Origin of the sequence: Pseudomonas sp. PvP009 (assembly GCF_017832995.1) — a bacterium.
Lineage (GTDB): Bacteria > Pseudomonadota > Gammaproteobacteria > Pseudomonadales > Pseudomonadaceae > Aquipseudomonas > Aquipseudomonas syringae.
This window is the reverse complement of record NZ_JAFIBG010000001.1, coordinates 5,796,106-5,852,867: the sequence shown is the minus strand read 5'-3', so window position 1 is coordinate 5,852,867 and position 56,762 is coordinate 5,796,106. Positions and strand designations below refer to the sequence as shown.

55 protein-coding genes (2 of these 55 only partly in view) are annotated in these 56,762 nt (G+C 59.9%); 28 read left to right on the top strand and 27 right to left on the bottom strand.

Features of this window, described 5'->3' with window-relative positions; all coding sequences use genetic code 11:
• The 8 genes from JOE29_RS25275 to JOE29_RS25240 form a co-directional block, all read left to right on the top strand.
• Positions 1–237 carry the 3' portion of an NAD(P) transhydrogenase subunit alpha gene (locus JOE29_RS25275; RefSeq protein ID WP_002555867.1) on the top strand. The gene continues 87 nt to the left of window position 1, outside the view, so 237 of the gene's 324 nt are visible here — the last part of the coding sequence; its start codon lies off the left edge, out of view; it ends in the stop codon at positions 235–237.
• Positions 234–1,688 (top strand): NAD(P)(+) transhydrogenase (Re/Si-specific) subunit beta, encoded by a 1,455-nt coding sequence (locus tag JOE29_RS25270; RefSeq protein WP_210079987.1) that lies wholly within the window; start codon positions 234–236, stop codon positions 1,686–1,688. The genes JOE29_RS25275 and JOE29_RS25270 overlap by 4 nt, the downstream gene beginning before the upstream one ends.
• Before the next feature lie 179 nt (positions 1,689–1,867).
• Positions 1,868–3,361: an acetyl-CoA hydrolase/transferase family protein gene (locus JOE29_RS25265; RefSeq protein WP_003316120.1), complete on the top strand. Its 1,494-nt coding sequence runs from the start codon at positions 1,868–1,870 to the stop codon at positions 3,359–3,361.
• Positions 3,362–3,681: 320 nt separating this feature from the next.
• Positions 3,682–3,897 (top strand): DUF1127 domain-containing protein, encoded by a 216-nt coding sequence (locus JOE29_RS25260; RefSeq protein WP_003340365.1) that lies wholly within the window; start codon positions 3,682–3,684, stop codon positions 3,895–3,897.
• Positions 3,898–4,210: 313 nt separating this feature from the next.
• Positions 4,211–4,528, top strand: coding sequence for a DUF2388 domain-containing protein (locus tag JOE29_RS25255; RefSeq protein WP_003340363.1), 318 nt, complete (start codon positions 4,211–4,213; stop codon positions 4,526–4,528).
• A gap of 86 nt (positions 4,529–4,614) precedes the next feature.
• On the top strand, positions 4,615–4,920 hold the full coding sequence (locus tag JOE29_RS25250) for a DUF2388 domain-containing protein (RefSeq protein WP_074954976.1): 306 nt from the start codon (positions 4,615–4,617) through the stop codon (positions 4,918–4,920).
• 38 nt (positions 4,921–4,958) lie between these two features.
• Positions 4,959–5,279 carry a DUF2388 domain-containing protein gene (locus JOE29_RS25245; RefSeq protein WP_003316115.1) on the top strand — a complete coding sequence of 107 codons (321 nt, stop codon included), beginning with the start codon at positions 4,959–4,961 and terminating at the stop codon, positions 5,277–5,279.
• Positions 5,276–7,237, top strand: a complete 1,962-nt coding sequence (locus tag JOE29_RS25240) for a DUF4105 domain-containing protein (protein ID WP_210079986.1) — start codon at positions 5,276–5,278, stop codon at positions 7,235–7,237. The genes JOE29_RS25245 and JOE29_RS25240 overlap by 4 nt, the downstream gene beginning before the upstream one ends.
• On the opposite strand, the gene JOE29_RS25235 is transcribed toward JOE29_RS25240, so the two are convergent.
• The 5 genes from JOE29_RS25235 to JOE29_RS25215 form a co-directional block, all read right to left on the bottom strand.
• The gene (locus JOE29_RS25235; RefSeq protein ID WP_074996678.1) at positions 7,238–7,615 is read right to left on the bottom strand and encodes a helicase; all 378 of its coding nucleotides are present in this window, start codon (positions 7,613–7,615) and stop codon (positions 7,238–7,240) included. It abuts the gene before it with no gap.
• Positions 7,616–7,781: 166 nt separating this feature from the next.
• Complete coding sequence (locus JOE29_RS25230) at positions 7,782–8,225, bottom strand: hypothetical protein (protein WP_210079985.1); 444 nt, start codon at positions 8,223–8,225, stop codon at positions 7,782–7,784.
• 247 nt (positions 8,226–8,472) lie between these two features.
• A complete protein-coding gene (locus JOE29_RS25225) occupies positions 8,473–8,748 on the bottom strand; it encodes an HU family DNA-binding protein (RefSeq protein ID WP_003316110.1) in 276 nt (91 codons plus the stop codon).
• Between the two features lie 191 nt (positions 8,749–8,939).
• Entirely contained in the window at positions 8,940–10,088 is a 1,149-nt protein-coding gene (locus tag JOE29_RS25220; protein WP_210079984.1) for an FAD-dependent oxidoreductase, read from the bottom strand.
• Positions 10,089–10,151: 63 nt separating this feature from the next.
• Entirely contained in the window at positions 10,152–10,319 is a 168-nt protein-coding gene (locus tag JOE29_RS25215) for a rubredoxin (protein ID WP_003316106.1), read from the bottom strand.
• 187 nt (positions 10,320–10,506) lie between these two features.
• Between JOE29_RS25215 and JOE29_RS25210 the strand changes: the two genes are divergently transcribed.
• The 5 genes from JOE29_RS25210 (at position 10,507) to JOE29_RS25190 (ending at position 15,637) form a co-directional block, all read left to right on the top strand.
• A complete protein-coding gene (locus JOE29_RS25210) occupies positions 10,507–11,067 on the top strand; it encodes a chorismate lyase (protein ID WP_057405700.1) in 561 nt (186 codons plus the stop codon).
• Positions 11,067–11,957, top strand: a complete 891-nt coding sequence (gene ubiA, locus JOE29_RS25205; RefSeq protein WP_024649908.1) for a 4-hydroxybenzoate octaprenyltransferase — start codon at positions 11,067–11,069, stop codon at positions 11,955–11,957. The genes JOE29_RS25210 and ubiA overlap by 1 nt, the downstream gene beginning before the upstream one ends.
• Before the next feature lie 167 nt (positions 11,958–12,124).
• Positions 12,125–12,814 carry a phosphate regulon transcriptional regulator PhoB gene (gene phoB / locus JOE29_RS25200; protein ID WP_002555882.1) on the top strand — a complete coding sequence of 230 codons (690 nt, stop codon included), beginning with the start codon at positions 12,125–12,127 and terminating at the stop codon, positions 12,812–12,814.
• Positions 12,815–12,910: 96 nt separating this feature from the next.
• Complete coding sequence (gene phoR / locus JOE29_RS25195) at positions 12,911–14,197, top strand: phosphate regulon sensor histidine kinase PhoR (protein ID WP_003316098.1); 1,287 nt, start codon at positions 12,911–12,913, stop codon at positions 14,195–14,197.
• Positions 14,198–14,296: 99 nt separating this feature from the next.
• Positions 14,297–15,637, top strand: coding sequence for a hemolysin family protein (locus JOE29_RS25190; RefSeq protein WP_003316097.1), 1,341 nt, complete (start codon positions 14,297–14,299; stop codon positions 15,635–15,637).
• A 60-nt stretch (positions 15,638–15,697) separates the two neighbouring features.
• Here the strand turns inward: JOE29_RS25190 and JOE29_RS25185 are convergent, their stop codons facing one another.
• The 8 genes from JOE29_RS25185 to JOE29_RS25150 all read right to left on the bottom strand — a co-directional run bounded on the left by JOE29_RS25185 (position 15,698) and on the right by JOE29_RS25150 (position 26,187).
• Complete coding sequence (locus JOE29_RS25185; RefSeq protein WP_003316096.1) at positions 15,698–16,600, bottom strand: M23 family metallopeptidase; 903 nt, start codon at positions 16,598–16,600, stop codon at positions 15,698–15,700.
• Positions 16,601–16,790: 190 nt separating this feature from the next.
• Positions 16,791–17,681: a response regulator gene (locus JOE29_RS25180; protein WP_003316095.1), complete on the bottom strand. Its 891-nt coding sequence runs from the start codon at positions 17,679–17,681 to the stop codon at positions 16,791–16,793.
• A gap of 204 nt (positions 17,682–17,885) precedes the next feature.
• Positions 17,886–18,647: a phosphate signaling complex protein PhoU gene (phoU, locus tag JOE29_RS25175; protein WP_003340338.1), complete on the bottom strand. Its 762-nt coding sequence runs from the start codon at positions 18,645–18,647 to the stop codon at positions 17,886–17,888.
• Between the two features lie 70 nt (positions 18,648–18,717).
• A complete protein-coding gene (gene pstB / locus JOE29_RS25170) occupies positions 18,718–19,551 on the bottom strand; it encodes a phosphate ABC transporter ATP-binding protein PstB (protein ID WP_003316092.1) in 834 nt (277 codons plus the stop codon).
• Between the two features lie 66 nt (positions 19,552–19,617).
• A complete protein-coding gene (pstA, locus tag JOE29_RS25165) occupies positions 19,618–21,234 on the bottom strand; it encodes a phosphate ABC transporter permease PstA (protein WP_210080036.1) in 1,617 nt (538 codons plus the stop codon).
• A gap of 69 nt (positions 21,235–21,303) precedes the next feature.
• A complete protein-coding gene (locus JOE29_RS25160) occupies positions 21,304–23,589 on the bottom strand; it encodes an ABC transporter permease subunit (protein ID WP_024693247.1) in 2,286 nt (761 codons plus the stop codon).
• 143 nt (positions 23,590–23,732) lie between these two features.
• Positions 23,733–24,731 carry a phosphate ABC transporter substrate-binding protein PstS gene (locus JOE29_RS25155; RefSeq protein ID WP_057405698.1) on the bottom strand — a complete coding sequence of 333 codons (999 nt, stop codon included), beginning with the start codon at positions 24,729–24,731 and terminating at the stop codon, positions 23,733–23,735.
• A gap of 166 nt (positions 24,732–24,897) precedes the next feature.
• Positions 24,898–26,187, bottom strand: coding sequence for an MFS transporter (locus JOE29_RS25150; protein ID WP_024663069.1), 1,290 nt, complete (start codon positions 26,185–26,187; stop codon positions 24,898–24,900).
• 430 nt (positions 26,188–26,617) lie between these two features.
• Between JOE29_RS25150 and JOE29_RS25145 the strand changes: the two genes are divergently transcribed.
• The gene (locus tag JOE29_RS25145; protein ID WP_003316086.1) at positions 26,618–27,019 is read left to right on the top strand and encodes an acyl-CoA thioesterase; all 402 of its coding nucleotides are present in this window, start codon (positions 26,618–26,620) and stop codon (positions 27,017–27,019) included.
• A gap of 91 nt (positions 27,020–27,110) precedes the next feature.
• Entirely contained in the window at positions 27,111–28,022 is a 912-nt protein-coding gene (locus JOE29_RS25140) for a D-hexose-6-phosphate mutarotase (protein ID WP_210079983.1), read from the top strand.
• 20 nt (positions 28,023–28,042) lie between these two features.
• Here JOE29_RS25140 and JOE29_RS25135 read toward each other — a convergent pair whose 3' ends face one another.
• The 4 genes from JOE29_RS25135 to purE form a co-directional block, all read right to left on the bottom strand.
• Positions 28,043–28,585 (bottom strand): DUF3299 domain-containing protein, encoded by a 543-nt coding sequence (locus JOE29_RS25135; protein ID WP_003316084.1) that lies wholly within the window; start codon positions 28,583–28,585, stop codon positions 28,043–28,045.
• An 83-nt stretch (positions 28,586–28,668) separates the two neighbouring features.
• Entirely contained in the window at positions 28,669–28,914 is a 246-nt protein-coding gene (locus tag JOE29_RS25130) for a GlsB/YeaQ/YmgE family stress response membrane protein (RefSeq protein ID WP_002555896.1), read from the bottom strand.
• A gap of 336 nt (positions 28,915–29,250) precedes the next feature.
• Complete coding sequence (locus JOE29_RS25125) at positions 29,251–30,333, bottom strand: 5-(carboxyamino)imidazole ribonucleotide synthase (RefSeq protein ID WP_044313664.1); 1,083 nt, start codon at positions 30,331–30,333, stop codon at positions 29,251–29,253.
• A gap of 9 nt (positions 30,334–30,342) precedes the next feature.
• Complete coding sequence (purE, locus tag JOE29_RS25120; protein ID WP_003340324.1) at positions 30,343–30,834, bottom strand: 5-(carboxyamino)imidazole ribonucleotide mutase; 492 nt, start codon at positions 30,832–30,834, stop codon at positions 30,343–30,345.
• A gap of 382 nt (positions 30,835–31,216) precedes the next feature.
• On the opposite strand from purE, the gene JOE29_RS25115 reads away from it, so the two are divergent.
• The gene (locus JOE29_RS25115; protein WP_074996680.1) at positions 31,217–31,834 is read left to right on the top strand and encodes a reprolysin-like metallopeptidase; all 618 of its coding nucleotides are present in this window, start codon (positions 31,217–31,219) and stop codon (positions 31,832–31,834) included.
• Between the two features lie 43 nt (positions 31,835–31,877).
• Here the strand turns inward: JOE29_RS25115 and JOE29_RS25110 are convergent, their stop codons facing one another.
• Entirely contained in the window at positions 31,878–32,783 is a 906-nt protein-coding gene (locus JOE29_RS25110; RefSeq protein WP_074996681.1) for a LysR substrate-binding domain-containing protein, read from the bottom strand.
• Positions 32,784–33,097: 314 nt separating this feature from the next.
• On the opposite strand from JOE29_RS25110, the gene aspA reads away from it, so the two are divergent.
• From aspA to JOE29_RS25095, 3 genes are all read left to right on the top strand, one after another.
• Positions 33,098–34,522, top strand: a complete 1,425-nt coding sequence (gene aspA / locus JOE29_RS25105) for an aspartate ammonia-lyase (protein ID WP_057405694.1) — start codon at positions 33,098–33,100, stop codon at positions 34,520–34,522.
• Between the two features lie 281 nt (positions 34,523–34,803).
• Positions 34,804–36,255: an alanine/glycine:cation symporter family protein gene (locus JOE29_RS25100; protein ID WP_024665744.1), complete on the top strand. Its 1,452-nt coding sequence runs from the start codon at positions 34,804–34,806 to the stop codon at positions 36,253–36,255.
• 29 nt (positions 36,256–36,284) lie between these two features.
• Complete coding sequence (locus JOE29_RS25095; RefSeq protein WP_057405690.1) at positions 36,285–37,289, top strand: asparaginase; 1,005 nt, start codon at positions 36,285–36,287, stop codon at positions 37,287–37,289.
• Between the two features lie 55 nt (positions 37,290–37,344).
• On the opposite strand, the gene JOE29_RS25090 is transcribed toward JOE29_RS25095, so the two are convergent.
• From JOE29_RS25090 to JOE29_RS25080, 3 genes are all read right to left on the bottom strand, one after another.
• Positions 37,345–38,232, bottom strand: coding sequence for a bestrophin family ion channel (locus JOE29_RS25090; protein WP_003316074.1), 888 nt, complete (start codon positions 38,230–38,232; stop codon positions 37,345–37,347).
• Positions 38,233–38,351: 119 nt separating this feature from the next.
• Positions 38,352–39,563, bottom strand: coding sequence for a YeeE/YedE family protein (locus tag JOE29_RS25085; protein WP_004403215.1), 1,212 nt, complete (start codon positions 39,561–39,563; stop codon positions 38,352–38,354).
• A gap of 54 nt (positions 39,564–39,617) precedes the next feature.
• Positions 39,618–41,180, bottom strand: a complete 1,563-nt coding sequence (locus tag JOE29_RS25080; protein ID WP_210079982.1) for a PLP-dependent aminotransferase family protein — start codon at positions 41,178–41,180, stop codon at positions 39,618–39,620.
• Positions 41,181–41,269: 89 nt separating this feature from the next.
• Here JOE29_RS25080 and JOE29_RS25075 point away from each other — a divergent pair, with 89 nt between their 5' ends.
• The 3 genes from JOE29_RS25075 to JOE29_RS25065 are packed head-to-tail and all read left to right on the top strand — an operon-like array spanning position 41,270 to position 43,035.
• On the top strand, positions 41,270–41,908 hold the full coding sequence (locus tag JOE29_RS25075; protein WP_210079981.1) for an FMN-binding negative transcriptional regulator: 639 nt from the start codon (positions 41,270–41,272) through the stop codon (positions 41,906–41,908).
• Positions 41,905–42,351 (top strand): GNAT family N-acetyltransferase, encoded by a 447-nt coding sequence (locus tag JOE29_RS25070; protein WP_210079980.1) that lies wholly within the window; start codon positions 41,905–41,907, stop codon positions 42,349–42,351. Before JOE29_RS25075 ends, JOE29_RS25070 begins: the two co-directional genes overlap by 4 nt.
• A gap of 15 nt (positions 42,352–42,366) precedes the next feature.
• Complete coding sequence (locus JOE29_RS25065; RefSeq protein ID WP_074996684.1) at positions 42,367–43,035, top strand: GNAT family protein; 669 nt, start codon at positions 42,367–42,369, stop codon at positions 43,033–43,035.
• Positions 43,036–43,187: 152 nt separating this feature from the next.
• On the opposite strand, the gene oadA is transcribed toward JOE29_RS25065, so the two are convergent.
• Both oadA and JOE29_RS25055 read right to left on the bottom strand, forming a co-directional pair.
• Positions 43,188–44,996, bottom strand: coding sequence for a sodium-extruding oxaloacetate decarboxylase subunit alpha (oadA, locus tag JOE29_RS25060; RefSeq protein ID WP_210079979.1), 1,809 nt, complete (start codon positions 44,994–44,996; stop codon positions 43,188–43,190).
• 11 nt (positions 44,997–45,007) lie between these two features.
• A complete protein-coding gene (locus JOE29_RS25055; RefSeq protein ID WP_003401293.1) occupies positions 45,008–46,423 on the bottom strand; it encodes an acetyl-CoA carboxylase biotin carboxylase subunit in 1,416 nt (471 codons plus the stop codon).
• 160 nt (positions 46,424–46,583) lie between these two features.
• Here JOE29_RS25055 and JOE29_RS25050 point away from each other — a divergent pair, with 160 nt between their 5' ends.
• The gene (locus JOE29_RS25050) at positions 46,584–47,534 is read left to right on the top strand and encodes a LysR family transcriptional regulator (RefSeq protein WP_044313424.1); all 951 of its coding nucleotides are present in this window, start codon (positions 46,584–46,586) and stop codon (positions 47,532–47,534) included.
• Here JOE29_RS25050 and JOE29_RS25045 read toward each other — a convergent pair.
• The gene (locus JOE29_RS25045; protein WP_003316061.1) at positions 47,488–47,673 is read right to left on the bottom strand and encodes a hypothetical protein; all 186 of its coding nucleotides are present in this window, start codon (positions 47,671–47,673) and stop codon (positions 47,488–47,490) included. The genes JOE29_RS25050 and JOE29_RS25045 overlap by 47 nt on opposite strands.
• Positions 47,674–47,817: 144 nt before the next feature.
• On the bottom strand, positions 47,818–48,684 hold the full coding sequence (gene hexR / locus JOE29_RS25040) for a transcriptional regulator HexR (RefSeq protein WP_003316059.1): 867 nt from the start codon (positions 48,682–48,684) through the stop codon (positions 47,818–47,820).
• Positions 48,685–48,992: 308 nt separating this feature from the next.
• Between hexR and uvrD the strand changes: the two genes are divergently transcribed.
• The 3 genes from uvrD (at position 48,993) to JOE29_RS25025 (ending at position 52,760) form a co-directional block, all read left to right on the top strand.
• The gene (gene uvrD, locus JOE29_RS25035; RefSeq protein ID WP_003367943.1) at positions 48,993–51,176 is read left to right on the top strand and encodes a DNA helicase II; all 2,184 of its coding nucleotides are present in this window, start codon (positions 48,993–48,995) and stop codon (positions 51,174–51,176) included.
• A gap of 200 nt (positions 51,177–51,376) precedes the next feature.
• Positions 51,377–52,222: a Tim44 domain-containing protein gene (locus JOE29_RS25030; RefSeq protein WP_103363286.1), complete on the top strand. Its 846-nt coding sequence runs from the start codon at positions 51,377–51,379 to the stop codon at positions 52,220–52,222.
• 130 nt (positions 52,223–52,352) lie between these two features.
• A complete protein-coding gene (locus JOE29_RS25025; protein ID WP_003316056.1) occupies positions 52,353–52,760 on the top strand; it encodes an SMI1/KNR4 family protein in 408 nt (135 codons plus the stop codon).
• Positions 52,761–52,798: 38 nt separating this feature from the next.
• Here JOE29_RS25025 and JOE29_RS25020 read toward each other — a convergent pair whose 3' ends face one another.
• Positions 52,799–54,562 carry a cation:proton antiporter gene (locus tag JOE29_RS25020; protein ID WP_210079978.1) on the bottom strand — a complete coding sequence of 588 codons (1,764 nt, stop codon included), beginning with the start codon at positions 54,560–54,562 and terminating at the stop codon, positions 52,799–52,801.
• Positions 54,563–54,853: 291 nt separating this feature from the next.
• Here JOE29_RS25020 and JOE29_RS25015 point away from each other — a divergent pair, with 291 nt between their 5' ends.
• Complete coding sequence (locus JOE29_RS25015; RefSeq protein WP_003316052.1) at positions 54,854–55,339, top strand: acyl-CoA thioesterase; 486 nt, start codon at positions 54,854–54,856, stop codon at positions 55,337–55,339.
• A 46-nt stretch (positions 55,340–55,385) separates the two neighbouring features.
• Here JOE29_RS25015 and pdxY read toward each other — a convergent pair whose 3' ends face one another.
• Complete coding sequence (pdxY, locus tag JOE29_RS25010; RefSeq protein ID WP_044313426.1) at positions 55,386–56,252, bottom strand: pyridoxal kinase PdxY; 867 nt, start codon at positions 56,250–56,252, stop codon at positions 55,386–55,388.
• 118 nt (positions 56,253–56,370) lie between these two features.
• Between pdxY and JOE29_RS25005 the strand changes: the two genes are divergently transcribed.
• Positions 56,371–56,762, top strand: the 5' portion of a protein-coding gene (locus tag JOE29_RS25005) for a DUF3301 domain-containing protein (RefSeq protein ID WP_003316050.1). 1 nt of this gene lie beyond the right edge of the window; 392 of the gene's 393 nt are visible here — the first part of the coding sequence; its start codon is at positions 56,371–56,373; its stop codon straddles the right edge of the window (only 2 of its three bases are visible, at positions 56,761–56,762).

The following is a 56,762-nucleotide window of genomic DNA, read 5'->3' as shown; positions in this document are numbered from 1 at the left end:
ACGCCTGCGCTGCACACGCCGCTCATGGCGGTCACCAATGCCATCTCCGCCATCGTCATCGTCGGTGCCATGCTCGCCGCCGCGCTCACGGTCACCCCGCTGGGCAAGACTATGGGCACGCTGGCGGTCGCACTGGCGGCCGTGAACGTGTTTGGCGGGTTTCTGGTCACTCGGCGGATGCTGGAAATGTTCAGGAAAAAGGCCCCCAAGGCAAAGGATGAGGCGCCCAAGTCATGAGCATGAATCTGGTTACCCTGCTGTACCTGATCGCATCGATCTGCTTCATCCAGGCACTCAAAGGCTTGTCGCACCCGACCACCTCGCGCCGTGGCAACTTGTTCGGCATGCTCGGCATGGGCCTGGCGGTCATCACCACAATCGGTCTGGTGTTCAAGCTCGCGGCGCTGTCTACCGCTGAAGGGACCAGCGCAGGCATCGGCTACATCGTGGTCGGCCTGCTGGTGGGCGGAACCGCCGGCTCGATCATGGCCAAGCGCGTCGAAATGACCAAAATGCCGGAGCTGGTGGCGTTCATGCACAGCATGATCGGCCTGGCGGCAGTGTTCATCGCTATAGCAGCCGTGGTCGAGCCTCAATCACTGGGCATCGTTCGCAATCTGGGCGATGCGATTCCGGCCGGTAACCGTCTGGAGCTGTTCCTCGGGGCCGCCATCGGGGCGATCACCTTCTCGGGTTCGGTCATCGCTTTCGGCAAACTCTCGGGCAAGTACAAATTTCGCCTCTTTCAAGGCGCACCAGTACAGTTTGCCGGCCAGCACACGCTCAATCTGGTCCTTGGCCTGGCCACACTGTTCTTCGGCCTGACCTTCATGTTCACCGGCAGCCTCACTGCCTTTGCAATCATGCTGGCGCTGGCCTTCGTCATCGGTGTGTTGCTGATCATCCCGATTGGCGGGGCCGACATGCCGGTAGTGGTGTCGATGCTCAACAGCTATTCCGGCTGGGCAGCGGCCGGCATCGGCTTTTCGCAGAACAACTCGATGCTGATCATCGCGGGCTCACTGGTGGGCTCCTCGGGCGCGATCCTCTCCTACATCATGTGCAAGGCGATGAACCGCTCGTTCTTCAACGTGATCGGCGGTGGCTTTGGCGGCGCAACGGACTCGGCCGGCCCTGCAGGCGCACGCGAAGCACGCCCGGTGAAATCCGGCTCGGCAGACGACGCGACCTTTTTGCTGACCAACGCCGACACCGTGATCATTGTGCCCGGCTACGGCCTGGCAGTGGCTCGCGCCCAGCATGCGCTCAAGGAACTGACCGAGAAGCTCATCCACCGCGGCGTCACCGTGAAGTACGCCATTCACCCGGTGGCCGGACGTATGCCCGGGCACATGAACGTGCTGCTGGCCGAAGCCGAAGTGCCTTACGACCAGGTGTTCGAGATGGACGACATCAACTCCGAATTCGGTCAGGCCGATGTGGTGCTGGTGCTCGGTGCCAACGACGTGGTCAACCCGGCCGCCAAGAACGATCCGAAATCCCCTATCGCCGGGATGCCCATTCTGGAGGCGTTCAAGGCCAAGACCATCATCGTCAACAAACGCTCGATGGCCAGTGGTTACGCAGGCCTGGATAACGAATTGTTCTATCTGGATAAAACCATGATGGTCTTCGGAGACGCCAAAAAGGTGATCGAGGACATGGTGAAGGCCGTCGAAAACGCCTAGCCTGACCCCGTTCCATTGAAGCCCCGGCTCGCTTGGCGACCGGGGCTTTTTACATTCCGCGTAACAGTGTTTTGCGCTGGAACCCGCTAATTAGAGCGGTCAAATGCGACCTTGGTAGCAGGACGAAGCTCGACCAAGGCTCTAGACTTGTCGTTCGCTTCTATCTACGAGACAGACCCATGTACCGTGACCGTATCCGCCGGCCCTCCCTGATGAGCAAGGTTATGAGCGCAGCCGACGCTGCCGCCTTGATTGAAGACGGCATGACCGTCGGCATGAGTGGCTTCACCCGTGCAGGCGAAGCCAAGGCCGTACCCCACGCGCTGGCCGAGCGCGCCAAAGTGACGCCGCTGAAAATCAGCCTGATGACCGGCGCCAGTCTGGGCAATGACCTGGACAAGCAACTGACCGAGTCCGGCGTACTGTCCCGGCGCATGCCCTTTCAGGTCGACAGCACGCTGCGCAAGGCGATCAACAACGGCACGGTGATGTTCATCGATCAGCATTTGTCCGACACCGTCGAGTTGCTGCGCAATCGACAGATCAAGGCTGTGGACCTCGCCGTGATCGAATGCGTGGCGATCACCGAAGAGGGCCATCTGGTGCTGAGCACCTCCGTGGGCAACTCGGCCAGCTTCGCCATCCTGGCCAAACAGGTCATCGTGGAAATCAACCTGTCCCAGCCACTGGAGCTGGAAGGCCTGCACGACATCTATATACCCAGCTACAGACCGACACGCCTGCCGATTCCGGTCCTGGAGGCCGATTCGCGCATCGGCAGCCACGCGGTGAAGATCGACCCGGCAAAAATAGTCGGCATTGTCATCAGCAACCAGCCTGACTCGCCCTCCACGGTCACACCACCTGACACGGACACGCAGGCCATCGCCAATCATCTGGTAGAGTTCTTCAAGAAAGAAGTACGCGAAGACCGGCTGACCGACAAGCTGATGCCATTGCAGGCGGGGATCGGCAACATTGCCAACGCCGTGATGCACGGCCTGCTCGCGTCGCCCTTCACAGACCTGACAATGTACTCCGAGGTGCTGCAGGACTCGACATTTGACCTGTTCGACGCAGGCAAACTGACTTTTGCCTCGGGCAGTTCCATGACCTTGTCGGCGGCCAAGCACGCCGAGGTGTTTGCCGACTTCAATCGTTACAAGTCCAGGCTGGTATTGCGCCCCCAGGAAATCTCCAACCACCCCGAGGTGATCCGTCGCCTTGGCATCATCGGGATCAATACTGCGCTGGAGTTCGACCTGTACGGCAATGTGAACTCCACCCACATCTGCGGTACACGCATGATGAACGGCATTGGCGGTTCCGGAGACTTCTCGCGCAACGCGCACCTGGCGATCTTCGTCACCAAATCGATCGCCAAAGGTGGCGCGATATCCAGCGTTGTGCCCATGGTCAGCCACGTCGACCACACCGAACACGACGTCGACATCCTGGTCACCGAGCAGGGCCTGGCGGACCTGCGCGGTCTGGCACCTCGCGAACGCGCCAGAGTGATCATCGATAACTGCGTGCATCCGGATTATCGCGGCGCGCTGAACGCCTATTTCAATGCCGCTTGCGCCGTGGGCGGGCATACCCCGCACATCCTGCGCGAAGCACTGAGTTGGCACATCAACCTGGAAGAGACCGGACGCATGCTGCCGGCTTGAACAGGACAGTTGCAAGTGAGCAAGCGCTTTCCTGATTCACTTCCTGCCTGCCCCCAAGGGCTTATCGAAAAACTGTACTGCTGTACCGGTCATAAAAGTGCCTTAAAACACTAAAATCACCACAATCGATCACAAAACGCACTCATACAGTGCAGACCGGTACAGTTGCCCCATTTATGAACAAAACAGTGCCCAATCACAGTTAACTGAACCCTCACAATACAGGTGAACTGTGTCTATGGAAGCTGGACGCGCACGAGGAAAATGGGCACCAGTCAAGCAACTCACTTATCCCGCCACAAGCGGAAGGAAGTCACACCATGGAACGTACAATCAGTTCCGATCTTTTCAGCGAAAGCACCGTTAACACCGCAAAAACTTCTCTGCCTCTGCGCGCGTTCGCCAATCTGATGCTCTGGCAGCGTCGCCTGTCCAGCCGCCACCAGCTGGCCCGTCTGGATGCACGTCTGCTGGCTGACGCCGGTATCAGCGAATCCCAGCGTTACGAAGAGCTGAGCAAGCCGTTCTGGCGCTAAACATGCGCCCGCTGGTCCTTGACCGTTAGGTCTCCTGCCAGCAACCCGAATTGCTTCATACAAGACCCGTCTCAGGCAACTGAGACGGGTTTTGTCGTTTCACGGGGCAGATTCAGAGGGGGTGTGCGAAAGCAGTACAGATTGAGTAATCTAAAATTATGGCAGGTACAGTTACCAAATATTGCAAACTGTGTAAGCCGAAGCCGTCGACCTTCATGACAACTGCAGCATCGGTGGGATAGTCTACCGCTCTACCTCAGCCCTTCGGCTTCGCAGGCAGTCTGTGCCCACTTGTCCAAAACGGAATTCGATCATGTCTCTGCTACGTAACCTTGGCGCTGTCTTTCTGTTGACCGCCGCAGCCGGTGCAAACGCCTCCAGCTTCATTGTCACCACCGACGCAGTGGTCGATGCCGTCAATGCAGCGACGCGCGCGACCTCCAACGTTTCTTCTTCTCTGAAAGACGACAAGATCGTTCTTGCCGCCCGTGACGATGCCGCCAGCTTCGTGGCCAGCTCCGGCGACATCCGCAGCGCTCGCCTTGAAGGCGCGTTGCAGCACATCCGCCAGGTTTTGCCTGAACTGCAAGCCAGCGACAGCCAACTGGCTCAGGCCATTCTGGCCATCTGACCGCTGCGCCCCGGCTACGTGCCGGGGTAGCTCTGGCCCGCGCATTGCGCTAGCCTTGGAGCCTGTTTTGCCGGTTCGTGAAAGTCATGCGTCTAGTGCACCTTCTGTATATCGCTCCCTTTGCCAGCCTGATGTACGTCAGTCAGGTTCAAGCGTTCGATACGACCACGCAAGGCCTGGTCAAGACCGGCTATGCCACCAGTCAGGTCTCGACAGGACCGTTCGATAACAAACTGATCATGGCTGCCCGTGACGATGCTGCTGCATTCATCGCCAGCGGCGGAGAAATGCGTGGCGCCCGGCTTGAGTCAGCGCTGCATGCCCTGCGTCAGTCAGATGCAAAACTTCATGCCAGCGACCTTGAACTGGCGCAGGCAATCCTCGTCCAATAGCCACTTTCCCCTCTTCGCGTAACTGGAGACGTCACTACATGCGTACCCCGCTGATTGCTGCTTCCCTTGGCCTGCTATTGCTGGCCGATTTTGCCCAGGCCCAGACTGTTGTGGCTACGAGCAACATCATCGTTCGTGCGTTCGGCCGTACCATCGATTTCACTTCCGACACCACCACATCGATCCGCGACTCCAAGGTCGTTCTCCAGGCCAAGGACGATGCTGCCAGTTACGTTGCCACCGGTGGTGATATCCACGGAGCCCAACTGGATGCTGCTTTCGACACGCTGCGTACCCGCGTACCGGAAGCGCGCGGTGCAAGCGATCAGACCCTGGCTGAAGCAATCCTCGCATTGTGAGGCGGTTTCGCGCCTGGCTGCTTGCTGGCGCGCTGTCGCTGGTCGGTACGCATGCCTTTGCCAGCCTGAAGCTGGAATTGCACACCGACGGCCTCGATGCGCCGCAACAGCAAGCCAGCCAGGCGCTGCTCGACGAAGCCCTGCACGCACTACCGCCCAGCTTCGTCGAAGCACTGGACCGCACCGTCGAGGTGAACTGGTCCGCTGACATGCCGCAGAACGCCTACGGTCAGGCTGCAGGTCCCTATCAGCTGTACCTCAACAGCCACCTGCTGGCCTCGTTGACGGACGGCTCGGCCGCCACGGCCCAGACGGGCCGGCCACATGGTACGGTGCGTCGTGAGTTGCTTGCCACTGTCCTGCATGAGCTGACCCACGTCTACGACCGCGCCCGCCTGTGGTCGCCCAGCGAGCGAGCGGCGATTTTTCGCTGTACCTCACGCAGCAGTTCGCTGGGCAAGGTCGGCCTGCCTGACAACTGCCGCGGCCAGACCGAGCGACGCTTCACCCTGAGTGATGATCCACGCCTGCTGGACCTGGCGGGCTGGCAGCAATATGTCGGACGTCGCGGCGACCGCGAGGAACATAACGGCCAGGTTGCCCGCAGCCCGGACATCTACGAAACCACCAGCCCGCTGGAATTCGTGGCGGTGAACATGGAGTACTTCCTCCTTGATCCGGCCTACGCCTGCCGTCGCCCTGCCCTGTATGCATATTACAAGGAGCGTTTTGGCTGGGCACCTGCAGCCCATAACGAATGCCCGAAGTTCTACCCCTACCTGAACGCCGGCAGCGACTTCGGCCGAGAGCCGTTGGGCAAGCTGGACCCGGAGCGGGTCTATGCGGTGGATTATCTGCTGGCCGAAGCGAACCAGAACTGGGCAAGCCGCTGGGGCCACAGCATGTTGCGCCTGGTGATCTGCAAACCCGGCCGCCCGCGTGGTCCGGATTGCCGATTGGACCTCGATCAGCACCTGGTGCTGTCGTACCGGGCGTTTGTTGGCGACGTGCAGCTGTCCAGCTGGGACGGCCTGATGGGTGCCTACCCGTCGCGCCTGTTCGTTCTGCCACTGGCGCAGGTCATCGATGAATACACCAAGACCGAACTGCGCAGCCTGGCGTCGGTACCAATCAAGCTGTCGCGTCCGGAAATAGAAGGGCTGGTGCAGCACGCCGCCGAGATGCACTGGAGTTACGACGGCAACTATTACTTCCTCTCGAACAACTGCGCCGTTGAAAATCTCAAACTGCTGCGCGCCGGTACGCACAACTCCAAGCTCGTCGGCCTGGACAGCATTTTGCCTAACGGTTTGCTTGAAGTCCTCGAAGGCCGTGGGCTGGCTGACACCAGCGTACTGGACGATCCCAAGGAAGCGCTGCGTCTGGGCTATCGGTTCGACTCCTACCGCGACCGCTATCAGGCGATGTTCGAAGTGCTGAAGAAGCACCTGCCGATCAAACAGAACACCGTGGAAGACTGGATGGCGCTACCCGCCAGTGAGCGCAGCCAGTGGTTCGGCAAAGCCGATCTGCGCACCAGCGCTGCGATTCTGCTGCTGGAGCAGGCCAGCCTGCGCAGGCAACTGTTGTTGGCTCAGGACGAAGTGAAACAGAGCTACCTGGGTGCGCGGGAATTGAAAGACGGCAAAGTCTCCAACGCCACCAAAACGCTGCAGGAAATCCTCGCCAGCAGCGGGTTCCTCAGCCGGCCTGCCGAGCTGCTGGGCAGCGACGGGTACGGTTTGCCACAGGCGGGTGAATGGCAGCGTCTTGAAGCAGAAAGCAGTCAGCGCCAGAAACAGCTCAAGCGCCTGACCGGCGATCTCGACAAGGAAGTGCGAGCCCTGCTGGAGCCTGAGCGTGCCAAAGAGATTGCCGCCAACGAAGCCAATCTCAAACAGGTGTCGGAGCACCTCAGGGCGTTGCACAAGGCTGCAGGCGGGCTGCAGTTGCCGTGATCAGGCCGTTTTCTTTCTCGGTTTGAGGTATTTGACCAGGCCCTGGAACCAGATCACCAGGGCCGGGTTGCCCTTGATCTGAATATCCTTGTCCTGAATGCCCTTCATGAACGCCAGCTGCTTGTTCTTCGCCTGAAGGGTATCAAAGCCAAAGGCTGCATCACGAAACACGATGGCAAAGGCCGGCTCTGCAACCGTGCCACTTGCACTGCGGATCCGCTGATCGTGGACCACGAAGTGACGTGCAACCTTGCCATCTGCGGTCTGCAGCTGAAAGGTCAGGTCTTTGCCAGCCAATTGCTGCTGGAACGCCGGATTGTTACGACTGGCGCGGGCCATCAGCAGGCCCAGCATCCACAACAGAAAACGAAATTTCATACACGGCCTCTGAACACGCGGTTTCCGACTCGGAATCAGCGTGGCAGTGTAGCGGGTTATCGGCGCAAAACCTTTAGGACAAGAAAGGATTTCGAGGGAGATCGGCACAAAACAGTTACCGAACATGAGGATGCTGCTCCGCGTGGGAAGCAGCATCCCACTGACATCAACGAATGCTGCTGATGCTGCCTTTGTTACCCGTGACCTTTACATCGACCTTCTTGAAGATGAAGTAGTCTTTGACGCTGACTTCGTAGCGCGGCGCAACAATCAGATCGGCACCGGAGGATTTCACCGCCTTGAAGGCCGCTGCCGCTTTGGTCGTCGAGACAGGATCAGGCAACGCCAGACCCAGGCCGCCACCGCCACTTGCGCCACCGTAGGTCACGCCGTCGGCGAACTGATTATCGCCGCCGAAGCTCAGGAAATTGAACAGCACGTTGGTGGACGACTCGCCGCTGATGGTGCCGCCAACCTTGACGTCAGCTTTCAGGTCGGTTTTGACCGTGCCTTCCAGCGGCGCGCTTGGCTGGCTGACGTTGTAGCTCACGCAACCGCTGGTCGTGGCGATCAGAGCCGCAACAGCAGCAAACCTCCATGGCTTTTTCATTCTGGATTTCCCAAGAGTAATTGAAGGGGTGCAGCAGGGACGGCACTCTAAGGCAATCAACAACAAGAAAAAGTCAGGCAAAGCTGGGGCTTTGGAAGGCAATTACACGGAATGGAGTAGGACAATTCTCACAGGGCGCGAGAGGCAGCATCGGCGTCATACGACAGAAACAAGAAACGGGCACCCAATCCGATTGGTGTGCCCGCCTGTAGGTTGTGCGTCTCCCGCCGAGGCGCACAACAGGGTGTCAAGGATTGACGCTGTCTTTCAGGGCTTTCCCCGGTTTGAAGGCGACCGTGTTGCTTGCCTTGATTTTAACCGGCTCCCCGGTCTGTGGGTTCTTGCCAGTGCGGGCGCCGCGGTGGCGTTGCAGAAAAGTACCGAAACCTACCAGCGTGACACTGTCCTTGCGGTTCAGTGCGCCAGTAATCTCTTCAAGGATGGCATTGAGAACGCGATTGGATTGTTCTTTCGTGAGATCCGCCTTTTCAGCGATGGCGGCTGCAACTTCTGGTTTACGCATATGAAGCCTCTTTTACGGTTTTTTGTTTTTATGTCCCGCGCCGCTTTTGTAAAAAACGGCAACAAGGCGCCGCGACAGCTCTACGTAGCGGCAGACGAGGTCGAGAATGGCATGCCGAACTGACCCGCGCCAGTGCATGAATGCGGTTTATTGGCAGAAATGCAGGGTCAATCCGACAAAATGACGTGAAATCACGCCAATAACGCAGGTAGCACCTTGTTGAGTGCGAGTTTTTCCATAACCGCAGCGCCGGTCAGCGCATAGCCGAGCAGATGGCCCTCAGCGTCATGACACAGCGCCTTGATATCCGCGCCCTGCCCTTCGACGCTCCAGTGGCCATCGCTGCCACGCGGCGGCGGCGAAACCACCAGCGGGCAGGCGGGCGTCTTCACGGTGATCGGCATGGGCCCGTATTTGACGGAAGTCGGGTTTCCGGCCAGCGTCTGGGCCAACGCACGAGCGCAGCTCATCAATGGCATCACGTAGAGCAGGTTCAGGCCATCGACTTCAGCGCAATCACCCAGCGCGTGGATGTTGGCGTGGGAGGTTTGCAACAGGCGGTCGACCAGAATGCCGCGCCCGGTCTGCAAGCCGGCAGCAGCGGCCAGCTCAATGCGAGGACGCAGGCCGATGGCTGACACCACCAGATCGCAGTCCATCACCTGCCCGTCCGACAAGTGCGCTTGCAGGCCCTCACCATTGCGGTTCAGGCGGGTCAGCACCGGCCCCAGATGGAAACGTGCGCCCAGGCTTTCCAGACCGGACTTCACCGCAGCCGCGGCCTCAGGGGGCAACAGGGTCGGCATGACCTGTTCGCACGGAGCCACCAGATCCACTTCATAGCCGCCCAGGATCAGGTCGTTGGCGAACTCACAGCCAATGAGCCCTGCGCCGAGAATCAACACCCGACGCTTGCCCGCCGCAGCCGCGCGGAAACGGGCGTAATCCTGAAGATCGTTGATCGGGAAAATCGCGTCGCCTGCGTCGCCTTCCACCGGTACACGAATGGTTTCGGCGCCCCAGGCCAGCACCAGATCACGGTAATACACCGCCTCTTCGCCGATCCACAGGCGTTTGTGGCCAGGATCAATGCCGCTGATCCGCGTATGCGTGCGGACCTCGGCCTTTAGCTGATCGGCCATGGCGCCGGCTTCAGCCATGCTCAGGCCGTCGGCTTCCTTGTTTTTGCCAAAGCCGGTAGAGAGCATCGGCTTGGAGTAGGAACGGCCATCGTCGGCCGTAATCAATAGCAGCGGCGTGTCAGCGTCCAGCTTGCGAAACTCTCGAGCGAGGTTATACCCCGCAAGGCCGGTGCCGATGATGACGACAGGTGCGCTCATTGTTCTTCCCTATTTCACTGTGCCTGGTGCCCGTTGTTGCCAGCCCTTGTTTGCGGGCAGCGATCAACCGATTTCGATCATTTCAAAGTCCATCTTGCCCACGCCGCAATCCGGGCACATCCAGTCTTCCGGCACATCCTGCCAAAGGGTGCCGGGCGCAATTCCGTCATCCGGCCAGCCATCGGCTTCGTTATAAATCAGGCCGCAGACGATGCATTGCCACTTCTTCATGTCAGGTTCTCTCGTTTATCAGGCTCAATAGCGTACGACGGTCAGTTGCCGCCTTCTGAAGGGCGTTGTACTGATCGGCAGGCGCGGATGCAAGTCTGATCTATGACCCGACGTTCTGCCGACCGTCGGTCCAGGCCGGCAATCATGCTAAGCTCGCGGCCTCGTTGGCTGCCGGAACTGGCTTACCGTGACCCAGCAATCCCCCGCATTCATTGGCCCTGCATGGCTCGAGCGCGAGCAATTGATCGACGCGCCGGACCCGGTGATGCTCGACTGGTTGTTCAATAAGGACTCCCTTACTCGTCGGTTGGACCGTTTGTCTGACGGTCGTTTCAGCGTATTTCCGCAGTTTGAAGGCTGGCAGCCCTTGCGCCCTGACGAGTGCCTGGCGCTGGGCCTGCCAGAGGCTGGCGAAGGCTGGGTGCGCGAGGTGTACCTGCGCGGTAACGGCAACAACTGGGTGTTCGCGCGCAGTGTCGCCGCCCGCAGCGCGCTGCTGGATGGCGGCCTGAATATGGATGAGTTGGGCACTCGGTCGCTGGGTGAATTGCTGTTCAGTGACCCGGCGTTCGTGCGCGGCGCGCTTGAAGTGTGTCATTACCCCGAGGCCTGGCTGCCCGCTGCCGACGCAGCGCGCGGGCTGTGGGCCCGCCGCTCGCGCTTCGATCGAGGCGCATTGAGCGTGCTGGTCGCCGAAGTTTTCCTGCCCGCCCTGTGCACTGCGATCCACGACAAGGACCACGTCTGATGTACCTGTCCCTCCTCAAATCCCTCAATCGTCTGAGCCCACGCGCCTGGGACTTCATCCAGCTGACACGCATCGACAAGCCCATCGGCGTCTACCTTTTGCTGTGGCCGACCCTGTGGGCGGTCTGGATTGCAGGCAAGGGCGCGCCGTCGCTGCAGACCGTGTTCATTTTTGTGCTCGGCGTCTTTCTGATGCGAGCGGCAGGCTGTGTAATCAATGACTTCGCCGATCGCAAGGTGGACGGCCACGTCAAACGCACCGAGCAGCGTCCGCTGGTCAGCGGCAAAGTCAGCTCCCGGGAAGCGCTGGTGCTGTTTGCGGTGCTGGTCGGCCTGAGCTTTGTGCTGGTGCTGTTTACCAACGCGGCGACCATCTGGCTGTCGGTCGGCGGTCTCGCCCTGGCAGCCAGCTATCCGTTCATGAAGCGCTACACCTATTACCCGCAAGTGGTGCTGGGTGCTGCGTTCTCGTGGGGCATGCCGATGGCCTTCACTGCCGAAACCGGCGAGTTGCCCGCTGCAGCCTGGCTGCTGTACATCGCCAACCTGCTGTGGACTGTGGGCTACGACACCTACTACGCCATGGTCGATCGCGATGACGACCTGAAAATCGGCGTGAAATCCACGGCCGTCCTGTTCGGCGATGCCGACCGGGTCATCATCCTGACCCTGCAGGGGCTGGCGCTGGGCTGTCTGATGCTGGCCGGTGCACGCTTCGAACTGGGCGCGTGCTTCTACATCGGCCTGCTGGCAGCGGCGGGCTGCTTCGCCTGGGAATTCTGGAGCACCCGTGAGCGCGAGCGAGACGCCTGCTTCAAGGCCTTTCTACACAATCACTGGGCCGGACTGGCGATATTCCTGGGCATCGTCGCTGACTACGCGGTGCGCTGAGTACAGCCACCGCCAGCCTGCGCACGACTGAAATAAATTCCGGATCGCGAGGCTTGCGGGCCCCCGCGACCTGTCAGCGTGCTAGCCTCATTCAGACCTGTCACACGACTGCAATAATTCCGTTATCTAATGCGCTCCAAGACAGTTAAATGACAAGAGGTTCGAGCATGGCTGGCAGGAGCATCCTGATCGTTGACGACGAAGCGCCAATTCGCGAAATGATCGCCGTTGCGTTGGAAATGGCTGGATACGACTGTATTGAAGCCGAAAACTCTCAGCAGGCCCACGCGATCATCGTGGACCGCAAGCCTGACCTGATTCTGCTCGACTGGATGCTGCCTGGCACCTCAGGCATCGAACTGGCCCGGCGCCTCAAGCGTGATGAACTGACCGGGGACATCCCGATCATCATGCTCACCGCCAAGGGCGAAGAGGACAACAAGATTCAGGGCCTGGAAGTGGGCGCCGACGATTACATCACCAAGCCTTTCTCGCCGCGCGAGCTGGTGGCACGCCTCAAGGCCGTGCTGCGTCGCGCTGGCCCGACTGACGGCGAAGCGCCCATCGAAGTCGGCGGCCTGCTGCTCGACCCGATCAGCCACCGGGTCACCATCGACGGCAAACCCGCCGAAATGGGCCCAACCGAATACCGTCTGCTGCAGTTCTTCATGACCCACCAGGAGCGCGCCTACACACGCGGTCAGTTGCTGGATCAGGTGTGGGGCGGCAACGTCTACGTCGAAGAACGCACCGTCGATGTTCACATCCGCCGCCTGCGCAAGGCCTTGGGGGATGCCTATGAAAATCTGGTACAAACCGTGCGCGGCACGGGCTATCGTTTCTCGACCAAGAGCTGAAAACCGCTGCGTCGACGCAGGGCAATGGCCAGTGCAGACCAGACAAGGATTTACCCCTAATTGAATCAAAATTGGCATGGCACTCTGATACGCCACATGTTGTTGCTGGTCACCGCCTGCCTGTTGGTCGGCCTGATCAGTGGGCAGTATGCCTGGAGCCTGGCCGCCGGGCTGGGGCTGTACCTGGCCTGGACCCTCAAGCAGCTGTTACGCCTGCACGACTGGCTGAGCAGCCACAAGGCCGACGAGCCGCCTCCGGACGGTTACGGTCTGTGGGGCGAAGTCTTCGACAGCATCTACCACCTGCAGCGCCGGGACCAGCGCGTTCGTGGTCGCCTTCAGGCCGTTATCGATCGCGTGCAGGAGTCCACCGCCGCGCTGCGTGATGCCGTGATCATGCTCGACAGCGACGGCAACCTGGAGTGGTGGAACCGTGCCGCCGAAACCCTGCTGGGTCTGAAGACGCCGCAGGACAGCGGGCAGCCCGTGACCAATCTGGTACGACATCCACGCTTCAAGGAATACTTTGCGCTGGGCGACTACAGCGAGCCGCTGGAAATCCCGTCGCCGACCAACGATCGCCTGCGCATTCAGTTGCTGATCACCCGTTATGGCAACAATGAGCATCTGATGCTGGTGCGCGACGTGACGCGCATTCATCAGCTGGAACAGATGCGCAAAGACTTCGTCGCCAACGTGTCTCACGAGCTGCGCACGCCGCTCACGGTGATCTTCGGCTACCTGGAAACGCTTCTCGATAACGTGGACGAGGTCAACCCACGCTGGGTCCGTGCGCTGCAACAGATGCATCAGCAAGGCGGGCGCATGCAGACGCTGCTCAATGACCTGCTGTTGCTGGCCAAGCTCGAGGCCACCGATTACCCCTCGGACAACCACCCGGTGATCGTCAATTCCCTGCTCAAGACCATCACCGCCGATGCCAACGCGCTGTCGGGCAGCAAGAACCAGCAGATCCACCTCAGCCTGGAAAGCAACATGCGCCTCAAGGGCAGCGAAAGCGAACTGCGCAGTGCGTTTTCCAACCTGATCTTCAATGCCGTCAAATACACCCCGGCCGAGGGCGTGATCCGTGTTCGCTGGTGGGCCGACGAACGGGGCGCGCACCTGAGCGTGCAGGATTCGGGGATCGGCATCGAGACCAAACACCTGCCGCGCCTGACCGAGCGCTTCTACCGGGTCGATACCAGCCGCGCCTCCAATACCGGCGGTACAGGGCTCGGGCTGGCCATCGTCAAACACGTGCTGCTGCGCCATCGCGGCAACCTCGAGATCAACAGTGTTCTTGGCAAGGGCAGTGTTTTTACCTGTCACTTTGCCAGCGGTCAGTTGTCCAAACCCGCGAGCGACGATTCAGACTACTAGGCAATCCTGCTTCGAGCCGCTACATTGCCGGGTTCATAGCGTCTTCTCTGGCGTGACACAACCCTCTTCCTGTTAATACGGACCCTGCAAAACCCCATCATGGACCCTTCCCCTAGCTTTAACCTGTCTTCACTCTTCGCCGATTTCGGCATGATTCTGTTTGCTTTGTTCCTGGTCCTGCTCAACGGTTTTTTCGTTGCGGCAGAGTTCGCCATGGTCAAACTGCGCTCGACCAAGGTTGAAGCCATTGCCGACAAGAACGGCTGGCGCGGGCACATTCTGCGCAAGGTCCATGGCCAGCTGGATGCCTACCTTTCGGCCTGCCAGTTGGGTATCACCCTCGCCTCTCTGGGCCTGGGCTGGGTTGGTGAACCGGCCTTCGCGCACCTGCTGGAGCCATTGCTCGCAGCGGTGGGCGTAGACACTCCGGAATTGATCAAGGGCGTGTCGTTCTTTACCGCCTTCTTCATCATTTCCTACCTGCACATCGTGATCGGCGAGCTGGCCCCCAAATCCTGGGCGATCCGCAAGCCGGAGCTGTTGTCGCTGTGGACAGCGGCGCCGTTGTACTTCTTCTATTGGTTGATGTACCCGGCCATCTACCTGCTCAATGCCAGTGCCAACGCCATTCTGCGCATCGCCGGCCAGGGTGAGCCCGGCCCGCACCATGAACACAGCTACAGCCGCGACGAGCTGAAACTGATCCTGCACTCCAGCCGTGGCCAGGACCCCAGCGATCAGGGCATGCGCGTGCTGGCGTCGGCGGTGGAAATGGGCGAGCTGGAAGTGGTCGACTGGGCCAACTCCCGCGAAGACATGGTGTCGCTGGACTTCAATGCGCCGCTCAAGGAAATCCTTGCCTTGTTCCGCCGTCACAAATTCAGCCGTTATCCGCTGTATGACGCTGAACGTGGCGAGTTCGTCGGCCTGCTGCACATCAAGGACCTGCTGCTGGAGCTGGCAGCGCTGGACCATATTCCGGAGTCGTTCAACCTCGCCGAGCTGACCCGCCCGCTGGAACGTGTTTCCCGGCACATGCCGCTGTCGCAGTTGCTCGAGCAGTTCCGCAAGGGTGGCGCGCACTTCGCCGTGGTGGAAGAAGCCGACGGCAAGATCGTGGGCTACCTGACCATGGAAGACGTGCTCGAAGTACTGGTGGGCGACATCCAGGACGAACACCGCAAGGTGGAACGCGGCATTCTTGCCTACCAGCCGGGCAAACTGCTGGTACGCGGTGATACGCCATTGTTCAAGATCGAGCGCCTGCTGGGCATCGACCTGGATCACATTGAAGCCGAGACACTGGCCGGTTTGATCTACGACACGCTCAAGCGAGTGCCGGAAGAAGAGGAACAACTGGAAGTCGAAGGCCTGCGCATCATCATCAAAAAGATGAAAGGCCCGAAAATCGTCCTGGCCAAGGTGCTGAAGCTGGACTGACCGATCAGCGCCGCCGGTTCAGGATCGGACGCAGGGCGTGGAGCTATGAATGGCTCCTCCTCAATTCCCGCCGACGGCGAAGTTGGGCAGGCTCTGCACGGGGGTGGCGAATTCGTAGGGGATCGAGATCAGTTCATTGCCCGAGTTGCGCTGCACGACGAAGTGCAGGTGCGGGCCGGTGCTGTTGCCGGTGTTGCCCGACCGCGCCAGTGCTGTTCCGACGCTGACCCGTTGACCTTCCCTGACACTCACTGAGCCGCGCATCAGGTGCAGGTAGACGCCCATCGTGCCGTCCTCGTGCAGAATGCGCACAAAGTTACCTGACGCATTCGAGCCCCGCCCTGACTGGCTGTTTTCGATCTTCACCACCGTACCGCCGCGCGCGGCAATGATCGGCGTCCCCTCCGGCATGGCGATGTCCATTGCATAACGCCCCTTGACGCCGTAATGGCTGTATCTGCCATTCGGTCCCTGAGTCAGGCGAAACGGCCCGCCAATCCACGGCAGCGGGTATTTATAGGCCTGCACCGAGCCCTTGGGATCACCCAGGGTTGAACTCAGCACCGAGGCGTAGTTCATCGGCTTGCTCCCCACCTTGGGGCTCAAGACCACCACGCGCTGGTTGCTGCGCGCAGGGATCGTGCGGCGCAGCGTCGCTGAAGAGCCAGACACCCCCAGCACGTTGGTCACACTGGAGAGCTTGAGTTCAACTTCGACCGGGGCGTACAGATCGTTGCGCACGTACAGGCTGTGTACGCCCTTTTCACGCCTGACACTCAAATGCACCTGGCCGTCGATACGCTCGACCATGCGGTCCCGAAACACCATGACCGATGCGCCGGGCGTCGGCCGGTCCGAGAAGGACACCACGCCATCGGCATCGGTGAACTTATAAATCGTGACAGCCCCGGCCGACTGCACAGTCAACATCAGGGCAAACAGGATAAGCAGGCGTTCAAGCATCGGGATGGGTCGGGTTCAAGGGCACTGGGTGCCAAGCCTAGCAGCCTTGCAGGCAGAAGAGGACGCAAGGGTATCAATCGGACATGAATGAAGCGTCAAGGAAGGCACGCCAGAGGCCCGGTACGCGGTGTCGAGTAACACCGCGCAAGGCTGACCCGTGTGGGCATGCCATTCAGCTCGCAGGCAGGTATCAGGCGCCCGGGATGAAGTGCTTCTGCGCCGTGCCACGAGCAATCAGACGCGACAGGTAATCGAGCTTCTGCGCGTCGTGATCGACAAAGCGGAAGGTCACTTGCAGCCATTCGCTGTCCGGCTTCTGCTCAAAGGCGGCGACGGAGTGCAGATAGCCGTTCAGGCGTGCAACCTCGTTGTCCTCGCCCTGCTCAAGGTCCAGCACCGCGCTGTCGAGTACCTGGGGCAGGTTTTCGCTGACGCGAATCACCAGTGTGGCGTCTTTCAGGGTGAGGGCCTTGATCACGCATGACTGAGTGCCGTTGGGCAGGCGCAACTGGCCCTGGCCGCGACCGGTCGGCTGTGCCGATCTGACGGGTGCAGGGGCGGGCTTGGGGGCTGCGGCCGCGGCTGCAGCAGGCGCGGCACGAACCACTTCGGCCTTGCCACCGGTCAATGCACTCAGTGAGTCATTGAGCGGCGAGTTCATGCGTGCCGGGGCTGTGGACATGACGGCGTCGAGCTTGCCGACTTTTGCCAGCGCTTTCTTGACCTTGGTCAGCAGCTGTTCATTGGTGAACGGCTTGCCGACAAAATCGGTCACACCGGCCTGAATGGCCTGCACGACGTTTTCCTTGTCGCCACGGCTGGTCACCATGATGAACGGGACGGTTCTCAGGTAATTGTCTTGCTCACGGCACCATGTCAACAGCTCCAGGCCGGACATTTCGGGCATTTCCCAGTCGCACAGAATCAGGTCGAACGCCTCTTTGCCCAGCAACGTCTGAGCCTTGCGACCATTGACCGCGTCCTCGGTATGAATCCCGGGGAAATAATTGCGCAGCCCTTTCTTGACCAAGTCGCGAATGAAAGTCGCGTCATCCACCACCAATACACTGACCTTACTCATCGACGCTCCTGCGGGCGTGTTCACCTGGAGGCGAACTGCGGTATGCCAACACGCCCTTTGTTTCGGCAAGCATAGCGTTGACTGATAGCCAACTGCCATATTGATTGACTGCGCCGCGGCATTTAATCCGCAGGCGACGGGAAATACTGATCTGCGCAACGAAAAACGCCCAGCGCGTGCTGGGCGTTTTTCTCGCAGGCAATCTTACTTATCGTCAGCGTTGCCCGGAACATTAGCGGTTTCGCTCGATATACCCTGCACTTCTTCCTTCATGCGCTTGAGACCCATGTGCCGCACGTCGGTCCCGCGCACCAGGTAGATCACCAGCTCGGAAATGTTGCGTGCATGGTCGCCGATTCGCTCCAGAGAGCGCAGCACCCAGATGACGTCCAGGACCCGGGAGATCGAGCGTGGATCTTCCATCATGTAGGTCGCCAGCTCGCGCAGGGCCGTCTTGTACTCGCGGTCGATGGTCTTGTCGTACTGCGCAACCGACAGGGCCAGCTCGGCGTCGAAACGGGCGAACGAGTCCAGCGCATCACGCACCATGTTGCGCACCTGATCGCCGATGTGACGCACTTCGACGTAACCGCGTGGTGCCTCACCCTCTTCGCAGAGCTTGATGGCACGGCGCGCGATCTTGGTCGCTTCATCACCAATGCGCTCCAGGTCGATCACCGACTTGGAAATGCTGATGATCAGGCGCAGGTCGGACGCTGCAGGCTGGCGACGCGCCAGAATGCGCAGACATTCTTCGTCGATGCTGCGCTCCATCTGATTGATCCGGTCGTCGACTTCGCGAACACGTTGGGCAAGGCCAGAGTCGGCCTCGATCAGCGCCGTGACCGAATCGTTCACCTGCTTCTCGACCAGGCCACCCATTTCGAGCAAATGGCTGCGAACGTCTTCGAGTTCAGCGTTGAACTGTTGGGAAATGTGATGCGTATGGCTGTCTTTGTGGATCATGCTGGGTGTCCTTGGAACGTCCGGTTAATTGCGAAAACGCAGCGGTGGTTCAGGGCTGACGAAGCACGTACTACCCGTAACGACCGGTGATGTAGTCTTCTGTCTGTTTTTTTGCCGGGTTGGTGAACAAGGTATCCGTATCACCGAACTCGACAAGTTTGCCCATGTACATAAACGCGGTGTAATCCGACACCCGAGCCGCCTGCTGCATGTTGTGGGTAACGATCACAATGGTGTATTTCGATTTCAGTTCGTAGATCAGTTCTTCGACTTTGAGGGTCGAAATCGGATCGAGTGCCGAACAGGGTTCGTCGAGCAGCAGGACTTCCGGCTCCACGGCGATCGTTCGGGCAATGACCAGACGCTGCTGCTGCCCCCCGGATAAACCCAATGCCGACTCATGCAGTCGATCCTTGACTTCATCCCAGAGCGCAGCGGCTTTCAGCGCCCACTCGACAGCTTCATCGAGCACGCGCTTCTTGTTGATCCCCTGAATGCGCAGCCCGTAGACCACGTTTTCATAAATCGTCTTGGGGAACGGATTGGGCTTTTGAAACACCATGCCGACGCGGCGACGCAACTCGGCGACTTCCTCGCCCTTGGTGTAGATGTTGTGCCCGTACAGGTTGATCGCGCCCTCGACCCGGCAACCATCGACCAGGTCGTTCATGCGGTTGAAGCAGCGCAACAACGTCGATTTGCCACACCCGGACGGACCGATGAACGAGGTCACCTTCTGCTTCGGGATATTCAGGGCGATATCAAACAGCGCCTGCTTGTCGCCATAGAACAGATTCAGGCCCGGCACTTCGATGGCCACGCTTTCGTCGGCCAGATCCAGGCTGTGCTTGTGCCGTCTCAGGGCCGACATGTTCATGCCACTCGTCGGGCTTTCATGCTGCATGGATTGCTCCTGTGCGAACGGTTCGCGCCAGCGAACGGCCGCGTTTGCCAAAGGGCGAATTCGGGATCAATTGTCGAGCGCCTTGTACTTTTCCCGCAAATGATTACGGATGCTCACCGCTGACAGATTGAGCAAGGCGATGACCAGTACCAGCAGCAGCGCGGTGGCATACACCAGCGGGCGTGCGGCCTCGACGTTGGGGCTCTGGAAGCCGACGTCGTAAATGTGGAAACCCAGGTGCATGATCTTCTGATCGAGGTGCAGATAAGGATAGTTGCCGTCCAGCGGCAGCGACGGCGCCAGCTTGACGACGCCCACCAGCATCAAAGGCGCAACCTCGCCGGCGGCACGCGCCACCGCGAGGATCAGCCCGGTCATCATCGCCGGGCTGGCCATTGGCAGTACTATTTTCCACAGCGTCTCGGCCTTGGTTGCACCCAGTGCCAGCGAACCTTCACGCAAGGTCAGCGGAATGCGCGCCAGCCCTTCTTCCGTCGCCACGATCACTACCGGCACCGCGAGCAGTGCCAGGGTCAGCGAAGCCCATAACAGGCCCGGCGTACCGAACGTCGGGGCAGGCAGCGCTTCAGGAAAGAACAGCCGATCCACGGAGCCGCCAAGCACATAGACGAAGAACCCCAGACCGAACACACCGTAGACAATCGCAGGCACACCGGCGAGGTTGTTCACCGCGATGCGAATCAACCGGGTAACCGGACCCTGGCGCGCGTACTCACGCAGGTAGACCGCCGCCAGCACGCCAAACGGTGTGACGATCACGGCCATGATCAGGGTCATCATCACCGTGCCGAAGATCGCCGGGAAGATACCGCCTTCGGTGTTGGCTTCGCGTGGATCGGCGCTGAGAAACTCCCACAGTTTCTCGAAGTAGAAGCCAAGCTTGGTCACCGTGCCCATCGCATTGGGCTGATAGGCACGCACCACTTTGCCCAGGCTGAGTTCGATTTCTTTGCCGTTGCCATCACGCGCGGTCAGGCTGTCGCGATCAAAGGCCTGGTGCAGCCCGTCAAGACGCGCCTCGATAACCTTGTAACGCGCATCCAGCTCGGCCCGCTCGGCAGCCATGTCCGCTTGCGCGGCGGCATCCAGCCGGCCATTGAGTTCCAGTTTGCGGGCCTGTAAGCGCAAGCGCTCGATAGCGTGATTGATGGCACCAATGTCTTTCTTTTCCAGGGTATAGAGTTCGTCAGCCAGCTTTTCGACGCGCTTGATGCGCTCTTGCAGGACCGGCCAGGCCGCGTCGCTTTCGGCCACGACACGCCCGCCTTCCTTGACGTTGACCAGATAGCCGTAGAAATTGCCCCACTCGCGACGCTCCAGCGTCATCAGGTCTGCAGGCCGGCTCTGCCCGGTCAGCCATTCGCCTACCACCCAGTTGAAGTCACTGGGGTTGAGATCGCGATTGCCGACCTTGAACAGCTCGCGGGTCATGAATTCCGGCCCTTGATCAGGCACTGGCAGGCCCGCGCTTTTCAGGCGCGCACGAGGTACTTGCTCCTGCTCGACCCGCTCACCGACCAGAACGCTCGACTCCTGATTGGGGACTGCATACTGTGCGCTCACCAGATCGGCGGGCCAGAAATGCCCAAGGCCACGCACGGCGATCACCGCCAACAGGCCGATGGTCATGATCACAGCGATGGATACAGCGCCCGCACTCATCCAGACGCCGGGGGCGCCACTTTTGAACCAGTTCCTGAGGGAGTTCCGCTTCACCAACGCCTACCTTCCTTACAGCGACGAGTATTGCTTGCGCAGACGCTGACGAATCAGCTCTGCGAGGGTGTTCATCACGAAGGTGAACATCAACAGCACCAACGCCGCCAGAAACAGCACCCGATAATGGCTGCCGCCTACTTCCGACTCTGGCATCTCCACCGCGACGTTGGCCGCCAGCGTACGCATGCCTTCAAACAGATTCATGTCCATGATCGGCGTATTGCCGGTCGCCATCAGCACAATCATGGTTTCCCCCACGGCCCGGCCCATGCCGATCATCAAGGCAGAAAAGATGCCGGGGCTGGCAGTCAGGATCACCACCCGCGTCAGGGTCTGCCACGGCGTCGCGCCCAGTGCCAGCGAACCCAGCGTCAGGCTGCGCGGCACGCTGAACACGGCGTCTTCGGCAATCGAATAAATGTTGGGGATTACCGCGAACCCCATGGCGATGCCGACCACCAGCGCATTGCGTTGATCGTAGGTGATACCCAGGTGGTCGCGAATCCAGGTGCTCATGTCCCCGGCGAAGAACCAGCTCTCCAGGAGCGGGCTCATGCTCAGCGAGAACCAGCCCACCAACAGCACGACCGGAATCAGAATCGCGCCTTCCCAGCCATCGGGAATACGCAAGCGAAGCGAATCAGGCAGGCGGGTCCAGAAAAAGCCCGCCAGCAAAATGCCGATCGGCGTGAGCAGCAACAGGCTGAAGATGCCGGGCAGATGCCCTTCCAGATACGGGGCCAGGAACAATCCGGCAAAAAAGCCGAGAATCACCGTCGGCATCGCTTCCATCAACTCGATCACCGGCTTGACCTTGCGGCGCATGCCAGGGGCCATGAAGTAGGCGGTATAGATCGCGGCAGCCACGGCCAGCGGCGCGGCCAACAGCATGGCGTAGAACGCCGCTTTCAGTGTGCCGTAGGTCAACGGTGCCAGGCTCAGCTTGGGCTCGAAATCGGAGTTGGACGCCGTGGACTGCCAGATGTACTTGGGCTCGTCGTAACTCTCGTACCAGACCTTGCCCCACAGCGAACTCCAGGAGACTTCCGGGTGCGGGTTGTCCAGCGTCAGCGGCAGCAGCTTGCCAGCGCTTTCAATCAGAATCCTGTTGGCGCGTGGCGATAACGCCAGAATGCCGGGCCCCTCGGCGACCTTGTCGATCAGCAGGGTGCGGTGCGCTGTGCTGTGGAATACGCCCAACTTGCCGGAAGCATCCAGAGCGATGAAGCCCTTGCGGCGCTGCTCGGCCTTGATCTGCATGATAGGTGCGCTGCCCAGGCTGAAATCGCGGATGCGCATCAGGCGCTGCTCGCCGTCAGTGTCCCGGGCCATGAACCACTGGGACATACTGCCCTTGGAGTTGCCGATGATCAGCGAGATACCGCCGACCAGTTGAGCGCTTGCCGTGATCTCGGCGTTGCCGTCTTCCAGCAATTTATAGCGGCCGTTGAGGCTACGATCGCGCAGGCTGAACACATCCGCCTGCGCGCGCCCGTTGATGACATACAACCATTGCTGGCGCGGGTCGATGTAGATCGCCTTGACCGCAGCGGACATCTGCGGCAACTCGACACGCGTCTGCTCGCGGGTCATCTCGCCGGTCATCATGTTTTCTTTCTGTTCGAGCGAGATGACGTGCAACTGAGTGCCGGTCGCCCCTGCCAGCTTCAGGCTGTCGCCATCGGAGCTGACGGTGACATGCTCGACCGCACGCCCGGCCTGATCCAGCACCAAGGGTGCCTCGCCGTAGGGCCAGGCCACGCTCGGGGTGATGGTTTTTTGATCGTTAGGGTAGGTCGTCAAGTACGAGTGCCTGAACACCAGCACCTGACCGTTGGACAAGCCCAGGGCTATCAATGGCGCACCGGGCTGATCCTTGCCGATGGACGCGACGGAAACGCCAGCGGGGAGCGGCAAGGCAATGCGCTGCAGCTCTGCGCCGTCATCGATGTTGAAAAAGACCACTTCGCCCTTGTCGGAGATGCGCATGCCGATCTGGTTCTGCTCTTCGATGGTGATCATCATTGGCGCACCGGCGTCCGGCAGCCAGGCGGCATTCAGCGCAGGGTTGGCGGTCAGGCTGGCACCTTTGAAAAGCGGCGCAACCACATAGGCAAGGTAGAAGAAGATCAGCGTGATGGCCGCCAGCACGGCAAGGCCACCAATGGCGACGTACCAGTGAGTGAGCCGGTCCTTCAACGCACGGACACGACGCTTTCGCACCATCGCGGGCGTATTGAAGTCAATACGCGCTGGAGGCGAGCTCTGGTCCATCGTCGATTTGAACAGCTCATTCATGCGCACACACCGTAGACGCCTTGTATGACAGAAACATTACAGCAAGGTGACGCAAGAAAGCCCGCCGCCTGCGAAACCGGCGGCGGACTGTTCAATTTGTGTGCAGGCCAGTCCATTGAGCCTCGCTCGCAACGCGTGCGTGACTATTTTAACGCCACGCCGCTCGCACCCTGCAGGCCAAGATCGGCCAGCGTCTTCTCCACGACACGGGCAGGGAGTGGGATGTACCCATCCTTCATCACCACTTCCTGGCCCTGTCTCGACAGCACCAGTTTCACAAATTCGGCTTCCAGCGGCGCCAGGGGCTGGTTCGGCGCCTTGTTCACGTACACATAAAGGAAGCGCGACAGTGGATAACTGCCGTTCAGGGTATTGGCTTCGCTGTCTTCGACAAACTCGCCCCCTTCCTTCTTCGCCAGCGGGACCGTCCTGACGTTGGATGTCTTGTAACCGATGCCCGAGTAACCGATGCCGTTAAGCGAATTGCTGATCGCGCTGACCACCGAAGCGGAGCCGGGCTGCTCGTTGACGTTGGCCTTGAAGTCGCCTTTGCACAGGGCTTCTTCCTTGAAGTAACCGTAAGTGCCCGACACCGAGTTACGACCAAACAACTGGATCGGTTTGCCTGCCAGATCGCCGGTCACGCCGACATCACCCCAGGTTTTCGCATCTGCCTTGGAACCGCACAGGCGGGTCGCGGAAAAGATCGCGTCCACTTGCTGCAGGGTCAGGCCCTTGATCGGGTTGTCCTTGTGCACGAAAACCGCCAGGGCATCCACCGCGACCGGGATGGCGGTCGGCTTGTAGCCATGCTTCTGCTCGAAAGCCGACAGCTCGCCGTCTTTCATCTTGCGGCTCATCGGGCCCAGATTGGCCGTGCCCTCGGTCAGCGCGGGTGGCGCTGTAGAGGAACCCGCGGCTTGAATCTGGATGTTCACGCTCGGGTATTCTTTCTTGTAGGCCTCGGCCCACAGCGTCATCAGATTTGCCAGGGTATCGGAGCCGACACTGGAGAGATTGCCTGACACACCGGAGGTCTTGGTATAGGCCTGGATGGCAGGGTCGACCGCAGCCAGCGTATTGGCTGCCGTCACTCCGGCGGCAACCAAGGTCAGTGCAGTCATCAAACGCTTGAGTGTCATCCTTGCGCTCCTGGCAGGGTGTGTAGGTGTCCACGAGCCTTTTTCGGCCAGTCTTGTGACTACTCTATGAATTGATTATGACAATAAGATGAAAAGGCTATCGACCTGTACAGGTAGATAGCCTTTGGCTACAGCGGTGCCCGAGCGATTCAACAGCGGATGATGATCAGCGCTTTCGGCTCAGCAGAAACACGCCGATGGCCATGCCCAGCCCGCAAAGGATCGCGACGTACCACGCCGGCCCCATCGGACTGCTCTTGAGCATGAAGGTCACAACCATCGGCGTCAGGCCACCGAAAATCGCGTACGCCAGGTTGTAGGAGAACGACAGCCCCGAGAAGCGCACCACAGGGGGGAATGCCTTGACCATGACGTAAGGAACCGCGCCGATCGTACCGACGAACAGGCCCGTCACCGCATACAGCGGGAACAGCACATCCGGATGGCTGCCGAGGATGTGATAGAACGTCCACGAACTGATCAGCAAACCTGCGCTGCCCAGCAGGAACACCCAGCCTGCGCCGAAACGATCCGCCAGTGCGCCCGCAGCGATACAGCCCACGCTCAGGAAGACAATGGCAAGGCTATTGGCTTTCAGCGCCGTGGCAGCTGGAAAGCCATAAATGGTTTGCAGGATGGTCGGCGTCATCAGGATCACGACGATGATGCCGGCAGACAGCAACCAGGTCATCAGCATCGACAGCGCAACGGCGCCACGATGATCGCGCAGTACCGCCTTGAGCGGCACCTCCTCGGCCAGTGCCTTGCGCAGTTGCAGCTCGGCAAACACCGGCGTTTCATGCAGCAGGCGGCGCAGATACACCGACATCAGGCCGAACACGCCACCCAGCAGGAAAGGGATACGCCATGCGTAATCCGATACCTCGACCGGGGTATAGATGCTATTGATCGCCGTAGCGACCAGCGAGCCCAGCAGGATACCCGCTGTCAGGCCGGCGGTCAGGGTACCGCAGGCATACCCGACACGACGTGCAGGCACATGCTCGGACACGAACACCCAGGCGCCCGGCACTTCACCACCAATGGCGGCCCCTTGAATGACGCGCATCAACAGCAGCAGAATCGGCGCCCACATGCCGATCTGCGCGTAGGTCGGCAGCAGACCCATGATCAGCGTCGGCACCGCCATCATGAAAATGCTCAGCGTGAACATTTTCTTGCGCCCCAGCAGATCGCCAAAGTGCGCCATGATAATGCCGCCCAGAGGCCTCGCCAGATAACCGGCGGCGAAAATGCCGAACGTCTGCATCATGCGCAGCCAGTCGGGCATGTCCACCGGGAAAAACAGTTTGCCGACCACCGCCGCGAAAAATACGAAAATGATGAAGTCGTAGAACTCCAGCGCACCACCCAAGGCCGACAGCGAAAGGGTTTTGTAATCGCTGCGAGTCAGAGGCCGCGCAGGCTGCGTGGAACTTGGAGGAACAGATGACATGACAAGGCTTCTCTTTGCTTGTTCTTTGAAAAGGGGCGAGCGACAGCAACGCTGGCTGCTGCGGGGTGCCGTGCAGAAGCGATTGTCGGGAGCAACGGCGCAGATAGGCACCAAAATTGCGTGTACAGGCAGTCTTGTCACCTGTAGAGGTCCAGCAAGATAGCAAATTGCTACAAAAAACACATGGCAGAACTGCCACTGACACAAAATGAAGACCCACGGTCGTTCTATGACGCAACGCCCGATATACTCGCAAGTCGTCAACAGCCTTGGGAAGCTGTGCGAAAACGTCTGAATCAGCGGGTTTCGCAGAGTTTCCCTTTGGGCCACACCGGCGCTGAACACATAATGTTCATGCTCATGGTTTTGAATGGCACCTGTTAACCGCGACATACAATAATGAGAGTCATGGGTCAGAGGCACCCTAGGCATGATCGAGCTCGAACAAGAAGATCCAACCCCGCAAGGCGACCTTGCACTGCAAATCACCGCTCTTCCCCGCGAAACCAACGGCTTTGGCGACATCTTTGGCGGCTGGCTGGTGTCCCAGATGGACCTGGCAGGCACGGCGATGGCCAGCAAGGTCGCGGGTGGCCGTGTGGCGACCGTCGCCATCGATCGCATGGCGTTTCTGGTCCCGGTAGCGGTCGGCGAACAGCTTTCCTTCTATACCCGCACTCTGGAAGTCGGACGCACCTCGATCAAGATGATGGTCGAAGTGTGGAGCGACGACCCGCTCACCAGCGAATGGCGCAAGGTCACGGAGGCTGCGTTCGTGTTCGTCGCCATAGATGCCAGCGGCCGGACGCGCTCGGTTCCCGCGCGACGGTAATTTGTCGCTCGGTCACAGGTTGGCTGCCCGGTTAAACTCGTCTTGCGTGAAGCGGTCTATTTTCGTCACGGTCATTGAGTGAGAACTTTGCATGCCAACATCCCCGGTTGAACCCACCGTTGAATCCATCCTTTACGATGAGCTGAACTGCTGGCGCATTTGCCACGGCGAAGCTGAGCTGCTGGTTGCGCAACAAGGCGCACACATCCTCAGCTATCAAGTAGCCGGGCAGCCGCCGCTGGTGTGGCTGAACGAAGAGGCCGTTTTCAAACGCGGCAAACCCATTCGTGCAGGCATGCCGATCTGCTGGCCGTGGTTCGGCAATCTGGAGCGCAACCCGCAAAGCGTGCAGGCGATGCGCGACAGCAGCGAGCCTGCCAAGGCGCATGGCGAAGTGCGAGCGCTGGACTGGCAGTTGCTGGGTATTGGCGCAGATGGCGACGCACTGCTGGTGGAATTCGTGCTTCCCGAGGCCGAAGGCCACTTGCCGGGCTGGCCGCACAACGTCGCCCTGAAACTGAGCGTTCGTCTGGACCACGCACTGAATGTCAGTCTGGTCAGCTACAACTGCGGCACTGACACTGTGGTGATCAGCCAGGCGCTGCACACCTATTTCGCCGTCAGCGATGTACGTCAGGTCAGCGTCGAAGGGCTCGACGGCCTGCGTTACATCGAAACCCTGGCAAACTGGGAAGAACGCGAGCAGAGCGGCGACCTGACCTTCACAGGCGAAACCGACCGCATCTACAAGGACACGCCAGGCGTGCTCAGCATCGTCGATCCGGAGTGGCAGCGACGCATCCACATCCGCAGCACGGGCTCTAACTCAGCCATTCTGTGGAACCCGTGGATCGAAAAGACCGCCAGGTTCACCGACATGGCAGCAGACGGCTGGCAGCGCACGGTCTGCGTCGAAACCGCCAACGTGCTGGACGACGTGGTCACGCTGGCTCCGGACCAGATGCATGTTCTGGGTGTGAGTATCTGGAGCGAGGCGCTCTGATCAGCAATTGATCGAGCCCATCAAAGGTCCGACTCAACCACCACACGGACCTTTGACGCATCCATCGCATACGCCGCATCGGCCAGGTCGTTACTGACCTTCTCGATTTTCAGGGTGCCTTCTACCCACAGCGGTGTGTAGATATCATCCAGTTTCAGCCCCTTGGGGTAACGCACCAGCACCAACTGGTTGGGCGGCGGTGGCGGCACGTGGATGCAGGCGCCTGGATAAGGCACGATGAAGAACAGCGTGCTGCGACCCTTGGCGTCGGTTTCGAGAGGCACAGGGTAGCCGCCGAGACGAATCGTCTTGCCGTTCATTGCCGGGACGGTTTTGGTCGAATACATGACTGCAGGCAGACCCTTGCTCTGCTTCAGCCCACCCTTGCTGTCGAACGTGCCCATGGCTTCCGGAGAATTGTGGTCAATCTCGGGCATGGCTTCGAGGGCTTTTTGATCGGACTTGGGCATTAGCTCAAGCCAGTCGGTTTCCGGCAACTGGGCGTGTGCGGGACCGGAGAGCGCGGATAACAGCAGAAGAGTCATCAACAGGAAGCGACGCATGATAAAGCTCGGCAAAGGGGTGGACAGTTGCCGAGCATTCTAGCCCTCTGCGCACTGTAAAACAGAGGGCTGACGCATAAGCGTTATTTCTTTTTGATCATGCCGTAGATAACCAGCAGGATGATTGCACCTACCAGCGCGCCGAGGAAACCTGCACCCTCGCCTGCCTGATAGATACCCAGCGCCTGACCACCATAAGTGGCTGCGAGCGAACCGGCGATACCCAGCACGATGGTCATGATCCAGCCCATGCTGTCGTCGCCCGGCTTCAGAAAGCGAGCCAACAGACCAACGATCAGGCCGATAAAGATGGTTCCAATGATACCCATGCCATTTCCCTCTGTATTAAGTAAATATGCCCGGGCTAATAGCAGCCCCGACCTACTGCTATCTGAGAACAGCGACAGGGAATGGTTCCGGCGAAGTGGCCAGTTTGCTTCAGGGTGGAAAATTCTTCATGAATGACGGGGCTGAACCTACCTGAACTGAGGCCAGGCGTCTCGAACAGTGCTTCAACGCGAAGCATAGGCACGACAGCTAGAAGCGCTCGTTCCGCACGCTCTGCGTGGGAATGCAGTTCTCGACGCTCCGCGTCGCAAAAGGACGCGGAGTGTCCTGAAACTGCGTGCCAACGCGGAGCATCAGCACGCTAGCCGTGGGCCTGATCAGCCCTTGATCAGCGCCTCTACCAGCTTCACCTGACGATCCAGCGTGGCACGGTCAGAGCTGCGGACCGTGGCGTGTCCGACCTTGCGGCCAGCCTTGAACGCCTTGCCGTAATGATGCAGGTGGCAGTCTTCGACGGCGACGACCTTGTCCACTGCCGGCACTTCGCCAATGAAGTTGAGCATGGCACTTTCGCCGACCTTGGCTGTGGAGCCCAACGGCAGACCGGCAACCGCCCGCAGGTGGTTTTCGAACTGGCTGCACTCGGCGCCTTCGGTGGTCCAGTGACCGGAGTTGTGGACGCGCGGCGCGATCTCGTTGGCCTTCAGGCCACCGTCGACCTCAAAGAATTCGAATGCCAGCACGCCCACGTAATCCAGCTGCTTCAGGACGCGGCCGGCGTAGTCTTCGGCCAACGCCTGCAAAGGATGATCAGTGCTGGCGATGGACAGACGCAGAATGCCGCTGTCATGCGTGTTGTGCACCAGTGGGTAGAACCGGGTCTGGCCATCACGTGCACGCACGGCAATCAACGACACTTCACCGGTGAACGGCACGAAGCCCTCCAGCAGGCAGGGCACGCTGCCCAGCTCGGCGAATGTATCGACCACATCGGCCGCCGAACGCAGGACTTTCTGGCCCTTGCCGTCATAACCCAGGGTTCGGGTCTTGAGCACGGCAGGCAGACCGATGCTGGCTACTGCAGCATCCAGGTCGGCCTGCGACTGGATATCGGCGAATGCCGGCGTCGGGATACCCAGGTCCTTGAACATGCTCTTTTCGAACCAGCGATCACGCGCGATGCGCAACGCTTCGGCGCTCGGATAGACCGGTACGAACTGTGCCAGAAACGCCACGGTCTCGGCCGGAACGCTTTCAAACTCGAAGGTCACCAGATCGACTTCATCCGCCAACTGACGCAGATGATCCAGATCGCCGTAATCGGCACGCAGATGCTCACCAAGTGCCGCAGCACAGGCGTCCGGCGCGGGATCGAGAAAGGCGAAGTTCATGCCCAGCGGCGTACCTGCCAATGCCAACATGCGGCCCAGCTGGCCGCCACCGATTACACCGATCTTCATGGAAAAACCTCAGGCGTGGCGTGGGTCTGGATTGTCCAGGACGCTGTCTGTCTGTTCAGTGCGAAATTTCTTCAGCGCTGCGTGGAATTGCGGGTGCTTTGCGCCGAGGATGCTTGCTGAAAGCAGCGCTGCGTTGATTGCACCCGCCTTGCCGATGGCCAGGGTCGCGACCGGGATCCCGGCCGGCATCTGCACGATCGACAACAGCGAGTCGACACCCGAGAGCATCGAAGACTGCACCGGAACGCCCAGCACAGGCAGGTGGGTCTTGGCAGCGCACATGCCCGGCAAGTGAGCGGCACCGCCAGCACCGGCGATGATCACTTCAATGCCACGGCCTTCCGCTTCGTCGGCGTACTGGAACAGCAGGTCCGGTGTGCGGTGAGCTGACACCACCTTGACTTCAAAAGGGATGCCGAGCTTTTCCAGCATATCGGCGGTGTGGCTAAGGGTGGACCAATCGGACTTGGAGCCCATGATCACGCCAACCAGTGCGCTCATCGTCGTGCCTCTCATCGGGCGCCCGCAGGCGCGTCTGAAAACAACAAGCCACGCGGGGGAACCGGCGTGGCTTGTTGTACGAATAATGACCGGTTTAACCGGCCAAAGGCCGCGCAGTATACCGCAAAGTTGCCTTTTTAAAGCACCCGCAATCACCTTCTGTCAGGGCGACACGCAGGACGCGGGTGTCAACAGCGCGGGCGGGTTCAAAGAGCGCCGGATAGCAGGCTCCCTTCATCGATGCCTCTTACATCAAACCAGCGCCTGCCCTACTGCCTTTATCGCAATCATCGGCTATTACGGCTTATCAGTATTTGCTTAACTGGCGCTGCGACATTGAAGTCGCCCTATCCATCCACATCTCAAGGACGAGAACGTATCAATGAAAAACACACTTAAAATCTGGCTGTTACTGGCGGCCTTTTCTTATCTGCCGTTCGCCAGCGCAGGTGGCCCGAACCTGGGTTTATTCCTGATCATGCACGACCAACTCACAAACTATGAGCGCGCCGAACTGGCGGAAAAGCACCTGAATCCCCTGCTTGCCCAACTGGAAGAAATCACTGGGCGCAGGACAAACGTCACCTTTATCAAGGACGAACCCGGCCTGACCGACTTCGCCTATCGCGGGGGCGACCTGGACAAGCTGCTATACCGGTTGTCAAAAGAGAGCATCCAGTATGCAAACGCAAAAAACCTGCCGGCACCATCGGAGCGGCATAAATATGTGCTGGTGACGTCCAATAAAATCAACGGTTCGGTACACGGCGCTACAGCAACCAACTATCACGTCGCAATGGCGTCCCTTAAAGATTACAACACGCTGCCACACGAAGTCGGCCACCTGTTTGGTGCTGAGCATGAGGCGGCAACCGGTTTTCCATGCCAGACGACGATGTGGGAAAACTCCACTACATCGATTATCCCCTGCTATTACTTCAGCGACGCCAACAAGCAACTGATTCGCGACTACGTCGACAACATACCCGGCGTTGAGTGAATAATCGGCCGGGCATGAATCATCATGCCCGGCCATTTTATGCTCAGCCTGCTGCCGCCGCACCTTCAAGCTTGCGCCACAACAGGCGCACGTTGGCCTTGCGCACCAATGCGCAGCGGTACAGGCGGATCTCCAGCGGCACATGCCACTGCGGTCCGCCACACACCACCAGTTCACCGCGCGCCAGTTCGGCGCGCACGCTCAGTTGTGGCACCCAGGCAATCCCCAATCCTTCCAGCGCCATGCTTTTCAGGCTGTCGGCCATGGCCGTCTCGTAGACCGTGGTGAAGCGCAGATTGCGTTGACGCAGCAACAGGTTCACCGAGCGTCCGAGAAACGCCCCGGTGCTATAGGCAAGCAGCGGCACACTGCCCTCGCCTTCCATATCGAATAACGGCCGCCCCTCGGCATCAGCGGCACAGACCGGCAACATCTCGGTATGCCCCAGATGCAGCGAGGGAAAGATTTCGGCGTCCATCTGCAGCGCGGCATCGGGATCGTAGAACGCCAGCATCAGATCACAGCCACCTTCACGCAACGCATGCACCGCATCACCGACGTTGGTCGCCACCAGCCGGGTCGCAATGTTCAGCCCTTCGTTGCGCAACTGGGCGATCCAGCGCGGAAAGAAGCCCAGCGCCAGGGAGTGCGCCGCAGCCACCTGCATGACCTCGCCCTGCCCGCCTTCCAGATGATGCAGATGGCGCACGACTTCGCCCAACTGCTCGACCACCGTCCGGGCCGTGACCAGAAACAATTGTCCGGCAGCGGTTAGCTCGATGGGTGTACGCGAGCGATTGACCAGCGTCAGCCCCAGTGCCGACTCCAGACTGCGAATACGCCGGCTGAATGCCGGCTGGGTCACGAAGCGACGCTCGGCGGCCTGAGAAAAGCTGCGGGTAGCCGCCAGGGCGCTGAAGTCCTCCAGCCATTTGCTTTCCAGATTCATCAGGTCCTCCCAGACAATGGATGACGGCTTCGACAGGCCATTGCGCATGCCCAATGGCAGCGATTTGCAGCGTCACAGTGGGACGCCCGTCGAAGCAGCGCGGATACATGCCCGGGCGGCGCAGCAGCAGCGACCGAAGAAACGCACCGGTGCGACATTTTGCCCCCTTTACGCACTGAACGGAATCCAGGTCACGCCTTGATTATGCCGTTATTGCATAGGTCAGCGTTTAACAGCATTGGTCAATCGAAAGCGGCAAGCCCACTATTCGTGGCGTTCCGGCATTGTCCGTGCCTTTTGAGACTTTTTTTATCATGTCCTCGCCTGCATCATCGCGCATCGAAAAAGACCTGCTTGGTGTTCTCGAAGTACCTGCCAACGCGTATTACGGCATCCAGACCCTGCGAGCGGTGAACAACTTTCACCTCTCCGGCGTGCCGCTTTCGCACTACCCGAAACTGGTAGTCGCGCTGGCAATGGTCAAGCAGGCGGCAGCGGATGCAAACCATCAGCTCGGACACCTCAATGACGCCAAGCATGCGGCGATCAGCGAGGCCTGTGCCCGCCTGATCCGCGGCGACTTCCACGATCAGTTCGTGGTCGACATGATCCAGGGCGGCGCTGGCACGTCGACCAACATGAATGCCAACGAAGTCATCGCCAACATCGCTCTGGAAACCATGGGTTTCGAAAAAGGCGAATACAAACATCTGCACCCCAACAACGATGTCAACATGGCGCAGTCGACCAACGACGCGTACCCCACCGCGATCCGTCTGGGTCTGCTGCTGGGTCACGACGCCCTGCTCGCCAGCCTGTCCAGCCTGATTCACGCGTTTGCCGCCAAGGGCGAAGAATTCAACCATGTGCTGAAGATGGGCCGCACCCAATTGCAGGACGCCGTTCCAATGACCCTGGGTCAGGAATTCCGCGCCTTCGCCACCACCCTGACAGAAGACCTGAACCGCCTGCGCAGCCTGGCGCCTGAGCTGCTGACCGAAGTGAACCTGGGCGGAACCGCAATCGGCACCGGCATCAACGCCGACCCTGGCTATCAGAAGCTGGCAGTCGATCGTCTGGCACTCATCAGCGGCCAGCCTCTGGTGCCAGCAGCCGACCTGATCGAAGCGACCTCCGACATGGGCGCCTTCGTGCTGTTCTCGGGCATGCTCAAGCGTACTGCGGTCAAGCTGTCGAAAATCTGCAACGACCTGCGCCTGCTGTCCAGCGGCCCACGCACCGGCATCAACGAAATCAACCTGCCGGCACGCCAGCCAGGCAGCTCGATCATGCCCGGCAAGGTCAACCCGGTGATCCCGGAAGCGGTCAATCAGGTTGCCTTCGAAATCATCGGCAACGACCTGTCGCTGACCATGGCAGCCGAAGGCGGACAATTGCAGCTCAACGTGATGGAGCCGCTGATCGCCTACAAGATCTTCGACTCGATCCGCCTGCTGCAGCGCGCCATGGACATGCTGCGCGAGCACTGCATCGTCGGCATCACAGCCAACGAACAGCGCTGCCGCGAGCTGGTCGAGCATTCGATCGGTCTGGTCACCGCCCTGAACCCTTACATCGGTTACGAGAACTCCACCCGTATCGCCCGCATCGCGCTGGAAACCGGCCGCGGCGTGCTGGAACTGGTGCGTGAGGAAGGTCTGCTCGACGACGCCATGCTCGACGACATCCTGCGCCCGGAAAACATGATCGCTCCGCGTCTGGCCCCCTTGAAGGCCTGACAGGAATGACCTGCGCAACCTGCTCACCAGATTGAGGGCCTAGACACCCCTCAATTTTTTGAGGGTCTGGGAGTGATTCTCCAGACCCTTTTTTTTGCCTGCAGCAAAGGGCTCCGACACTGGACCCAGAGCCTTCGGCACCCCACTTTTGCGGAGCAACCCGTGGAAGTATTCATTCATCGTCGCGAATGAAGAATCAGCCGTACAAGAAAGCGACTACAGACGTAAAAACTTTGCACCGGTATAGTGCGCCCCCTCAAAAGTAGCGAGGAATAACAAAAATGCTGGAAATGATTAACGACTTTCTCTCCGGTAAGGTACTGATCGTACTTATCGTAGGCCTGGGTAGTTACTTCACGATCCGCTCGCGTTTCGTTCAGTTTCGACATTTTTTCCACATGTTCTCGGTTTTTCGCGACAGTCTGCGCAGCAGCGCCGGCCAGTTGAGTTCGTTTCAGGCCTTGATGCTCAGCCTGGCGGGCCGCGTCGGTGCCGGTAACATCGCAGGCGTCGGCATTGCCGTGACGCTCGGTGGTCCGGGTGCCGTATTCTGGATGTGGGTCACCGCACTGGTCGGCATGGCCAGCAGCTTCATCGAGTGCTCCCTCGCTCAGCTCTACAAACGCAAGGATTCCGAAGGCCAGTTCCGTGGCGGTCCGGCGTTCTATATTCAGTACGGCCTGGGCAAGCGCTGGCTGGGCATGGTCATGGCGGTATTGCTGCTGGTGACCTTCGGCTTTGCCTTCAACGGCCTGCAATCGCACGCTGTGACCGACTCGCTGAAAAGCGCGTTCAACGTCGACACCCGCACCACCGGCATCTGCCTGGTCGTACTGCTGGGCCTGGCCTTCATTGGCGGCATCAAGCGTATCGCGGCCATTTCCGACCTGCTGGTTCCGGTCAAGACCCTGATCTATATCGCGGTGACCATCTACGTGATCGCCCTGCAGATCGACCACGTTCCCGGCATGCTGATGACCATCGTCAGAAGCGCCTTCGGCCTTGATCCGGTATTCGGCGGCCTGATCGGCAGCGCGATCGTGATGGGCGTCAAGCGTGGCGTCTTCGCCAACGAAGCCGGCCTGGGTAGTGCGCCCAACGTGGCTGCCGTGGCACAGGTCGAGCACCCGGTGGCACAGGGCGTGGTTCAGGCGTTCAGCGTGTTCCTCGATACCTTCGTGATCTGCACCTGCACCGCCTTGCTGATTCTTCTGTCCGGTATCTACGACATCGGCTACGACGGCAACGGTATCGTTCTGGCACAGAACTCGCTGGCAGCCGTGGTCGGTGACTGGGGCAGAGTCTTCATCAGCGTAGCGCTGGCACTGTTCGTCTTCACCTCGATTCTCTACAACTACTACCTGGGCGAAAACAGCCTGCGGTTCCTGTTTGGCGAGAAGATCCAGACCATCATTATCTACCGCATCGCGGTTCTGGTACTGATCATGTGGGGTGCGGTCGTTGACCTGAAAGATGTACTGGCGTTCGCCGACATCACCATGACCATGCTGGCGTTCGTCAACCTGATCGCCCTTGCAATGCTGTTCAAAGTCGTCAAACGCATTTTGAATGACTACGATGCGCAACGTCGGGCCGGGGTCAAGACGCCGGTGTTCGATTCCAGCCAGTTCCCTGATCTGGACCTGGATCGCACCGCATGGCCGGCCAATCCGACCCGCCAGTCGACACAGGATGCCGAAGCGGCAGCCAAGTCTGTACCCGAAGCACGATAATCACCGCGACACTACGCCGGAGAAGAGCCATGCCGCATGACGCACAACAACCCGCACAACGCGTGATGGTTCTTTACACCGGCGGCACCATCGGCATGCAGGCCAGCGCCAATGGTCTGGCTCCGGCCTCCGGTTTCGAGGCGCGAATGGCCGGGCAACTGGCCGAGCACCCGGAACTGGTGGTGCCGCAGTGGCGCTTTCGCGAGATGTCGCCGCTGATCGACAGCGCCAACATGACCCCTTCCTACTGGCTGCGCCTGCGCGAGGCGGTGATCGAGGCGGTTGAGGTCGATGGCTGCGATGCGGTGCTGGTCCTGCATGGCACCGACACCCTGGCGTACAGCGCAGCGGCGATGTGTTTCCAGTTGTTGGGGTTCAGCGCGCCGGTACTGTTCACCGGGTCGATGCTGCCTGCCGGCGTGCAGGACAGCGATGCCTGGGAAAACGTCAACGGCGCCCTGCTGGCGCTGGGTTCGGGTCTGGTGTCAGGCGTGCAGCTGTATTTTCACGGGCAACTGATGGCACCCGTACGCTGCGCAAAAATTCGCAGCTTCGGTCGTCAACCGTTCGCACCGCTGCAACGCTCACGCGGCGGCCATGCGGTGGTTTCGCTCCCTGACGCATTGAACTATCGCCAGACCAAGACACTGGCAGAGGTGGCGGTATTGCCGCTGTTTCCCGGTGTCGGTGCTGCCCAGCTGGACGGTCTGATCAACAGTGGTATCCGCGGTCTGGTGCTCGAATGCTTCGGCAGCGGCACGGGCCCCAGTGACGATCCGCAATTTCTGGCCAGTCTGGAGAACGCGCGAGCGCTGGGTGTCTGTGTGGTCGCGATTACCCAGTGCCATGAGGGTGGTGTCGAGCTGGATGTCTACGAAGCGGGCAGCCGTCTGCGAAGTGCAGGCGTACTCTCCGGTGGTGGCATGACCCGTGAAGCAGCGCTGGGCAAACTGCATGCGCTGCTGGGCGCAAACCTGACGACCGAGGAGGTACGGCGCCTGGTCGAACTGGACCTGTGCGGCGAGCTGCGTTAAGCGGCTGCCTCTGCTTTACCCGAGGCGTCACGCAATCGCGCGACGCCTCACCCCTTCATGAAGCCTTGCATTCCTCCTGCGCGCCCCTGAGCATCGAATCCAGATTGCGCTCGATGTTTTCGCACAACGCCGTCATCTGAATCTCATGTTCACTGGCACGGAACGGGCTCTGCAGGTCGGTACCGATCTTCTCGATCGCCAACAGCATGAAACCCACCACCGTCGACGCCAGAGGCGTGAACCAGCCCAGGGTCTCCACCAGGCCAATCGGTACGATCAGGCAGAACAGCGTGATGAACAGGCGCGGAAAGGCCACGTACGGATAAGGCAACGGTGTATTGGCAATACGCTCCATGCCGCCCTGGCAATTGGAGATATCCACCATGGTCGACTCCAGCCGCGCCAGACGAATGCTGTCCAGCCGCCCGGCCTGATACTCCTTGGCCAATAGCGCAGCCGACGTATTGAGCAGGTCGTTGGGAAAGTTGTTGGTATCGTGACGACGTTCGAATTCCTCGCGAGGAATCAGCATCTGAACTTCATCACCACACTTGGCGCCCTTCAGGTGCGCAGACAGGCACTTCACATACGCGACATGGCGACGCAACAGTGTGGCCTTGACCGGGTTGATCCCGTCGTCATCCTCGACCAGCGTCAGCACTTGCCGGGCGAAGCTGCGTGAACTGTTGACCAGCGCGCCCCATAGCGTCCTGGCTTCCCACCAGCGGTTATAAGCACTTGAATTGCGGAAGCTGGTCAGCACCACCAGCGCCGAGCCCAGCAGGGTCAACGGCATGGACGGCAAGGTGATCTTGCGTTCCAGGTAGAGCATGAAGTCGACCGTGACAATCACGTCCCAGATCAACAGCCAGAAAAGCGACCATCCTACGTAGCCGATGGTCTTGCCGAGAAAACGGATTTTCGAAATGATCGTTTGCTGCAAAAGAACCACCCCATCGAAAAATAAGCGAACCGCATACGCACAGTTACCGCATGGCCTTTGAATACGAAACCGGCAGTTGGTTCGCAAGCGGCCCGCTTATCTCGGGGGTTTAGACGTTTTCAGCAGCCATTAAGAGCCACCTGAGGACGCTCGCCGGTGAAGAAAATCGGCCGCAGGCGGACACCGACGACGTTACCGGCGTAGGCCGCCACCAGCCACAGCCAGCCGTGCAGGCTGCCGGAGGCAATGCCGCTGAAGTACGCACCGATGTTGCAGCCGTAGGCCAGGCGCGAGCCGTAGCCCAGCAGCAAGCCGCCGATGACCGCCGCCACCAGCGAGCGCGTGGGGATGTCCAGGCTGGGTGCAAAACGACCTGCCAGACCTGCCGCCAGCAAGGCACCGAGCATGATGCCGATGTCCATCACACTGGTGATGTCTTCCCACACAGGAGCCGCCAGCGCCTTGGCGTTCGCAGCGCTCTGCCAGAACACCCAACTGCCGACGTCCACGCCCAGCCCGCTGGCCGCTTTCGCGCCCCACAGCGCGAACGCCGAGGTGATGCCCCACGGACGACCGGCCAACGCCAGCGTTGCGTAATTGAGCAGCGCCAGCGCGACAGCGCCCCAGACCAGAACCCACGGCCCGCGCAGCACGCGACTCAGGCCGCGATGATCCGTGACTGGCGGCGCTTCAAGCTGGCCATGACGGCGCTTTTCGAGCTTGACGGTCACCAGCGCGATCAAGCCGAACAGCGCCAGATTGACCAGCAGCGCAGGCAGCACGCCGAAGGTCTTGACCACCGACACCGCCGGGAACGAAGGCAGGGCAAACCACCAGTCGACGTGATGGGTGGCAATCAGTGAGCCGAGGATGAAAAACAGCAGCGTCACCAGCATCCGCGCGTTGCCACCACCGGCAGTGAACAATGTACCGGACGCACAGCCGCCACCCAGCTGCATGCCGATGCCGAAAATGAACGCGCCGACGACGACCGAAATCCCGACCGGGGCAACCAGGCCAGTGACTGGCTGGCCGAACAGCGTGCCCGCACCGAGTGCCGGGAAAAACAGCACCACAGCGACCGCCAGCATGACCATTTGCGCACGCAGGCCAGCACCCCGCCGCTCGCGGATGAACACCCGCCACGCCGAGGTGAAACCGAATGCCGCGTGATACAGCGTTACGCCCAACGCAGCGCCGACGATCCACAGCATCACCTGGCGGGTGCCAACACTGAGCAGAAGGAACTGGGCGCCCATCAGCAGCAGGAACAGCGCAGCCAGCGGCGCGCCGAACTTGCGTCCGGGTGTTGCAGTAAGAGAGTTGTTCATGGGTATCTCAAGGACAGGTAACAGAAAGCGCAGATTATACGCCTGCCAACGGGACTACTCGGACCAGACCTCGCGCAGCCTGTTCAATGCCCCGACCATCTCGTCCTCGGGCACTGCGGCAAACCCCAGCACCAGCCCGGCGCGGTTATCCACAGGCTCAGTGGAATCAGGCAGCCAGTAATCACTCAGGGCATTCATTTCGACCCCGACACCATTGGCCTTGGCAATCAGCGCCTGCTCACGCGCCACGCTGTCGACCTTGACCATGACATGCAGCCCGGCAACCACTCTGGGCATTGCCGCGCACCCCGGAATATCGGCCGGCCAGTTATCCAGCAGCACATTGCGACGACTGAGCGCCGCGCGGCGCATGCGACGTATGTGTCGCTGGAAATGACCCGACGCAATGAATTGCGCCATGACCGCCTGAAGCCCTATCTCGGTATGACGCATGTCCACGGCCTTGCGTTGGCTGAACACCGGCACCAGTGGCTCTGGCAAAACCAGGTACCCGAGGCGCAGCGCCGGAAAGGCGATTTTGCCGAACGTGCCGACGTAGAGCACGCGCGCGTTGCGGTCGAGCGCAGCCAGGGGCGCCAAGGGTGAACCGCTGTAGCGATACTCACCGTCGTAATCATCCTCGACAATCCAGCCCTGGTGTTTCTCGGCCCAGGCCAGCAATTCCAGACGCCGCGCCAGGCTCATCACCACGCCGGTCGGGTATTGGTGTGAAGGCGTCACGTAGGCCAGCCTGCAGTCTGCCTGATCAAGGTCGGCGCAACGCATGCCTTCGTTATCCACAGCCACACCGTGCAACCGAGCACCTGCCAGGGCAAACGCATGACCGGCCGCCCGATACCCCGGATTCTCCACAGCAACGCCCTCGCCAGGGGCAAGAAGCAACTGTGCACAAAGGGTGATCGCGTGTTGTGCACCACTGGTGATCACAATTTGCTCAGCGCTGCAATACAGCCCGCGCGATGAGCGCAGGTAGACCGCAATCAGTTCACGTAACCGCGAGTCTCCCGCCGCCGACCCATAACCGAGCTGAGCAAGATCTGGTCTGCGCCAAAAAGCGGCATACAGCTTGCCCCACAAGGCAAAGGGGAAAAGATCGAACGCCGGTACGCCGACCCGAAAGGCCCGCGGACGACCCGTCGGCGGTTCATGCAGATGATGTTTTTCCAGCAGCGCTTGCACCGGGCTGTGGATAACTTCACAGGAGGAATCTGACGGTATTTCAGACCCGATTGTGGACAAACCTGTGTGTAACCCTGTGGATACACCTGTGGGTAAGTTGGTGGATAGTTTTTTGCGACCGGTCCGCCGAGGCGCGGCGCTTGATTCAGAGAGCTGCGCCACATACGTACCGTCGCCAACGCGCCCCTCGATGAAACCCTCGGCATACAGCTGGTCATAGGCCCGTATCACGCTGTTACGGGAGATGCCCAGTGAATGCGCCAAATCGCGACTGGCTGGCAGGCGCGTGCCACTGCTCAGACGCCCATCGAGGACCTGCTCGCGCAACAGGCCATAAAGCTGCTTGCTCAGACCCTGATTCGGGTCCAGCGCGATACCGGTGAGTGTGGGCGGAAACGCAACACTGAGATCAGGCATGTATTGGCCCTGTCAAAATGATCAAAAATGGATCTTACATCAGACCAATGCCTTGCCTACGATCCTGTTATCAGCCAAGGACATTACCCATGTACATCCCTACCGCTTTCAAGAACAACGACACACCGAGCCTGCACCAGCAGATCGAGCAGACGCGCCTGGCGATTCTGGTCACGCACGGCGCAGAAGGATTGCAAGCCACCCACCTGCCACTGCTGTTGCGCCGTGATGAAGGTTCGTATGGCACGCTTTACGGGCACCTGGCCAAAGCCAATCCACAGTGGCAGCAACTTAGCTCCGGCGCCGAGGCACTGGTGATTTTTCCTGGCGGCGATGCCTACGTGAGCCCGTCGTTCTATCCGAGCAAGAGGGAGCACGGCAAGGTCGTACCCACGTGGAATTATGTGGCCGTGCATGCTTATGGGCAGGCCGAGGTTTTTACCGATGCTGCGCAATTGCATCAGTTGCTGGCTGACCTGACCCATCGCCATGAATCCGACCGAGCGCAACCCTGGTCCATTGACGATGCGCCGGCGGACTACATCGCAAAAATGCTCGGAGCGATTGTCGGGTTCTCCATTCCGGTGCAGCGGCTGCAGGGCAAACGTAAACTCAGTCAGAATCGCAGCGCTGCGGACATGGCCGGTGTGCGCGACGGCCTCGCCGCAAGCCAGGATGCAAATGACCAACACGTCGCTCGCTTGATGAGCGAAGGGAGCAACTCATGACCGATGTGCAGATTCGCCCCGTTACCGTCGACGATCATCACGCGTGGCTGCCTCTGTGGCAGGCCTATCTGCGCTTCTACAACACAGAGCTGGCCGAAGGCGTCAGCGACATCACCTGGCAACGCCTTGTGGACCCGAGCGAACCGACTTACTCGGCGCTCGCCTGGCGGGGTGACGAGGCAGTGGGCATGGTGAATTTCATCTACCATCGCTCCAACTGGAGCATCAACAACGCCTGTTACCTGCAAGATCTGATCGTCGCGCCCGAACAACGCGGAACAGGCATCGGCAGGCAACTGATCGAGTTTGTCTACGCCACGGCCAAGGCAGACGGTTGCGACAAGGTGCACTGGCTGACCCACGAAACCAACGCCACGGCCATTCAGTTGTACGAGCGAATCGCCGAACGGCCCGGCCTCATACAATTTCGTAAAGCACTCTGAAACAGGAAGTGACTGATGTCCGACACCCTGCTGGACTGGCAAGCCGCTGCACTGCCCTCGACCCATACACTGACAGGCCGTTTCATTCGCCTGGAAAAACTCGATGCCGCGCGTCACGCCGATAACCTGTGGGCGGCACTCGAAGGCCCAAATGCGGACCCGAAGCTGTGGGATTATCTGCCATACGGGCCGTTCAGCGACCGTAGCGCCTTCGATAGATGGCTGGCCGGGCATCAGGCGGCCACCGATCCGTGGTTTTACACCGTGGTCGATCAGCAGACCGATAAGGCCGAAGGCGTCATCAGCCTGATGTCGATCGTCGCTGCCCATGGGCGCATCGAGATAGGTCATGTCACCTTCAGCGCGGCCATGCAACGCACGCCCAAAGGCACCGAAGCCATTTACCTGCTGGCCAGAGAGATTTTCGCACTGGGCTATCGCCGCCTGGAATGGAAGTGCAACGCCAACAACGCCCGCTCCAAACGCGCTGCCGAGCGATTCGGCTTCAGCTACGAAGGCACCTTCCGCCAGCACATGGTGGTCAAAGGCCAGAGCCGGGATACCGAGTGGTATTCGATCCTCGACAGCGAATGGCCTGAGCGGCAGAACGCCTTTGAGCGCTGGCTGGCTGTGGATAACTTCACTGACGGGCAACAGATCAAGGGGCTTGAGGCGTTTCGGTAATCCTGAGGACGCAGAGCGTCCAGAACTGCATTCCCACGCTGGAGCGTGCGGAACGATAGTCGTGACCACTGGCCGCGCCTGCACAGAATAAAAAAAGGGAAGCCACGAGTGCTTCCCTGAGGTAAACCTTTGGATGATGCTCAGGCGTCAGCTCAACCTTCGATCTCGATCAGCACTTCGCCCGGATTGACGCGGTCGCCTTTGGCGACGTGGATGGCGACGACCTTGCCCGCTACCGATGCCTGAACCTCGGTCTCCATCTTCATCGCTTCAGTGATCAGCACTGCCTGACCGGCCTTGACCACATCGCCCTCCTTGACCAGCACATCGACGATGTTGCCGGGCATGGTGGTGCTGACGTCACCCGGTGCGTGGGCTTGTTTGCGTTTGCTAGCCCCGCCGCCGACGAATTCGTTGAGCGGCTCGAACACCACCTCTTCCGGCATGCCGTCTATGGTCAGGTAGAAGTGGCGCTTGCCCTCGGCCTTGACGCCCACGCCGGTGATGTCGACCCGATAGGTTTCGCCGTGCACATCGATGACGAACTCGGTCGGTACGCCCTCACCGCCTGCCTTCGCCACGCTTCCGGCTTCGGGAATCGGCAGCAGCACTTCCGGCGCCAGCGTCCCGGCTGCACGTTCCTCGAGGAACTTGCGGCCAATGTCCGGGAACATGGCGAACGTCAGCACGTCCTCTTCGGACTTGGCCAGTGCGCCGATATCAGCCCTTAGCCTGGTCATCTCCGGCTTGAGCAGGTCGGCCGGACGCACATCGATCAGCTCTTCATTGCCGATCGCCTGACGGCGCAGTTTTTCATCCACCTGACCCGGCGCCTTGCCGTAGCCGCCTTGCAGATAAAGCTTCACTTCATTGGTGATGGTTTTGTAACGCTCCCCGGCCAACACATTGAAGAACGCCTGAGTACCGACGATCTGCGAGGTCGGGGTTACCAGCGGCGGATAGCCGAGGTCTTTGCGCACGCGCGGAATTTCAGCCAGCACTTCGCTCATGCGGTTGAGTGCGCCCTGCTCCTTCAACTGATTGGCCAGGTTGGAAATCATCCCGCCCGGCACCTGATTAACCTGTACCCGCGTGTCGACTGCAGTAAATTCGCTCTCGAACTGATGGTATTTCTTACGCACCGCGTAGAAGTACAGACCGATTTCCTGCAGCAGCTCCAGGTCCAGGCCGGTGTCGAACTCGCTGCCCTTGAGCGCAGCCACCATCGATTCGGTGCCCGGATGGCTGGTGCCCCAGGCAAAGCTGGAGATCGCCGTGTCGATATGGTCCGCGCCGCTTTCGATCGCCTTGAGCTGACACATGGCGGCCAGGCCGGCCGTGTCATGCGAGTGGATGAACACCGGCAGCGACTGCTCCGCCTTCAGCGCCTTGACCAGCTCACCCGTGGCATAAGGCGTCAACAGACCGGCCATGTCCTTGATCGCCACCGAGTCACAGCCCATGGCTTCCATCTGCCGGGCCTGCGCCACGAAGGCCTCGATGGTGTGCACCGGGCTGGTGGTGTAAGCGATGGTGCCCTGCGCGTGTTTGCCCGCCGCTTTCACCGCCTCGATGGCAACCCGCAAGTTACGCACATCGTTCATGGCATCGAAAATACGGAACACATCAATACCGTTGACCGCCGCCTTGGCGACAAACGCCTTGACCACGTCATCGCTGTAATGCCGATAGCCCAGCAGGTTCTGGCCACGCAGGAGCATCTGCAACCGGGTATTGGGCAAGGCCGCACGCAGCTGGCGCAGACGTTCCCACGGGTCTTCCTTGAGAAAACGCACGCAGGCGTCGAAGGTAGCGCCGCCCCAGACTTCCAGCGACCAGTAGCCGACCTGGTCGAGCTTGTCGCAGATCGGCAGCATGTCTTCGGTACGCATGCGGGTCGCCAGCAACGATTGGTGAGCGTCACGCAGGATGGTGTCGGTTACGAAAATCTTCTTGGACATTTCACTGTTCCTTACAGACCGGCGTGTGCGGCAATGGCGGCGGCGATGGCCAGGGCCAGCTCTTCGGGTTTGCGTTTGATCGAATAATTGGTCAGCTCGGGGTGGCTCTCGACAAAGCTGGTGTTGAACTCACCGCTGCGAAACTCCGGGTTGCGGAGGATTTCCTGGTAATAGGCAGCCGTGGTCTTGACCCCTTGCAGGCGCATGTCATCAAGGGCACGCAGGCCGCGGTCCATGGCCTCTTCCCAGGTCAACGCCCAGACAATCAGCTTCAGGCACATCGAGTCATAGAACGGCGGAATGGTGTAGCCGGTATAAATCGCTGTGTCGGTGCGCACGCCAGGCCCACCGGGCGCGTAATAACGGGTGATCTTGCCGAAGCTGGGCAGGAAGTTGTTCTTCGGGTCCTCGGCGTTGATCCGGAACTGCAGGGCAAAACCGCGATGGATGATGTCTTCCTGCTTGACCGACAACGGCAGACCGGAGGCGATACGGATCTGCTCGCGAACGATATCGATGCCGGTGATTTCTTCGGTGATGGTGTGCTCGACCTGCACCCGGGTGTTCATTTCCATGAAGTACACCTCGCCCTCGGCGAGCAGAAACTCCACGGTGCCGGCGTTCTCGTAACCGACTGCCTTGGCCGCACGTACCGACAGATCGCCAATATAGGCGCGCTGTTCGGGCGTCAACTGCGGGCTTGGAGCGATTTCGATGAGTTTCTGGTTGCGTCGTTGAATCGAACAGTCGCGCTCGAACAGGTGCACCACGTTGCCGAAACTGTCGCCCAGAATCTGCGCTTCAATGTGCTTGGGATTGACGATGCACTTCTCGAGAAAGACTTCTGCCGAGCCGAAGGCCTTGGTCGCTTCGGAAATCACGCGCGGGAAGGCCTGCTCGAGTTCTTCGCGGCTGTTGCAGCGACGGATACCCCGTCCGCCGCCCCCGGAGGTGGCCTTGAGCATCACCGGGTAACCGATGCGCTCGCCCTCGGCCAGCGCCTCGTCGATATCTGCCACGTTGCCTTCGGTGCCGGGCGTGACCGGTACGCCGGCCTTGATCATGCTGCGCCGGGCCTCGGTCTTGTCCCCCATGCGGCGAATCACTTCTGCGGAGGGACCGATGAATTTGATCCCTCGCTCGGCACAGATATCGGCCAGTTCGGCATTCTCGGAAAGAAAGCCATAGCCGGGATGCAACGCATCGCAACCGGTTTCCACTGCCAGATTCACCAATTTACGCGGGTTCAGGTAACCCGCCAGAGGTTCGGCACCAATGCTATAGGCTTCGTCGGCACGTTTGACATGCAAGGCATGCCGGTCCGCTTCGGAAAAGATCGCCACCGAGCGAATGCCCATCTCGGCGCATGCACGCACGATGCGAACGGCAATCTCCCCGCGGTTGGCGATCAGAATTTTTGTTATCACTGGCGTTTCCCTCGACCCACACTTGTAACCGTGTATGTGACTGAATGTCGCAGGGCCACCCTATGCCCAATCGAGGATTAACAAAAATGAGTAAAAGTTGGGAGGTGCATAAGTAAAAGCTTATAGTTGGCGCTTCAGTCGTATCGCGGAGCCTTTATAAATGCGTAAGTCATTGATGCGTATGACATTGCGTCAGCTGCGCATTTTCAATGAAGTGTGCGATCTGCGCTCATACAGCCGCGCGGCCGAAGAGATGTCGCTGACACAACCCGCTGTCAGCCTGCAGATTCGCCAGCTCGAAGAGCTGATCGGCCAGCCGCTGTTCGAATACGTCAGCAAAAAGCTCTACCTGACCGAAGCGGCGCAAGCGCTGCAACAGGCCAGCCGGGATATTTTCGGGCGCCTGGAAAGCCTGGACATGCAGCTTTCCGACATGCAGGGCTCGCTGCAAGGCCAGTTGAAGCTGGCGGTCGAGTCGAGCTGCAAGTACTTCATCCCTCACCTGTTCGCCGCCTTCAAGCGCCAGCACCCGGAAGTCAGCCTGAGCCTGATGGTGGTCAATCGCGCGCAAGTCATCAGACGCCTGTCGGATAACCGCGATGATCTTGTGGTGATGTCGGCAGTGCCGCTGGACATGGGCCTGGAGTTCTTGCCGTTCCTGAATAACCCGATTGTCGCCGTAGCGCCGCCTGACCATCCGCTGAGCAGCCGCGCGACGCTGAACCTGAAAGATCTGGAGCCATGGCCGTTGCTGACCCGGGAAACAGGATCGGGCACGCGTCGGGCCTGCGAGGAGTTCTTCAAAGAGAAGCGCGTGCATTTCACGCAAACGCTGGAAGTCTCTTCCAGCGAAGCACAACGTGAATGCGTGGTAGCCGGGCTGGGCCTGGCGATGCTGACCCGACACGCAGTCTGCCAGGAACTCGCCACAGGCGCCCTGGTTGAGCTGCCCGTGGCGGAGTTGCCACTGTATCGAAGCTGGTGCGTGGCTCAGGCCGGGGACAAACGCCTTTCACCCGTGGCACATGCGTTTCTTGCGTTCATCCGCACCGAACGTGCGCAGATCAGCCAGCTTGTCGAGCGTTTCGACGGTCGACCGCGGGCAACTTGATCGTCTGCCAAACGGCGTTATCCATGCCATCCATGTAGTCACACAGCTCCTGATTGAGCTGACGTGCCTCGCTGTAGCTTTCAATTGCCCGACGAAACTCCATGCGACGCTGATCTTCCTGCTGACGGCGGGTTTTCACGGTGCTGGTAGGTAAATCATCGTAATGCCGAGCCATATCCTGTCTCCCAATACGTTTTGTGGGAGCACCAGAATGGAGCGTGACAGTGACAGTCAGGCGGCACGCAGGTGACAGATCGATGAAATTTGATGTAACGGGATCGGCTCAGTCTTCGTGAGTCTTGATCGATTTTGGTGACAGGCGCAAGCCGCGCAGGCTGCGTTTGACGCTCTTGAGGTGGTTGACCAGACCGGGGCCGCGCGCCATGGCGACGCCCATTGCCAGCACATCGATCACCACCAAATGTGCGATGCGCGAGGTCAGCGGCGTGTAGATTTCGGTGTCTTCGTGCACGTCGATGGCCAGGTTGACCGAAGACAGCTCGGCCAGCGGTGTCTGGCTAGGGCACAGTGTGATCAGCGTCGCGCCGCTCTCGCGGACCAGATTGGCGGTGATCAGCAAATCCTTCGAACGGCCTGACTGCGAAATGCACACCGCGACATCCGTCGGCTTGAGCGTGACAGCTGACATCGCCTGCATGTGCGGATCGGAATACGCCGCAGCGGTCAGCAGTAGACGAAAGAACTTGTGCTGCGCATCAGCGGCCACTGCGCCGGACGCGCCAAACCCATAGAACTCGACCCGATTGGCCCCGGCCATGGCCGTGACTGCCAGTTGCAACGCATGGGGGTCGAGGTTTTCGCGCACTTCCATGAGCGTGTGCAGCGTGGTGTCGAAAATCTTCAGGCTGTAGTCGGCAACCGAATCGTCTTCGTGAATCGCGAACTGTCCAAAACTTGCGCCCGCCGCGAGGCTCTGCGCCAGCTTGAGCTTGAGGTCCTGAAACCCGGAGCAGCCGATGGCGCGGCAGAAACGCACGATGGTCGGCTCACTGATACCGACACTGTGCGCCAGATCTGCCATGGAACTGTGCATCACGGCCGCAGGGTCGAGCAGCACATGGTCGGCTACCTTGAGCTCCGATTTGCGCAGCAAATTACGTGACTGGGCGATGTGTTGCAGCAGATTCAAGGGGCAGACTCGGCAAAAAGAGAGATGGGATGGTTGTAGCTTTCTTGTAGTTATACTACATGACCCGCCAGACGCCCAGTTAAACGAAGCCGGAACGCGCCGTGCGGGCGTTATCCGCGGCAATTGTGGGAATAATCCTACATTAGGCCCATTCGCCAGTCAGACCCTGCCTGTTCACCCATAAAGGTAGACGCAACGCATTCGCGCCCTACAACAGGCGACGACCGGTCGTCAGCGCCCCCGCTATTTTTATTGGCTGACGCAAAGCATGGTTTGCCCGTCATCGCGCGGCACCCTAGAATGCGCTGATGCGCGATGATCTCTCTCTTCTTCTGAATTCCCTCAACGATGCCCAACGTCAGGCCGTAGCCGCCTCTCTGGGTCGTCAGTTGGTCCTGGCTGGTGCTGGCTCCGGCAAAACCCGTGTGCTGGTGCATCGCATCGCATGGCTGATGCAGGTCGAGCAAGCCTCCCCGCATTCGGTGCTGTCGGTGACGTTCACCAACAAGGCTGCCGCCGAAATGCGCCACCGTATCGAGCAGCTAATGGGCATCAGCCCGGCTGGCATGTGGGTGGGCACCTTCCACGGGCTGGCCCATCGCCTGCTGCGGGCGCACTGGCAGGAAGCCGGGCTGGTGCAGACCTTCCAGATTCTCGACAGCGATGACCAGCAGCGTCTGGTAAAGCGCGTGATGCGCGAGCTGGGTCTGGACGAACAACGCTGGCCTGCACGTCAGGCCCAGTGGTTCATCAATGGTCAGAAAGACGAAGGCCTGCGCCCGAAACATATTCAGGCAAGCGGCGACCTGTTCCTGACCACCATGAAAAGCGTCTACGAAGCCTACGAGATCGCCTGCCAGCGGGCCGGCGTCATCGACTTCTCCGAGCTGCTGCTGCGCGCTCTCGACCTGTGGCGCGATAACCCGGGCTTGCTGGCGCATTATCAGCGCCGCTTCCGTCACGTCCTGGTGGACGAGTTCCAGGACACCAACGCCGTGCAGTACGCCTGGCTGCGTCTGCTCGCCCAGGGGGGTGACAGCCTGATGGTGGTCGGCGACGACGATCAGTCCATTTACGGCTGGCGCGGCGCGAAGATCGAGAACATCCACCAGTATTCCTCGGACTTCCCGGACACCGAAGTCATCCGCCTGGAGCAGAACTACCGCTCCACGGCGAGCATCCTCAAGGCCGCCAACGGCTTGATCATCAATAACAGTGGTCGCCTGGGCAAGGAATTGTGGACCGACGTCGGCGATGGCGAGCTGATCAATCTGTACGCCGCGTTCAACGAGCACGATGAAGCGCGTTACGTGGTCGAGACCATCGAGAGCGCGCTGAAAACCGGTATTTCGCGCAACGACATCGCCATTCTGTACCGCTCCAACGCCCAGTCGCGGGTGCTTGAAGAAGCCCTGCTGCGTGAGCGCATTCCGTACCGCATTTACGGCGGACAGCGCTTCTTCGAACGTGCCGAAATCAAGAACGCCATGGCCTATATGCGCTTGCTGGAAGGCCGTGGCAACGATGCGGCACTGGAGCGGGTGATCAACGTTCCGGCGCGCGGCATCGGTGAAAAAACCGTCGAAGCGATTCGCGAGCATGCGCGTCATGCCGACGTCTCCATGTGGGAAGCCATGCGCCTGCTGGTTGCCAACAAGGGCCTGACTGGACGCGCCGCCACTGCCTTGGGCGGCTTCATCGAGCTGATCGAGAACCTCGCGGCCAAGGTCATGGAAATGCCGCTGCACCTGATGACCCAGACGGTGATCGAACAGTCCGGGCTGATTACCTATCACGAGCAGGAAAAAGGCGAGAAAGGTCAGGCGCGGGTAGAAAACCTTGAGGAACTGGTCAGCGCTGCCCGTGCTTTCGAGAATCACGAAAGCGAAGAAGACCTGACGCCACTGGCCGCGTTTTTGGGGCATGCCTCGCTGGAAGCGGGCGACACCCAGGCGCAGGAGCATGAAGACAGCATTCAGCTGATGACCCTGCACAGCGCCAAGGGCCTGGAATTCCCGCACGTGTTCTTGGTGGGCATGGAGGAAGGACTGTTCCCGCACAAGATGAGTCTGGAAGAACCGGGCCGTCTTGAAGAGGAACGGCGCCTGGCCTATGTCGGCATCACCCGGGCCATGAAACAGTTGGTGATGACCTACGCCGAAACGCGTCGTCTGTACGGCAGCGAAACCTACAACAAGGTCTCGCGTTTCGTACGCGAAATCCCGCCGGCGCTGATTCAGGAAGTCCGGCTGTCCAACAGCGTCAACCGTCCGTTCGGCGGCACGCCGAAATTCAACAGCAGCAGCCTGTTCAACGGCACCGGCATTCCGGAAACCGAGTTCACCATGGGCCAGCGCGTCCAGCATGCGGTATTCGGCGAAGGCGTGATCCTCAACTTCGAAGGCGCTGGCGCCCAGGCCCGGGTGCAGGTCAACTTCCCCGAGGGCAGCAAGTGGCTGATGATGGGCTACGCGAAACTGGTACCGTTGTAGGCCGGTCGATCATCGCCCATACGTCCCTGACTATCGTTCCCACGCTAGCGTGAGGAACGATAATCCTCGTACACATCTTACGAAGCGCGTAGAAAAGTCCTACGCTGTTTATGTAAAAGTCCGAAACACTAACGCGCTGGTCATGTCGCCATCCGCTGTGCAACATGGCGCGCGTGCAATCACAAAACGGGAATACCCTTATGCAACGTTTTCTAAGCATCGCGATGGCGCTGTGCATCGGGCTCACCATGAGCCTGGATGTGAACGCCGCGCGCTTCGGTGGCGGCAAGAGCATGGGCTCGGCGCCTACGCATCAGACTCGTCAGGCCGCGCCTTCCACACCTGCGGCAGCGCCTAACGCTGCGGGTCGTCCTGCCGCTGCGCCAAGCGGTGCTTCGCGCTGGCTTGGCCCATTGGCCGGTATCGCTGCCGGTGGCCTGCTTGCGTCGATGTTCATGGGTGACGGCTTCAACGGCCTGCAACTGTTCGACATCCTGATCATGGGCCTCATTGCCTTTCTGATCTTCCGCTTCATTGCGCGTCGTCGGCAGCAGCAACAGCCGAAAATGGCCGCTGCCGGTGCGCCACCGTACCAGCGCGAAACCAGCCAGCCTGCGCAGAACCCGATCTTCGGCAGTTCTTCCCCGGCCTCCGCTGCGCCAGTGATCAACGCACCTGCCTGGTTCAATGAACAGCGCTTCCTGGACGCTGCTCGCGGCCACTTCCAGTCGCTGCAGCAGCACTGGGACGCCAACGAGATGGACAAGATCGCCGAGTTCGTCACCCCGCAAATGCTGCAGTTCCTGAAAAAGGAACGCGCGGACCTGGGCGACGGCTTCCAGTCGACCTACATCGAAAACCTTCAGGTCCAGCTGGACGGTGTGGATGATCGTGCCGACAAGACCATCGCCACGCTGACGTTCTCGGGCGTGTCCAAGACGTCGCGTTTCGACCAGGGCGAAGTGTTCAGCGAAAGCTGGAACATGGAACGCCCGCAAGGCGATAACCAGCCTTGGCTGGTGGCAGGAATTCGCCAGAACGGTTGAACCAGAACCCGTTCTCGCGTTCAGAACCCCGGACATGTCCGGGGTTTTTGTTTATCCGTTCGGATAGTTATTTTGAGAAAGGCTTTACGCTACTGTATAACCCGCGCCATCAAGTGAGAGGATCTGTGTCGTGGAAGAAGTCATTGAACAACTGCGTGAAGCAAATGAACCGGTTCCGGTTCCGCTTGAGCTGCCTGACGAAGACCAACTGGTAGAGATCGAGGAACAGCTGTTCATCAACATTCCGTTTGTCTTCAAGGAATTTCTCCTGACAGTCAGCGATGTGGTGTATGGCAGCCTTGAACCCGTCACTGTGACCGACCCGCAGTCGCACACTTACCTGCCTGACGTGGCCGCTACGGCCTGGGATCTGGGCGTGCCACGCGAGCTGATCCCGATCTGTCAGGACGGTGACGACTACTACTGCGTCGAGGAAGACGGCACTGTATTGCTGTGGTCCGCCGAGGAAGAACTGGTCACCGAAGACAGCTGGGAATCGGTCTGGCACTGGGCTCGGGATGTCTGGCTGGAAAGCTGAGACGCGACTGCTGCGCAGTATTCAAGAATCTCCGGGCCTCAGTGCCCGGAGTTCTCTTGATGGTTACCCAGTGTTTCCAGTAACGCAATCTGCATCCGGGTATGCACACGGATCAGCCAGCGCCACAGCAATGCAGCGACCAGCGCAGCAACCAGAGCAACCACCAGCAGCAGTTCGTTGGCCGGCAGAATGCTTGCCGACAGCGCCGCCAGCATCACGAAAATCACCATCAGCGATAACAGCGGAATCACCTCGGCAACGACCTTGCGCACGCGCACGGTATGCCGGCCCGCCATCTCGGGTTTCACGCCCATCTCGGCCAGCAGCATCGACAGCGCCTTGAGCTTGCGGTACGCGGCAATCAGAAACGGCAGTGACAACAACAGCGCCGCGCCGCAGATCCAGGCTTTCTGGTGGCTGACATCGCCCACCCACTCGCTCATGTAACCGCCAAGACGCTCGGCAAAATAGCCACCGCTGAAAAAGATCGCCATCACCAGTGCCAGGTTGACGCCGACCTGCAAGAGAATCCGCCTGATCATCCCGGCCAACACTGCACTCTGGCCTTGCGGCTGAATGCTGCGCAGCCACTCGCCGTACATGCCGAACACCCGTGCAACGCGCCGGGGCATGATCGCCGCCAGCTTGAGCGACAACGGGTCTGCGCCGCGAATCAGGTACGGTGTCAGCAGGGTGGTGATGGCGGATACGGCGACTGCCACCGGGTACAGGAAGTCGCTGGTGACCTGCAGGGTCATGCCCAGCGCTGCGATGATGAAGGAAAACTCGCCAATCTGTGACAGCCCCATGCCCACGCGCAGCGAGGTACGGCCATCGTTGCCTGCGATAAAGGCGCCCAGGCCGCAGGACAACATCTTGCCCAGCACCACGGCAACGGTAATGACGGCGATCGGCCAGGCATATTGCAGCAGGATGCCCGGATCGATCATCAAACCGATGGCCACGAAAAAGATCGCGCTGAACATGTCGCGAACCGGCTCGATCAGGCGTTCGATCTTCAGCAGCTCACGCGACTCGGCCATGATCGCGCCGATCAGGAAGGCGCCCAGTACCATGCTGTATTCCAGCTTGACCACCAGCAGACAGAAGCCGAAACACAGGCCCAGGACGGTGATCAGCAGCATCTCGTTGCTTTCGAATCTGGCGACATAGGACAGCAGTCGAGGCACCACAAGGATACCGACCACCAGCGCCACGATCATGAACAGCGACAGCTTGCCGACTGTGGAGAACACTTCCCCGGAACTGACCGAGCCGCTGACGGCGATCCCGGACAGCAGCGCAATGATGCCGACACCGAGAATGTCTTCCACGATCAACACGCCGAAAATCAACTGGGCAAAGCGCTGGTTCTTCATCTTGAGGTCGTTGAGCGCCTTGACAATGATAGTGGTGGAAGAGATCGCCAGAATCGCGCCGAGAAACAGCGAGTCCATGGTTTTCCAGCCAAAGAACTGCCCGATCTCGTAACCGATCCAGATCATCAGGGCAATTTCCAGAAAGGCCGCGATGAACGCCGTGGCACCGACCTTGAATAGCTTGCGCAGGCTGAACTCCAGCCCGAGGCAGAACATCAGGAAGATCACCCCGAGCTCGGCCAGAATTTTGATGGTGTCTTCGTCGTGGATCAGACTGAATGGCGGGGTGTGCGGACCGATGATGAACCCGGCAACGATATAGCCCAGCACGACGGGCTGCCGGAGGCGATGGAAGAGAATGGTCACCACACCGGCCACCAGCATGATCACTGCCAGATCCTGAATGAAATTGATGGCATGCATGATGGCGAAGCTCCTTGTGATGATGGCGTTACAAGCCGATATCGCCGTGCCCTTCAGGGCGACAGCTATCCTTTTCGTCACTAAAATCCGATAAAGACGTAGGAAAAAACCCGATCCACAGGTTTTTGCAGGTTAACACCGCCCCCTTCGACATAAAGGCGGTGCAATATATGGAAACAGATAGTTATGACGCGTGACGGCCGCCTGCTGGCCAGCGTCCCGATAACTGTCGCAAGCCCCTTGAGCGCCAGCATAGGCGCCCCTTGAACACATTGACCGTGTGAGTACGCTATGGAACCCGGAAACGCCCAGCTGTCGATGACTGTATTGATGACCCCGGACATGGCCAACTTCTCTGGCAACGTACATGGCGGCACGCTGCTCAAGTACCTGGACGAAGTGGCCTACGCATGTGCTAGCCGCTACGCCGGACGCTACGTGGTAACGCTGTCGGTAGACCAGGTGATTTTCCGTGAGCCGGTGCACGTCGGTGAACTGGTGACCTTTCTCGCCTCGGTCAATTACACCGGCAACACCTCCATGGAGGTGGGCATCAAGGTTGTCACCGAAAATATCCGCGAACGCTCGGTACGTCACTCCAACAGCTGCTTCTTCACCATGGTTGCCGTGGACGACAATCGCAAGCCCGCCAGCGTCCCGCCCCTGGAGCCCGAATCGGCCGATGCCAAACGGCGTTTCATCCAGGCGCAGCAACGCCGCCAGATTCGTCAGGAACTGGAAAAGCGTTATCAGGACATCAAGGAAGAAGCGTTGTAATTACCCGGCTCGGGCATCGATGCCCGAGCCTTTGATAGCAGATCTATTACAAACGCACGGCTTCGAACTTTACCCGTGGATGCGCGATGCGATCCTGAGCGCGCACCAGTTCCAGCTCATAGCTGCCACAGGCCTGGGTTTCCAGCAGCACCTCGTGGACGGCGGCCGCAGCGAACTCGAACGCTGCAACCAGATCGTCGCCGAGCAGCACACGCGACAGAAACAACCCGGAGGTCAGATCACCCACGCCGACCGGCTGACGCGGAAATGCCAGTAACGGGCGGCGCAGATGCCAGCTGGCCTCGGCAGTGACCATCAGCATTTCAAAACCATCGGCGGCCTTGCCGGGGTAATCGAGGTGTTTCACCACAATCGCCTTGGGACCACGCGCCAGCAAGGCACGCGCCATCGCCAGGCAGTCGTGCAGTGATTCGGGCTTACGCCCCGAGAAGCTGTCCAGCTCCAGTTGATTGGGGCACATGAAGTCCGCCATGGCCGCCGCTTCCTGCAGCAGGAAATCACTGACTTCGGGGGCAACGATGCAGCCTTTTTCAGGATGGCCCATCACCGGGTCGCACAGGTACAGCGCTTTCGGATTGGCCGCCTTGATGCGTGCCACGCCCGTGAGGATCGCCCTGCCCTGCGCCGCACTGCCCAGATACCCCGACAGCACCGCATCGCAGTTGCCCAGCTCGCCGATGGCGGCAATCCCGTCGATCAGCGCAGGAATCTGCTGCGGAGCCAGCACTTCGCCGGTCCACTGCTTGTATTGCGTGTGGTTGGAGAACTGGACCGTGTTGAGCGGCCAGACGTTGACCCCGATACGCTGCATCGGGAACACCGCTGCGCTGTTGCCGGCGTGGCCGAATACCACATGGGACTGGATAGCGAGCAAATGAGGCGTACGTTTCATGGGGGGCGGAATCCTGAACACGATGCAAATGCAATAATGAGAAATATAAGTCGCGCAGTATGGCTGTAAATCACTCAGGACAGTTAAGCTGACGACTCCTACGCTGGAGCACTCCGTCATGCTGACCTTGGGAAACATCTTCGTGCTGATGCTGTTCGCGAGCGCCGCGGCCTGGTGGTGGCACGCCCATGGTCTGCGCGAAAAGGCGCTGGCACGCGTCAAGCAGCACTGCGAACGCCTTGAGCTGCAATTGCTGGACGACGCGGTTGCCCTGCGCCGCCTGACCTTCGCCCGCGACGCTCAGGGCCGCAAACGCCTGGCCCGCGTGTATGGCTTCGAGTTCACGGTGACCGGCGAGCAACGTCACCCTGGCACGATCACCATGTTCGGCGCGCACACTGCGCAAATCGAACTGGCACCCTACCCCTTTGAAATCAAAACACCACCGCCCAGCGCTGAAGTTATTCAGATGAGCGAATGGCGTCAATCGCATCAGAAATGGAAGCAGTA

Excerpts from the sequence above, each read along its gene's own strand:
- JOE29_RS25270 (WP_210079987.1), top strand. The coding sequence starts at position 234 with ATGAGCATGAATCTGGTTACCCTGCTGTACCTGATCGCATCGATCTGC.
- JOE29_RS25265 (WP_003316120.1), top strand. The coding sequence starts at position 1,868 with ATGTACCGTGACCGTATCCGCCGGCCCTCCCTGATGAGCAAGGTTATG.
- JOE29_RS25260 (WP_003340365.1), top strand. The coding sequence starts at position 3,682 with ATGGAACGTACAATCAGTTCCGATCTTTTCAGCGAAAGCACCGTTAAC.
- JOE29_RS25255 (WP_003340363.1), top strand. The coding sequence starts at position 4,211 with ATGTCTCTGCTACGTAACCTTGGCGCTGTCTTTCTGTTGACCGCCGCA.
- JOE29_RS25250 (WP_074954976.1), top strand. The coding sequence starts at position 4,615 with ATGCGTCTAGTGCACCTTCTGTATATCGCTCCCTTTGCCAGCCTGATG.
- JOE29_RS25245 (WP_003316115.1), top strand. The coding sequence starts at position 4,959 with ATGCGTACCCCGCTGATTGCTGCTTCCCTTGGCCTGCTATTGCTGGCC.
- JOE29_RS25235 (WP_074996678.1), bottom strand. The coding sequence starts at position 7,615 with ATGAAATTTCGTTTTCTGTTGTGGATGCTGGGCCTGCTGATGGCCCGC.
- JOE29_RS25230 (WP_210079985.1), bottom strand. The coding sequence starts at position 8,225 with ATGAAAAAGCCATGGAGGTTTGCTGCTGTTGCGGCTCTGATCGCCACG.
- JOE29_RS25225 (WP_003316110.1), bottom strand. The coding sequence starts at position 8,748 with ATGCGTAAACCAGAAGTTGCAGCCGCCATCGCTGAAAAGGCGGATCTC.
- JOE29_RS25220 (WP_210079984.1), bottom strand. The coding sequence starts at position 10,088 with ATGAGCGCACCTGTCGTCATCATCGGCACCGGCCTTGCGGGGTATAAC.
- JOE29_RS25215 (WP_003316106.1), bottom strand. The coding sequence starts at position 10,319 with ATGAAGAAGTGGCAATGCATCGTCTGCGGCCTGATTTATAACGAAGCC.
- ubiA (WP_024649908.1), top strand. The coding sequence starts at position 11,067 with ATGTACCTGTCCCTCCTCAAATCCCTCAATCGTCTGAGCCCACGCGCC.
- phoB (WP_002555882.1), top strand. The coding sequence starts at position 12,125 with ATGGCTGGCAGGAGCATCCTGATCGTTGACGACGAAGCGCCAATTCGC.
- phoR (WP_003316098.1), top strand. The coding sequence starts at position 12,911 with ATGTTGTTGCTGGTCACCGCCTGCCTGTTGGTCGGCCTGATCAGTGGG.
- JOE29_RS25190 (WP_003316097.1), top strand. The coding sequence starts at position 14,297 with ATGGACCCTTCCCCTAGCTTTAACCTGTCTTCACTCTTCGCCGATTTC.
- JOE29_RS25185 (WP_003316096.1), bottom strand. The coding sequence starts at position 16,600 with ATGCTTGAACGCCTGCTTATCCTGTTTGCCCTGATGTTGACTGTGCAG.
- JOE29_RS25180 (WP_003316095.1), bottom strand. The coding sequence starts at position 17,681 with ATGAGTAAGGTCAGTGTATTGGTGGTGGATGACGCGACTTTCATTCGC.
- phoU (WP_003340338.1), bottom strand. The coding sequence starts at position 18,647 with ATGATCCACAAAGACAGCCATACGCATCACATTTCCCAACAGTTCAAC.
- pstB (WP_003316092.1), bottom strand. The coding sequence starts at position 19,551 with ATGCAGCATGAAAGCCCGACGAGTGGCATGAACATGTCGGCCCTGAGA.
- pstA (WP_210080036.1), bottom strand. The coding sequence starts at position 21,234 with ATGAGTGCGGGCGCTGTATCCATCGCTGTGATCATGACCATCGGCCTG.
- JOE29_RS25160 (WP_024693247.1), bottom strand. The coding sequence starts at position 23,589 with ATGAATGAGCTGTTCAAATCGACGATGGACCAGAGCTCGCCTCCAGCG.
- JOE29_RS25155 (WP_057405698.1), bottom strand. The coding sequence starts at position 24,731 with ATGACACTCAAGCGTTTGATGACTGCACTGACCTTGGTTGCCGCCGGA.
- JOE29_RS25150 (WP_024663069.1), bottom strand. The coding sequence starts at position 26,187 with ATGTCATCTGTTCCTCCAAGTTCCACGCAGCCTGCGCGGCCTCTGACT.
- JOE29_RS25145 (WP_003316086.1), top strand. The coding sequence starts at position 26,618 with ATGATCGAGCTCGAACAAGAAGATCCAACCCCGCAAGGCGACCTTGCA.
- JOE29_RS25140 (WP_210079983.1), top strand. The coding sequence starts at position 27,111 with ATGCCAACATCCCCGGTTGAACCCACCGTTGAATCCATCCTTTACGAT.
- JOE29_RS25135 (WP_003316084.1), bottom strand. The coding sequence starts at position 28,585 with ATGCGTCGCTTCCTGTTGATGACTCTTCTGCTGTTATCCGCGCTCTCC.
- JOE29_RS25130 (WP_002555896.1), bottom strand. The coding sequence starts at position 28,914 with ATGGGTATCATTGGAACCATCTTTATCGGCCTGATCGTTGGTCTGTTG.
- JOE29_RS25125 (WP_044313664.1), bottom strand. The coding sequence starts at position 30,333 with ATGAAGATCGGTGTAATCGGTGGCGGCCAGCTGGGCCGCATGTTGGCA.
- purE (WP_003340324.1), bottom strand. The coding sequence starts at position 30,834 with ATGAGCGCACTGGTTGGCGTGATCATGGGCTCCAAGTCCGATTGGTCC.
- JOE29_RS25115 (WP_074996680.1), top strand. The coding sequence starts at position 31,217 with ATGAAAAACACACTTAAAATCTGGCTGTTACTGGCGGCCTTTTCTTAT.
- JOE29_RS25110 (WP_074996681.1), bottom strand. The coding sequence starts at position 32,783 with ATGAATCTGGAAAGCAAATGGCTGGAGGACTTCAGCGCCCTGGCGGCT.
- aspA (WP_057405694.1), top strand. The coding sequence starts at position 33,098 with ATGTCCTCGCCTGCATCATCGCGCATCGAAAAAGACCTGCTTGGTGTT.
- JOE29_RS25100 (WP_024665744.1), top strand. The coding sequence starts at position 34,804 with ATGCTGGAAATGATTAACGACTTTCTCTCCGGTAAGGTACTGATCGTA.
- JOE29_RS25095 (WP_057405690.1), top strand. The coding sequence starts at position 36,285 with ATGCCGCATGACGCACAACAACCCGCACAACGCGTGATGGTTCTTTAC.
- JOE29_RS25085 (WP_004403215.1), bottom strand. The coding sequence starts at position 39,563 with ATGAACAACTCTCTTACTGCAACACCCGGACGCAAGTTCGGCGCGCCG.
- JOE29_RS25080 (WP_210079982.1), bottom strand. The coding sequence starts at position 41,180 with ATGCCTGATCTCAGTGTTGCGTTTCCGCCCACACTCACCGGTATCGCG.
- JOE29_RS25075 (WP_210079981.1), top strand. The coding sequence starts at position 41,270 with ATGTACATCCCTACCGCTTTCAAGAACAACGACACACCGAGCCTGCAC.
- JOE29_RS25070 (WP_210079980.1), top strand. The coding sequence starts at position 41,905 with ATGACCGATGTGCAGATTCGCCCCGTTACCGTCGACGATCATCACGCG.
- JOE29_RS25065 (WP_074996684.1), top strand. The coding sequence starts at position 42,367 with ATGTCCGACACCCTGCTGGACTGGCAAGCCGCTGCACTGCCCTCGACC.
- oadA (WP_210079979.1), bottom strand. The coding sequence starts at position 44,996 with ATGTCCAAGAAGATTTTCGTAACCGACACCATCCTGCGTGACGCTCAC.
- JOE29_RS25050 (WP_044313424.1), top strand. The coding sequence starts at position 46,584 with ATGCGTAAGTCATTGATGCGTATGACATTGCGTCAGCTGCGCATTTTC.
- uvrD (WP_003367943.1), top strand. The coding sequence starts at position 48,993 with ATGCGCGATGATCTCTCTCTTCTTCTGAATTCCCTCAACGATGCCCAA.
- JOE29_RS25030 (WP_103363286.1), top strand. The coding sequence starts at position 51,377 with ATGCAACGTTTTCTAAGCATCGCGATGGCGCTGTGCATCGGGCTCACC.
- JOE29_RS25020 (WP_210079978.1), bottom strand. The coding sequence starts at position 54,562 with ATGCATGCCATCAATTTCATTCAGGATCTGGCAGTGATCATGCTGGTG.
- JOE29_RS25015 (WP_003316052.1), top strand. The coding sequence starts at position 54,854 with ATGGAACCCGGAAACGCCCAGCTGTCGATGACTGTATTGATGACCCCG.
- pdxY (WP_044313426.1), bottom strand. The coding sequence starts at position 56,252 with ATGAAACGTACGCCTCATTTGCTCGCTATCCAGTCCCATGTGGTATTC.